Below are 57,671 nucleotides of genomic sequence, written 5' to 3' on the forward strand. Positions count from 1 at the left end.
GCCCACCCGACGCCGATCCAGGCGCAGTCGATCCCGCAGCTGCTGCAGGGCCGCGACATGCTCGGCATGGCGCAGACCGGCACGGGCAAGACCGCCGCGTTCGCGCTGCCGCTGCTCCACCGGCTCGCCGCCGATCCCCGCCCTGCCCCCAAGGGGGGCGCGCGCATCCTCGTCCTCGCGCCGACGCGCGAACTCGTGTCGCAGATCGCCGCCGGGTTCGAGAGCTTCGGCCGCCACCTGAAGCCGAGCGTGATGACGATCTTCGGCGGCGTCAGTCAGTTCCACCAGGTCAAGGCGCTCGAGGCGGGCGTCGACATCATCGTCGCGGCGCCCGGCCGTCTGCTCGATCTGGTCGAACAGGGGCTTTGCGACCTGTCGGCGCTCGAGGCGCTGGTGCTCGACGAGGCCGACCAGATGCTCGACATGGGCTTTGCCAAGCCGATCGAGCGGATCGTCGCAACCTTGCCCGCGGACCGGCACACTTTGCTGTTCTCGGCGACGATGCCAAAGTCGATCGCGACGCTGGCCGACAGCCTGTTGCGCGATCCGGCGAAGGTCGAGATCGCCCCGCCCTCGACCACGGTCGACCGGATCGAGCAATCGGTGATGTTCCTCGACGCCGCGAACAAGAAGGACGCGCTGCTCGCGCTGCTGCGCACGCCCGACATCGGTCAGGCGGTCGTGTTCACGCTCCAGAAGAACATCGCCAACGACGTCTGCGCGTTCATCGGCGAAGCGGGGATCACCGCCGAGGCGCTGCACGGCAACAAGTCGCAAGGCCAGCGCGAGCGCGCGCTCGACGCGTTCCGTGCCGGCACCGTCCAGGTGCTCGTCGCGACCGACATCGCGGCGCGCGGGATCGACGTCGACACGGTGACCCACGTCTTCAACCACGACCTGCCGAGCCTGCCCGAAAGCTATGTCCACCGCATCGGCCGGACCGGGCGTGCGGGCCGCAGCGGTTTCGCGGTCACGCTGTGCGACGCCGAACAGCGCGCATGGCTCCACGACGTCGAGCGCGAGATCGGGCGCACGCTGACCGTGCATGACGATCACGAATGGCATTGCGAAGTCGCGCGTCACTCGACCAAGCGTGCACCGGTGCTGGGCGGTGGCCCGGTCAAGCAGGTCAAGGCGCCCAAGCCGCCACGCGAGCGCAAGGTGTGGACCGAGGAAGAGAAGCTCGCCGCGCGTATGGCCGCCCAGGCCGCCTGACCGCGGAGCACCGTGTCGACCCCGTCGTGACGGCGGGGGGCGACGCATGGTCATTCCCCGGTTTGCAGCTTAGGCTGCCGCGATGGCCATGATCCTTCGACACGCCCGCATGCCGGTGATCCTGTTGGCGATGCTGACGACGGCGCCCAGTGCCCCACCGACCGAGCGGGCACGGTGGGCGGCGCAGGCGGCACGCGTGACGATCTCCCGCGACGATTGGGGGATCCCGCATGTCCGCGGCCGGTCCGACGCGGATGCGGTGTTCGGGCTGATCTACGCTCAGGCCGAGGATGACTTTGCGCGGATCGAGGCGAATTACCTGACCGCGCTCGGCCGGAGCGCGGAGGCGGACGGCGAGGACGCGGTCTGGGCCGACTTGCGGCAGCGGCTGTTCGTAGACCCAGCTGAACTCCAGCGCGACTATGCGGCAAGCCCCGGCTGGCTGCGGACGTTGATGCAGGCCTGGGCCGACGGGCTGAACTATTATTTGGCGACCAATCCGCAGCGGAAGCCAAGGGTCCTCACCCGGTTCGAGCCGTGGATGGCCCTGAGCTTTACCGAGGGCAGCATCGGCGGCGATATCGAGCGGATATCGCTGAGCGACCTCAAGACCTTCTACGGTACGCCGACGCCGCCCAGCCCCGAAGAGCTGGGCATGGTGCCGCGCGAACCGTCGGGGTCGAACGGGATCGCGATCGCACCGCGCCTGACCGCGAACGGTCATGCGCTGCTGCTGATCAACCCGCACACCAGCTTCTATTTCCGCTCCGAGGCGCAGATGACGAGCGACCAGGGGCTCAACGCCTATGGCGCAAGTACCTGGGGCCAATTCTTCGTCTATCAGGGGTTCAACCCGTCTGCGGGCTGGATGCACACCTCGTCGACGGTCGACAATGTCGATGACTTTGCCGAACGGGTCGTCCGCGGCGACACCGGCTACCGCTATCGCTACGGCAAGGCGCTGCGGCCGGTCACCACGAAGGTCGTCACCTTGCGCGTCCGCAACGCCGACGGGACGTCGGGCACGCGCCGCTTCACGACCTATCGCACGCATCACGGCCCGATCGTCGCGAGCAAGGCGGGGCGCTGGATCGCGACCGCGCTGATGTGGAAGCCCGTGCCTGCGCTCGAGCAAAGCTATCTGCGGACCAAGGCGACCGACCTGGCAGGCTATATGGCGGTTGCACAGCGCAAGGCGAATTCGTCAAACGACACGCTGTTCGCCGACGCCAAGGGCGAGATCGCGTTCCTGATGCCGCAGTTCATGCCGATCAGAAGTGACCGGTTCGACTATACCCGGCCCGTCGACGGCAGTGACCCGGCGACCGACTGGCGAGGGCTGCACGGGCTCGCCACGCTGCCGAGCGTTGCGAACCCACGCACCGGCTGGGTGCACAACACCAATGACTGGCCCTGGAGCGCGGCCGGACCCGATAGTCCGCGGGCGGCGGACTATCCTCGCTACATGGATCAGGTCGGCGGCAATGCGCGCGGCGTCCATGCGGATCTGTTGCTGACCGGGAAACGCGGCTGGACCGCGGAGACGCTGCGTGCGGCGGCATACGATCCCTACCTCCCCGCCTTTGCGCGGCTTCTCCCCGGTCTGGTCGACGCCTGGCGGACGCTGCCTGCCAGCGATCCACGCCGGGCGAAACTCGCGGCGCCGATCGCGCTGCTCGATCGCTGGGATCACCGCTGGGGCTATGGCTCGGTGGCTACCAGCCTTGCGGTGTTCTGGGGCGATCAGCTGTGGCGCGAGGTTGGCGGGTTCGCACAGGCTGAGCGGATGAACGTGCCCGACTACATCGCCACGCGCGTCACGCCGGAGGCCAAGCTGGCCGCGCTGTCGGCCGCGGTCGATCAGCTGACCCGCGACTTTGGCGACTGGCGAACGCCGTGGCAGGCGATCAACCGCTTCCAGCGGCTCGACGACGCGATCCAGCCGCATTTCGACGATGCGCGCGCATCGACGCCCATCCCCTTCACGTCCGCGCAATGGGGCAGCCTCGCATCGTTCGGCGCCAAGCGCTGGCCGGGGACGAAGCGCTATTACGGGACCAGCGGCAACAGCTTCGTCGCGGTCGTCGAATTCGGACCGCGCGTGAAGGCGACGGCGGTGATGGTCGGCGGCCAGAGCGGCGATATCACGTCCCCACACTTCGCCGACCAGACCGCGCGCTACGCCGGCGGCACACTGCGTCCCGTCTATTTCCATCCCGACGAGCTCAAGGGGCATGTCGCCCGGCGATATCGTCCCGGCGGCTAGGTCTTTCGAATGGCGACGGTGCGCGCCAGTTCGTCGCGCGCCAGCAGGATCTTGCGGCGCACGTCGATCGGCAGCGACCGCTGCTCGCCAAGAAAATCGTCGACGATCCGCAGCGCCTCCGGGCTCACTTGCCCGCCGATGAACGCGTCGATCCAGGCGGGCAGGAAGAAGATGCGGCGATTCTGCCGGATCCACAGCAGCCGATCGAGCGCCGGTCGCAGGAAGCCGATCGTCAGCGCCGCCTGCCCGTCCGCATTGAACGCGCCGAGGCTTTCGCTCGCCCATGCCTCGTTGAGCGCGGCATCGTCGAAATAGCGCTTGAAATAGGCGGTCTTCACCGTGGCTCGCGGGGATGCAGCCTCGGCGACGAACGCATCCTTAGCGGCCTCCGTCGAGGTGTCGCGCGTGCGCTCGGCGGTGAAGCGCGTGCCCGCGTCGGGCGCGTCGATCGTGATCAGCCGCCGGACGATCGCCCAGCGCGTCGGCTGGCGGATCGGCTCGCCGGCCAGTCGCGCGCGGCCGTCAAGCAGGGCGCGGAGGCGGTCGAGCGCGAGCGGCGTCCGCGCGGTCGCGATCAGTCGATCGAGCGCGTCTTTGCGCAGTCCATAGCCGATCGCCGCATCGTCGATCCGCGCGAGCAGCGCGGTCTCCCAGCCCGCCCGGAGCCCCGCGCCACGCGCCTCGGTGAGGTAGACGTCGAGCGCCGCCGCCCCGCGCGACAGGATCGCACGCGATATCTGTTCGTCGCGCTCGGCGGGAAGCGCGCGCAACAGCACCGCAAGATAGCGTTCGGGCGGCAGCCGGCGGTCGCGGACGACGTCCCAGAGCGCGCTCCACAGCATCGCGCGCAACAGGCTGTCCGTCACGCTGCCGACCCGCGCCGCGATCCACGCGACGGTCCGGTCGTCGGGCATGAACAGGCCGTAACCCTGGTCGTCGTCATTCGCCCAGACATAGTCGGGCGCGGGCAGTCCGGCGGCCTTGTCGACGGTCGCGACCGCCCCCTCGAAGCGTGCGTCGAGCACGATGTCCTCGCGGTCGTGGTAGCCGAGGCGGACGCGCACCTTCATCGGCCAGGCGCCACCCGGATCACCCGGCAGCCTGCTCTCCGGTCGCTGCTTCAAAACGAGCGCGTCGATACGCCCCTGCGCGAGCGTCAGCGCGGTCTCGATCCGCGGCAGCCCTGCGCGCAGGACATAGTTGCGACCGAACGCAGCCAGATCGATGCCCGACGCCTCACCCACCGCGCCGAGCAGATCCTGCCAGGTCGCATTGGCATAGCCATGCCGGGTGAGGAACAGGTGCAGGCCGCGCCGGAACCCGTCCTCGCCGACGAAGAACGCCAGCTGCTTGATGACCGCCGGCGCCTTGTTGTAGACGATCGGTCCGTAATTGCTCTTGGCGGCGTCGAGATTGTCGAGCGATTGCCAGAGCGGTGCCGTGCCGCTGGTCGCGTCGGCGCGATAGGCCGGCGTCTTGATCGACAGAAGGAACGTCGTCCAGGCGTTGCTGTCCGGCTGCAGGTCCGCCTGGATCCGCGCGGCCATGAAGGTCGAGAACCCCTCCTTCAGCCACAGATCGTCGAACCAGCGCATCGTGACGAGGTCACCGAACCACTGGTGGCTGATCTCGTGATAGATGGTCTGGTCGCGCGCCAGCCGCTGCGGCAGCGTCGGCGGCTCGCGGAAGACGAAGCGGTCCTCGTTGTAGAAGACCGCGCCGACATGCTCCATGCCGCCGAAGGGAAAGGCCGGCGCGAGCACCAGATCGAGCTTGGCGAAGGGAAAGGCGATGCCGAACCAGTCCGCGAGCCAGCGCACCGCTGCGCGGTTGGTCGCAAGCTGTGTCTCGGCATCAACCTCGGCGGCGCGCGAATGGCGGGCGTAGAGCGTGATCGGCTGCTCCCCGGCGGGGGCCGACGTCGTGCCGACCCAGGGCCCGGCGGCAAAGGCGGCGAGATAGGTGGAGATCGGCGCGGTCTCGGCGAACCGCCAGCGGGTCGCGGCGCCTTGCGGGGTCTTCGCGGCGACCGGCCCGTTGGCGATCACCGTCCAGCCATCGGGCGCGACGACGTCCCAGCGGATGCGCGCCTTCAGGTCGGGCTGATCGAAGCACGGAAACAGCAGATTGGCGTCCGACGGCACCAGCAATGTGTAGAGATAGGTCCGCCCGTCGGCCGGGTCCTTGAAACGAATGATCGCGGCGCCTGCGCTGGCGATCGGGGTCTCGAAGCGCGCCAACACGCTGTTGGCTCCGGTCTTCAGCACGCGCGCGGGCAGCACGAGATGACCATCGCGTCGCGCAGTGGCCGGGATCGCTACACCGTTGGCCTCCAGCCCGGTGAGCATCATTCCGCGGAAATCGAGGACGAGGTCGCCGCTGTCCCTGACCCGGTCGAACCGGATCACGACCGACCCGACCGCACGGTCGGCGGCGGTGACGTCGAGCGAGATGGCGTAGCGCACCCGCGCGATCTGTGCCGCCCGCCGCTGCGCCAGTGCGAGCGATATCCCCGGCCCGGTCAGCGGATCGGCGGCGACGGCCGCCTGCGCCATGCCCGGCCAGCCGATCGCCGGCAGTGCGAGCGCGCCCTTCAGAAGGGCGCGGCGGTCCGCTTCGCGCGGCGTGTCCGGATGCATCGTCGCGCCCCTTATTGCCGGTGCGAGGCGATGTAGCGACCGACCTGTTCGTCGAGCACGTCGAGCGGCAGCGCGCCCTGGTCGAGCACGGCTTCGTGGAAATCGCGAATGTCGAACCGCGACCCCAGTTCGCGTTCGGCGCGCGCGCGCAGTTCGGCGATCTTGAGCTGGCCGACCATGTAGCTGGTCGCCTGCCCCGGCCAGTTGAAATACCGGTCCACCTCGCGCGCGATGTCCTTGTCGGACACCGAGCTGTTCGCCTTGAAATAGGCGATCGCCTGGTCACGGTTCCAGCGCTTGGCATGGATGCCCGTGTCGAGCACCAGCCGGATCGCGCGCCACACCTGGAGCGACAGCATGCCGAACCGCGCATAGGGATCCTTATAGACCCCCATCTCGTTCGCGAGCCGCTCCGAATACAGCCCCCAGCCCTCGATATAGGCGCCATAGCCGCCGAACTTGCGGAATTTCGGGATGCCGGTCAATTCCTGCTGGCGCGCGATCTGGAAATGATGGCCCGGCGCGCCCTCATGCGCGGCGATGCCGGCGACCTGGACCTTCTGCGTCTGGTTCATGTCGACCAGGTTGACGTAATAGATGCCGGGCCGCGATCCGTCCGCCGACGGCGGGTTGTAGAAAGCGGTCGACGCCGTGCCCTCCCGCCATTTCTCGACCGCGCGCACCTCGAGCGGCGCCTTGGGCAGGGTCCGGAAATAGCGGGGGGCCGCCGCCATTACCGATGCGATCACGCCGCGCGCGTCGCCGAGATACTGTTCGCGCCCCGCGCTGGTGTTGGGATATTTGAACTGGGGATCGGTGCGGATCTTGTCGAAGAACTGTTCGAGCGTGCCGGTGAAGCCGACCTCGCGCTTGATCGCCTCCATCTCCTGCCGGATCGCGGCGACCTGTTTCAGGCCCAGATCGTGGATCTGGTCGGCGGTCAGCGCGGTCGTGGTCGAGATCTTCAGCCGGTCGGCATAATAGGCCGCGCCATCGGGCAGATTCCAGGCCCCGAAATTGCCCTTCGATTGCGGCTCGATCGCGTCGAGCGTCGCGAACAGCTGGTCATAGCCGGCACGGAACGGCCCCGTCAGCGCCGCGCGCGCCTCCTCCAGCAACGTCGCCTTGGTCGCCGCGGGCACTGCCAACGCGGTCACCTTCTTGCGGAAATCGGCCATGACCGTCGAATCCGCGCCCGCGTCGAACGGGGCACCGACCAGCACGGCGCGTGCATCGGCGCGGGCGGGTGCGAAATTGACTTTGTTGGGGATGATTCCCGCCGCCGCCTGCTCGCGCATCGTCGTGCTGACCTCGCGCATGACGCGCTCGGTATCGCGCAGCCGTGCGATATAGGCCTGCGCGTCGGCGAGCGTATCGACCTTATGGTTGTTGATCAGCAACACCGGGATGTCGCCCGCGGGGCTGCCATTGGTCGTGACGGGGAAGCGCAGCTTGCGGAACCGCAGCGATTGCCGCCCGCGGTCGACCTCATATTCGAACAGCCGGTAACTGACCCGCGCACTCTCGCCCAGATCGTCGGGGCGGAACTGCGACCGCATGGCCTTCAGCTGCCGCTCCGACAGGGCCTGCGCGCGAACCGCGGCGGCGTCGGTATAATCGTCGAGCCGGTCATAATGCGTCTTCAGACCGAGCTGGGTCAGCGATTCTGGGCTGAGATCAAGCTGTTCGTCATAGGCCTTGTCGAGGAATGCGAGCAGTGCCGCATCCTGCGCCGCGACGCGCTGGGTCTCCACCGGCGCCGGGGCGGCGGCGAGGACGATCGGCACGGTGGGCAGCAGCAATAGGGCAAAGGCAAGACGCATTACATTCTCCTGTCGAATGCGTGCTTGTCGCGCGCGGATCCCGTCAGCGCAATCACGGACCGCCAATTCCGTCGCCGCTCCGTCGTCAGGCGCGAAATTGGCGATCGCGCGTTCATGCCATGATGAAAGACCTTCCTACTCTGCTGCGAGAGCGGGCCAGCTCCGGCGCCAAGGCCCGGATCGTCGGGCAGGTGCGTGCACTGTTCAACGACCAGGCGCGGGGCGAGGCGCCGGTCGAGCGCAGCACTGCGGCGATGTTTTCGCCCGATGCGGTTATCGGCCGGGTCCACGGCGACGTGGTCAGCATGATGGTCGGCGGCGTCGCGGCGCTACTGCTGCAGATGCTGCACCCGGCGGTTCTGGCGGGCGTCTGGGATCATTCGAATTTCCGCACAGACATGCTCGGCAGGCTCCGGCGCACCGCCCGGTTCATCGCGGTCACGACCTATGGCGAGCGCACCGATGCGGAGGCGGTGATCGCGCGTGTCCGCGCGGTGCACGCGCACATCGCCGGTACGCTCCCTAACGGCACGCCCTACCGCGCGGACGATCCCACGCTGCTCGCCTGGGTCCATGTCTCGGAGGCCTGGTGCTTCCTCGCCGCGTGGCAGCGTTTCGGCGAGCACCGGCTCGGCATGGCCGAGCAGGACGCCTATTATGCCGCGTTCGCCGAGGTCGGCGAACTGCTCGGCGCCGCATCGCTGCCGCGGGATCGGGCGGGAACGGACCGTTATCTGCAGACCATGCGCCCGCAGCTCGTCGCGGATGCCCGGACGCGCGAGGTTGCCCGGTTCGTGCTGGAGCAGACGCCCGCGAACCCGCTCGCCCTGCCCGTCCAGCGTATCGTGATGCAGGCCGCGGTCGACCTGCTGCCCGCATGGGCGCGGCGAATGCATGGGCTGGCGGGGTCGCCGGCCTTGATGCGGCCCGTCGTCACGTCGGGCGCACGCAATCTGGCGAGAACATTACGCTGGGCGTTTGTCGACCAATAGCCGATCCCCGGCCGTCGCGATTAAACTACCAGCCGGTATGTTAATCTGGTTGACAGGTTTCCGCGGCGCTTTATATACCAGCCGGTAGACAAACAGTCCCGGCCGATGGTCGGTCAAGTTGTCGTCCGTCAATCGTCTTCCGGCCAGCGAAGTTGCCGACACTGTCCTAGTCGAACGCCAAGAATTCCGCAGTTTTCAGACCGGTTACGGCGTAATGCCGGCGACCGGATATCGTCCACGCTTGTCATCTGGACTGTCGATGCCGCGCGCACCGACGATCGGTGACGCATGTCCATTACAACGGGGGGCAATCCCATGGCATATCCCAGCTTCACATGCACGTCAGCCGATCGATCACGGAGCGATGCGGCATGACCGTGTTCACCCCGATCAAGGCGGCCGACGCCACGCCGGTGGAGGCCCTTGCCCCCCGACGCAGACCCGTTTGGCAGCGCGGCGCGATGCTGCTCGTGCCGGTCGCGCTAATAGGTGCGATCGGCGTCCGGCTGCTCGATCAGCCCGATGCGGCGATGGCGGCGCCCCCGCCCGCCTCGGTCACGTTCGCATCCCCGCTGGTACGGCAGGTGAGCGAATGGGACGATTATGTCGGCCGGTTCGCGCCGAGCCGCAGCGTCGAGATCCGGCCGCGTGTCGCGGGCGAAGTCACCGGCGTCCACTTCCATGACGGCGATATCGTCCGCAAGGGACAGCTGCTCTTCACGATCGACTCGCGCCCGTTCGCCGCCGCGCTGGCCGAGGCGCACGCCAACGTCGCGAGCGCCAAGAGCGCCTTGTCGCTTGCGCGGACCGACCTCGGCCGTGCGCAGCGGCTGGTCGCGGACGAAGCCGTCTCGGCGGGTGAGGTCGACGCGCTGCGTGGCAAGCTCGAAGCCGCCAGCGCCGCACTCGCCGCCGCGCAGGCGCGCGAACGTGCCCGCGCACTCGACGTCGGCTTCACGCAGGTTCGCGCGCCGATCGGCGGGCGCATCTCCGATCGCCGCGTCGATGCCGGCAACCAGGTCGCGGGCGGCGAAGGCACCGGCGGCACCGTGCTGACGACGATCAACGCGCTCGATCCGATCTACTTCAATTTCGACGGGTCGGAGGCGCTCTACCTCAAGACGCAGCGCGCACGGCAGCCCGGCGCGACCCCGGCGGCGGTCGAGATCCAGTTGCAGGACGAGACGGAGCATCGCTGGAAGGGCAAGCTCGACTTCACCGACAACGGTCTTGACCAGCGCTCGGGCACGATCCGCGGCCGAGCGGTGCTCGCCAACCCCGGCTATTTCCTGACGCCGGGGATGTTCGGCAACATGCGCCTCGCGAGTGCGGGGACGCGGCAGGCTCTGCTGGTGCCGGACGACGCGGTGCAGACCGATCAGGCGCGGAAAGTGCTGCTGACGATCGATGCGAAGAACGTCGTGAGCCAGAAACCGGTCGAACTCGGGCCGGTAGTCGATGGCCTCAGGATCGTCCGCTCGGGGATCGGGCCGAACGACCGGGTCATCATCCAGGGGACCCAGATGGCCATGCCTGGTGCCACGGTTGCGCCGAAGGCAGGCCGGATCGCGGTCGCGACCGGTGCGCCTGCTCCGGCGTCGGTCCAGCCCATCTCGGGTGAGGCCACGCTCGCCAGATAACCACCGTTCCCCGGCGAAGGCCGGGGCCCAGGTGGCATAGCTTTTCGATGTAATCATTGCGGTTCGCCCAACTGGACCCCGGCCTCCGCCGGGGAACGGCTGGTGTTGCGCGTCTCGTCCGCGAGGTCGCGCCCCCCTCTACCGAGGAAATTCCCATGCGCTTCTCGCGCTTCTTCATCACCCGGCCGATCTTTGCGGGCGTGATCGCGGTGATCATCACGATCGTCGGTGCGATCGCCTATATGTCGCTGCCGGTGTCGCAATATCCCGACATCGTCCCCCCCACCGTCACCGTCAGCGCGACCTATCCGGGCGCGTCGGCCGAGACGGTCGCCGAAACCGTCGCCGCGCCGATCGAGCAGGAGATCAACGGCGTCGACAACATGCTCTACCAGTCGTCGCAATCGACCGGCGACGGCAAGGTGACGATCACCGTCACCTTCAAGATCGGCACCGATCTCGATGCCGCGCAGGTGCTCGTCCAGAACCGCGTCGCGGTCGCGGTCCCGCGCCTGCCCGAGGACGTCCAGCGATTGGGCGTCGTCACGCGCAAGACCTCGCCCGACTTCCTGATGGTCGTGAACCTCGTCTCGCCCGACAACTCGCTCGATCGCGGCTACATCTCCAACTACGCGCTGACGCAGGTCCGCGATCGCCTCAGCCGCATCGACGGCGTCGGCGACGTGCAGCTGTTCGGCGCGCGCGATTATTCGATGCGCGTCTGGATCGACCCCGGACGCGCGGCCGCGCTCGACCTCACCGCAGGCGAGATCGTCGCGGCGCTGCGCGCACAGAACGTCCAGGTCGCCGCCGGCACGCTCGGCCAGCCGCCGTACGACAAGGGCAACAGTGCCTTCCAGCTCAATGTCGAGACGCAGGGCCGCCTGACCGATCCCAAGCAGTTCGCGGACGTCGTCATCCGCACCGATGCGCAGGGCCGCCAGGTCCGCGTCTCGGACGTGGCGCGCGTCGAGCTCGGTGCGCAGGATTACGGCGCCAACACCTATCTCAGCGGCAAGCCCACCGTCATCGCCGCGGTCTTCCAGCGTCCCGGCTCGAACGCGCTCGGCGCCGCGCAGGCCGTCACCGCCGAGATGGAAGCCATGTCGAAGCGCTTTCCCAAGGGCCTGGAATACAAGGTCATCTACAATCCGACCGAGTTCATCGCGCAGTCGATCGACGCGGTGAAGCATACGCTGTTCGAGGCGATGATCCTCGTGGTACTGGTCATCCTCGTCTTCCTCCAGAAATGGCGCGCGGCGATCATCCCGATCGTGGCGATCCCGGTCTCGCTGATCGGCACCTTCGCGGTGCTCGCCGCATTCGGCTACAGCCTCAACAACCTGTCGCTGTTCGGCCTCGTCCTCGCGATCGGGATCGTCGTCGACGACGCGATCGTCGTGGTCGAGAATGTCGAGCGCAACCTCGAACACGGGCTCTCGCCGCTGGAGGCCGCGCGCACGTCGATGGACGAGGTGTCGGGTGCGCTCGTCGCGATCGTGCTCGTGCTGTGCGCGGTGTTCATCCCGACGGTGTTCCTCACCGGACTGTCGGGCGCGTTCTACCGCCAGTTCGCGGTCACGATCTCGACCGCGACGATCATCTCGCTGCTCATCTCGCTGACGCTGTCGCCAGCGCTCGCCGCGATGTTGCTCAAGCCCACCGCCCCTGCCGGCTCGGGCAATCGCCTGACCCGCACGGTGCGCCGCGCGGGCGATGCGTTCAACCGCGGGTTCGAGCGGATGAGCGAAAGCTATGCCCGCCTCACCGCGCGCCTCGTCGCCGCGCCGAAGCGGATGATGGTCGCCTATGCCGCGCTGATCGCGGTCACGGTCGGCGTCTTCATGGTCACCCCGTCGGGCTTCGTCCCAGCGCAGGACCAGGGCTATTTCCTGACCGTCATCCAGCTTCCGCCCGGCTCGTCGGTCGAGCGTACCGATGCGGTGATGCAGAAGGTCGCGAAACGCATCCTGCCGCTCGCCGGCGTCAAGGGCGCGGTCATGCTCGCCGGGTTTGACGGCCCGTCGCAGACTCTCGCCCCCAACTCGGCCGCCGCCTATATCCCGCTCAAGAGCTTTGCCGAGCGCAAGAAGCTCGGCGTCACGCTCGCCAGCATCATGGCGGAGTCGCAGAAGGCGACCGGCGACATCACCGAAGCGCGCCTGCTGATCGTCCCGCCACCGCTGATCCAGGGCATCGGCTCGGCCGGCGGCTATCGCCTGATGGTGCAGGACCAAGGCGGCCACGGCTATGGCGACCTCGGCAAGACGAGCTACGACCTGATCGGCAAGGCGAACCAGACCAAGGGCCTGGCGCAGGTCTACACCTTCTTCGACACCGCCACGCCGCGCATCTTCGCCGATGTCGACCGCGCCAAGGCCAACCTCCTCGGCGTTCCGCCCGAGCGCGTGTTCGAGGCGTTGCAGGTCTATCTCGGCTCGGCGTTCGTCAACGACTTCAACCTGCTGGGCCGCACCTACCGCGTCACCGCGCAGGCCGACGCTCCGTTCCGCAACACCACCGCGGACATCGCCAACCTCAAGACGCGCTCCAATTCGGGCCAGATGGTCCCGGTCGGCTCGGTGTCGACGTTCCGCGACAAGACCGGCCCGTACCGCGTCGTCCGCTACAACCTCTTCCCCGCGGTCGAGGTCGATGGCGACACCGCGAAGGGCTATTCCTCGGGCCAGTCGCTGGTGGCGATGGAGAAGCTCGCCGATGCGTCGCTGCCCGCGGGCTATGCGCATGAATGGACCGGCATCGCCTATCAGCAAAAGGCGGCCGGCAGCACCGCTGCGCTCGTCTTCGGGATGGCCGTGCTGTTCGTCTTCCTTGTCCTCGCCGCGCAATATGAGAGCCTGACGCTACCGCTCGCGATCATCCTGATCGTGCCGATGTGCCTGCTCGCGGCGATGACCGGGGTGAATTTGCGGGGGATGGACAACAACGTCCTCACGCAGATCGGGCTGGTCGTGCTGATCGCGCTCGCCGCCAAGAACGCGATCCTCGTGGTCGAGTTCGCCAAGCAGGCCGAGGAGCAGGACGGGCTGTCGCCGGTCGAGGCGGCGGTGCGCGCGGCGAAGGACCGGTTGCGGCCGATCCTGATGACGAGCTTCGCATTCATTCTCGGCGCGGTGCCGCTGGTGATCGCCGACGGGGCCGGCGCCGAACTGCGCCAGGCGCTCGGCACCGCGGTGTTCTTCGGGATGATCGGCGTGACCGGCTTCGGGCTGCTCTTCACCCCAACCTTCTATGTCGTCGCTCGGGCGCTGGCGATGCGGTTCGAACGCCGCAAGCCAGCCGCTGCCCAGCCGACGCTTCAGCCAGCCGAATAGGACCAGCCTCATGAAGTCCCTGCTTCTCGCGAGCCTCTCGGGGCTGACGCTCGCCGCGTGCGCCGCCGGCCCCGATTACGTCGCGCCGATCACCCCGCCCAAGGCGACCGCGTCGTTCGTCACCGTCAGCACGGCGACGATCACGACCGCGCCCGATAACGACTGGTGGCGGATGTACCGCGACCCGGTCCTCGACGGCCTCGTCGCGGATGCACTCGCGGCGAACACCGACCTGCGCGTCGCGGTCGCCCGGCTCGACAGCGCGCGCGCGTCGTTGCGCGGCGCCAAGACCGATCGCGAGCCGCAGGTGAACGCCAGCGGCAGCGGAAATTACGCGCGCACCTCGCAACTCCAGAACCTGCCCGGCTTCGACCGAGAGCGCGCCACCTACGATGTCGGGCTCGACGTCAGCTACGAGGTCGATCTGGCCGGCCGCGTCCGCCGCAACGTCGAGGCCGCGCGCGGCGACGTCGGCGCGGCGCAGGCCGATGCCGATGCGGTGCGGGTCTCGATCGTCGCCGCCACCACGCGCGCCTATGTAGACGCCGCCTCGTCCGCCGAACGCCTCGCGGTCGCCCGGCGGATCGTCGACCTGCTCGAGAAATCGAACACGCTGACCGGCAAGCGGGTCGACGCGGGTCGCGCCGCGCGTCTCGATCAGGTCCGGATCGCTGCGCTGCGCGATCAGCGCGCCGCGAACATCCCGCAGATCGAAGCCGAACGTCAGGCCGCGCTCTTCCGCCTCGCCACCCTCACCGGCCGCACCCCGCAGGATCTGCCCGCCAGCGCCGGCGCGCGCACGACCACGCCGCGTCTCGACCGGCCGATCCCGATCGGCGATGGCGCGAGTCTGCTCGCACGGCGCCCCGACGTCCACGCCGCCGAACGCCGCCTCGCCGCCGCCACGGCACGGATCGGGGTGCAGACGTCGCAGCTCTATCCGCAGATTGCGCTCGGCGGGTCGATCGGTTCGACCGCGCTGAGCGTCGGCGACGTGTTCACCGGCGGGCCGATCCGCTGGTTGCTCGGTCCGCTGCTCAACTGGTCGGTCAATTAATCGGCGGCGCGCGCGCGCATCGCCGGTGCCGAGGCCGATACGCGCGGTGCGCTCGCCAGCTTCGACGGCAGCGTGCTGACCGCGCTCGAGGAGACCGAGACTGCGCTGTCCAACTATGCGCGCGAGCTCGATGGCCGAACGCAGCTGCAGTCCGCGCATGACAACGCCGCCACCGCCGCGCGCATCACCCGCGCGCGCCAGCGGGAAGGCCAGATCGACTTTCTCGACGTCCTCGATGCCGAGCGGACGCTGGCGGATACCGATACCGAGCTTGCCGCGGCCGACGCGCGGATCGCGGGTGCGCAGGTCGACCTCTTCCGTGCGCTCGGCGGGGGATGGCAGGCGCCGGGCCGCCCCGCGGGCTGACACCGGCGCGGCATCGTCGCATGTCACGGATCCGTCCCCGACACGTCATCAAACTGTACCGGCGGGCGCATACCGCCTGGGCCGATGGGGACGTCCGAGCTCAGCGTGGTCGATACGGGGCCCGGTCGCCTCTGGGCGGGCTGGACGCGTCTGCGCGCGCAGGTCGAACGGCTGACGCGCCGGGCGGATGGCGAGGATCTGCTCCACGACGCCTATGTCAGCCTGGCGACGCTGCCCGCGGCGCCGCGCAACGGCGAGGCGTTCCTCGTCCATGCGGCGGTCAATCGCGGGCGCGATGCGTTCCGGCGCGAGGCGGTTCGCGGTGCGAGCGAAGACGCGGGGACGATCGAATGGCTGCGCGACTGTTCGCCGATCCAGGACGAAGTGCTGATCGCGAAGGCGCGGCTCGACCGGGTGCGCGAGGGTCTCGATCGTCTCAGCCCGCGGACCCGCGAGATCTTCCTGATGCAGCGGCTCGACGGGTATAAATATCGCGAGATTGCTGCACGTCTGGGAATCAGCCAGAGTGCGGTCGAAAAGCACATGGCCAAGGCGATGACCTTCCTGGTCGATTGGACGGAGGATTGGTGAGCACGCAATGCATGGCCGCAAATCCCTAGACCGGATGTTTTCGGACAAGGCGGCGCCCGAACGCACCGCGGCGGAATGGATCGCGCGGCTCAACGCGGACGACGTCAGCGCACAGGACTCGGCGGTCTTCCGACAGTGGCTGACCGCGAACCCCGAACATGCCGAACGGTTCGAGCGCGCGACCGACCTTTGGGACATGGTCCCGGGAACCGCACCGTCGCGCGCACCGGTGGTGACGCGCCGCCGCGCGCTGGGCGGGGTCGCGGCACTCGCGGTCACCGCGGTCGCGGGAACCGGTGTGTTCCAGGCAGCCTATGCCGCGACGCCGTATCGGACAGGGATCGGCGAGCAGCGACGAATCGTGCTGCCCGACGGCTCGGCCCTGCTGCTCGACGCGGTCACCCGGCTTCATGTGGTCGCGACCGAGCGGCGGCGGCGGCTCTGGCTGACGCAAGGTCGCATCGACCTGACGGTCGCGCCATCCGCGACCCCGTTCACGATCACCGCGGCCGACCGGGCGATGACCGCCGGCGCGGGCCGCTTCGACCTGCGCTGCGACGCGCGCGACGGGGTGGCCTTTACTGCGATCGAAGGGCGGGCGACGATCGCTGCCACGACGTCGACTGGCGCTGCGCAACTCCTGACCAACGGCTCGCGGCTGCGGAACGATGTGATCGATCGGCCTGAGCTCGCGGCGACACGCGCCTGGACCAGCGGTCGTGCCGCGTTTCACGACGACACGCTCGCGACGGTTGCCGAGGAGGCGAACCGGTACAGCGCGACGCGGCTGGTGATCGCCGACCCGGCGGTCGCCGGACTGCAGGTGAGCGGCATGTACCGGATGGGCGACAACGTGGCGCTGGGGCGTGCGCTCGCAGCGCTGCTCGACCTGCGGTTGCGAACGATGGACGGTGCCGTCCTGCTCGGCGGATAAAAATTCGCGTCAGCGGGGTGGGGTAGATCGCGGCTCGCCCGTCGAGGAGGTGCGGCAGTATCGCCGCCTTCCTTGGGGGGATGAACACCGTGACGACCAATCGCCGGCGCCTGCGCCGTTCGTTCGTGATGGGCGCAGCCTGCGCCGCGCTGTCGACCGCCTTTGCACCCGCCGCGGCGATCGCGCAGGCCAAAATGGTACGCGTGCATCTCGGCGTCCAGCCGCTCGGCCGATCGCTCGAAGCGCTCGCCCGCCAGAGCGGCATCGACATCCTGTTCACGCCCGCTGCGGTTGCCGGTCGGACCGCACCCGCGATCGACGGCACGATGGCACCGCACGCCGCGGTCGAGCGGCTGATCGCCGGCACCGGGCTGATGGTCCACCAGCAGCCCAATGGCGCGCTGATCGTTGCCGCGACGGTCGAGACCGCAGCGCCGCAGACCGCAGCGACCGCGCCGTCCGACGAGACCCGCGAGATCGTCGTGACGGGCTATGCGAGCAGCTTGACCGGTGCGCTGGCGCAGAAGCGCAAGGCGACCAACGTCATCGACGTCGTCAAGGCCGAGGATATCGGCAAGTTTCCCGCGCAGAACATCGCCGAAGCGCTCCAGCGCGTGCCCGGCGTCTCGATCGTCCGCGATCGCGGCGAGGGCGTGTTCGTCCGCATCCGCGGGCTCGGCGCCAATTTCCAGGTGGTGACGCTCAACGATCGCTCGGTCGCGGTGAACGAGAATGTTCGCGACAGCGGCCAGAGCGGGCGCCAGTTCCGGTTCGACACGCTCCCCTCCGAACTCATGTCCGCGGTCGAGGTGATCAAGAGCCCGCGCGCGAGCCTCGACGAAGGCGGCATCGGCGGCACGATCAACCTGCGCACCTTCCGCCCGCTCGACCTGAAGAAGCCGGTGCTGTCGCTATCCGCCACGGCCAGTTCGCCGCGCCTCGCCGACGCGGTCGATCCGCGACTGTCGGGCATGGCGAGCTGGGCAAGCCCGGACGGCAAGTTCGGCGCGCTGATCGCGGGCGTCTATGACGAGCGCACCACGCGGCAGGACCGGATCACCGGCGTCGGCTGGGCGGACGGCAAGATCGACACCGACGGCAACGGCTCGCTCGACAGCGACACGATCCTGATCCCGACTGCGATCCGCCCGACGCTGGAGCGCGAGAACCGCGACCGGATCGGCATCAACGGCGCGGTGCAGTGGAAGCCCGACGACCGGTTCGAGCTGAACGTCGACGGGCTTTGGAGCCGGCTGAACGTCGCCTATGACGAGCTTACCTATTCGGCAGCGGATGGCTCCAACCTGCCGCGCGGGATCGTGCCGGGCAGCGCGGTGATCGAGAACGGCGTGCTGACCGGTGCGACGACGACCGCCTCGACCACGCAGATCGGTCGCGAGACGTCGGTGCTCCAGTACAAGAACTGGCTGGTCGGCACCAATGCGCGCTGGCAGGCGGGCGGCTGGACGATCGCCGCGGACGGCAGCATCGGCCAGGCCTATTCGAATACGCCCGAACCAATCTACCGCACGCGGCTGCTTGGCACGGTGGGCGCGACGACGTTCGATTTCGGCAAGGCGGGCGATCGCCTGCCCGACGTCACGCTGCTGAACGCCGACCTGTCGAACCCGGCGCTGCTGCCCGGACGGCGGATCGAATATCGCGTCAACGACTCGAAGGACCGGGAGCGCGCTGCCAAGCTCGACGTGACCCGCGACCTGACCGGTGTGGTCAGCGCGCTGCGTGCGGGGGTGAAATACCAGAAAAGAACGCGCGCCTATGATCGCCGCGACATCAATTTCACCAGCGGCATCGCCGGCAAATATTTCGACGCGAGCTATTTCGTCCCGTTCCCGGTCGACGATTTCCTGAAGGGCGCGAACGGCACCCTGCCGACCAGCTGGGCAATGCCCGATCCGGTCAAGTTCCTCGCCGCCGCCACCGGCAAGGAGGCGCTGCTCGCTGCACCGCTCGCACGCGGCGATCTGCGCAACAGCTATGCGATCGGCGAGGAGATCCTCGCAGGCTACGCGATGGCCGATTTCGCGTTCCCGCTCGCCGGCATCGCGGTGCGCGGCGATATCGGCGTGCGCTATGCCCGGACGCGCCAGACCTCGTCGGGCTATGCCGATGACGGCAAGGTCGCGCTGCCCGTCAGCTACGACAAGACCTATGACAATTTCCTGCCCTCGCTCAACCTGGTCGCCGAGGTCTCGCCCGATCTGCAGATGCGGTTCGCCGCCTCGAAGGTGATCACCCGGCCGTCGCTCGCCGATCTGGCGCCGCGGCTGACGATCAATTCGAGCCCGACCGTCCTCACCGCGGTCGGCGGCAATCCCGAGCTGAAACCCTTCGAGGCGTGGCAATATGACGGCACGGTCGAATGGTATTTCGCGCCGGGCAGCGCGCTGGTCGGCGGCGTGTTCTACAAGGACATCACGACCTTCGTGTTCCAGCAGACGCGCGACTTCGTCCTCGACGGCCAGACCTATCGCCTGACCGCGCCGAAAAATGGCGGCGACGCCTATGTCGCCGGCGTCGAGATCGCGTATCAGCAGCTGTTCAAGATGCTCCCCGCCCCGTTCGACGGTCTCGGCGCGCAGGCCAATTACACGCACACGAAGACCGGCGGCACCTATGCACTGGCGACCGGCGGCGTTTTCCGCGATGCGCTGGTCGACGTCGCCAAGGACAGCTTCAACCTGACCGCCTTCTACGAGAAGGAGCGCGTCGGTGCGCGGGTGAGCTACAGCTGGCGCGGCAACGTGCTGCGCGACGTCGGTGGCGCGGGGCTTGCCGCGAACAACGACAGCGCGTTCGGCAGCCTCGATTTCGACATGTCGTACAAGGTGACGCCGAACGTGACCTTCGTCGTGCAGGGCATCAACATGGCCGGCGGCGTGCAATGGCAGTATGTCCGCGACAACCAGTTTGCGGGCTATACCGATTACGGTCGGACGTTCATGGCCGGCGTCAGGGCGAAGTTCTGATGCCGCTCGCCTCGCTCGCGGCTGGCCTCGCGCTGGTCGCCTCGTCCATCGCGCCGGCACAAACGCCGCCGCCGCGCGAGGACAAACTCGAACGCGTCGTCATCGTCATGCGCCACGGCGTCCGCAGCGCGATGTCGAGCCCGGAGGAGCTCGGGCGCTACAGCCGCCGCGCCTGGCCGCGCTTCGCGGTGCCGGCGGGGCATCTGACCGCCAACGGTGCCACCCTCGTGACGATGCTCGGCGGCTGGTACGCGGCGCACTACCGGCAGCTGGGCCTGCTCGGCGCGAGCGACTGCGCGGTCTATTACTGGGCGAACCACACGCAGCGCACCGAGGCGACCGCGACCGCACTCGCCGCCGGCCTGACGCCGGGGTGCGCTGCGCCGATCCACCAGTCGGCGGCGGCCCCCGATCCGCTGTTCGAGGCGCCGCAGACCCCGCTCGCGCCGCTCGACACCCCGCGGATGCTCGCGGCAATCTCCGCGCGGGTCGGCGGCGATCTGGCGGCCTGGGACGCGCGCCAGACCCCCGGCCGCGATCGGTTCGAGGCGCTGATGCTGCAATGCCGCCGCATCCCGTGCTCGACGACCGAGCGCAGCCGCGTCCAGCGCCGGCTTGGCGATACCCCGATCGCGATGCGGATCGACGCGACGGGCAAGCCCGACCTCACCTCGCCCAGCTTGCAGGTCGCCGGCATCGCCGAAAGCCTCGTCATGGCCTATGCGGACGGGCTGGCCTTCCCCGGCTGGCGCGAAATCGAAGCGGCGACGATCGGCAAGGCGCTCGCCGTCCATGGCGCCGGCATCGACCTGCGCACGCGCACCCCGGAAGTCGGCCGCCAGACCAGCAGCTATCTCGCGATGCGGCTGCTCGCGACGCTCCAGCGCGGTGCAGGCGCGACCGCGCTGGCCGACCCGATCGGCGACGCAGAGAAGATCGTTGTCGTCAGCGGCCATGACGGCACGGTGACGATGCTCGCCGGGCTGCTCGGTCTCGACTGGACGCTGCCCGATTACGGCGCCGGCGAAGCCGCCCCCGGCGGCGGACTGGTGTTCGAACTGTGGCGTCGTGGCGCGACCGGCAAGAGCGTCGTGCGGGTCCGCTATGTCGCGCAGGGGCTCGACCAGATGCGCTACCGCATCCCGCTGTCGGCGCAGACTCCGCCGGGGATCGTCGCGATCCCGGTCCCCGGCTGCGGCGACCCCTGCCCGCTCCCCCGCTTCACGCGCTACGTCCTCGATCAGGTGTCGCCCCCACCGAAGGAGTAACGCGGGGGCGCGGTTAATTGCCCTCGGCGTCGACGACGAACACCACGGGCTTGCCGCGCGACATCGGCTCCCAGCCTGCGCCCAATGCCGCCCGGATACCGCGCGAGATGGTCGGATCGTCGATCTGGAGCCGCCCGCGCGGCAACCCCTTCAGCAGGCGCTTGGGGGCGGGAAATTCGAGCATCGCCTCGCGCTGGCAGTCCTTTTCAAGCAGCGAAAGGACCATCCCCTTCCATCCGTCGTCGTCCGACCATTGCGGCTCGCTCTCGAGGCGCCAGTCATAGGTGGTGCCATCGACGTCGATTGTACCGGAAGTGCTGAGATTTTTCGACATGCCGCCGCCTTAGCAGGTCTGTCACGGCATGCCATCCGTCCGATCGCACGCCATAGCGGGGCCTGAATTACCAGCCTGCGACGGAGCCGCTATGTTCTTGGCGTGGGTGATCGTAGAAGCCGCCAAAAGCGCACCGGGGGAGCCATGACGACGAAATCGCGCTATCAGGCGCCCGCGCTCAAAAAGGGGCTCGAGATCCTCGAGCTGCTGGCCGCCGCCACCGCGCCGCTCAACATGTCGGATATCTCGACCGCGCTCGGCCGGTCGGTCAGCGAGATCTTCCGCATGCTGCAGGTGCTCGAGGAACATCGCTATATCGCGCGGGGCGATGACGGCTACCGGCTGACCAACCGGCTGTTCGCGCTCGGCATGAGCCAGCCGCCGGTCCGCAACCTCGTCGGGATTGCCCTCCCGGTGATGAGCGAGGTCGCGCGGCGGACCGGGCAAAGCTGTCACATGGCGGTGGCATCAGGTGCCGAGATGGTGGTGATCGTCGGCGTCGAGGCCCCCAGCCTGTCGGGCTTTGCCATCCGGGTTGGCTATCGCCGGCCGCTGCATCGCTCGGCGTCGGGACGCGTCCTCCTGGCGTTCCAGTCGGCGGATGTGCGCCAGGCCATGCTCGACGACGTGCGTGTGGCCGGTGCGGATTTCGACACGGCCGCGCTGGCGGCGGAGCTGGACGCGATCGCGGCGAAGGGTCTGCACACCACCCCCAGTCCCGTCCTGAACGCGATCACCGACATGTCGGTGCCCATTCTGGTGATGGGGTCCGCGCGGGCGGCGTTGACCGTGCCGTTCGTCGATGGCCCGGGCGCACGCGTGACGCTGGACGCGTCGCAGGCTGTGTTGCGCCACGCCGCCGCGACGATCGCCGAGCAACTGTCCCCCGAAGTCCGCGACGGGCTGTATCAGCGGGTCGTCGACCATGGCGCACCGGACGCGGCATCCGACGGCTGATCGCTGCAAGCGCGCCGCCTACCCCTTTCGAACTGGAACACGATACCATGTGGCACTGCCTCTTCCTCGACCTTCACGACGATGCCGCGCTGATCGCGGCGTATCGCGATCGCCACCGTGCGGTGCCGCCTGCCGTGCTCGCCTCGATCCGGGCGGCGGGGATCGAGGCGATGGACATCTATCAGCGCGATGACCGGCTGGTGATGATGATGCGGACCGGTCCCGGCTTCGACCCCGAGGCGAAGGCCGCGGCCGACGCGTCCGATCCCGCCGTGGTCGCGTGGGAAGCCGCGATGTCACGCCTCCAGCGTCCGTTGCCGAGCGCGCAGCCGGGCGAGAAATGGCTGCCCGCCGAACGGATCTTCGCGCTCGACGAGCAGGGCTGACCGGTCAGGTCAGCGTGCGGTCGAGATGCGTGTAGCCGCCATCGGGGATGATCCACTGCCCGGTCGTGTGCGACGACCGCGCCGACAGCAGGAACACCACGGTATCGGCAATCTCGCGATCGGTCGTCAGCCGCCGGCCAAGCGGGATGTTGCCCGCGATCTCGTCGAGCTTGGCCTGCGGATCGTCGAACGTGTCGATCCACGCGCGGTAGAGCGGCGTCATCACCTCGGCGGGAAGCACCGCGTTGACGCGGACGCCGTCGCCGACCAGCGCCGCCGCCCATTCGCGCGTCAGGCCGAGCTGGGCGGCCTTGGCGGCGACATAGCCGCTGGTCTGGCCCTGCCCGGTCAGCGCGGTCTTCGACGAGATGTTGACGATCGCGCCGCGGCTGGCCTTCAGGTGCGGCAGGCAATGATGCGCCATGCCGTAATAATGGCCGACATTAGCGACCAGCGACGCGAGGAAGGCCGCCGTTCCCGCCTCAAGCCCGATCCCGTCATTGGCGCCCGCATTGTTGACCAGGCCGTGGATGCCGTGCCCCGCCGCGACGATCTGTGCGACTGCCGAGGCGCAGGCGGCGTCGTCGGTCATCTCGGTACGGATGAACATCGTTGCGGGCTGAAGCGTACGGATATTCGCCTCGAACGCAGGGTCGAGCGCGCTGCGCCCGAGGATCGCGGGGATCGCGCCCTCCTCCGCGAGCAGCGTCGAGATCGCGCCGCCGATCCCGGCGCCACCGCCGGTGACGATCACCAGCTTACCGTCGAGTTCCAGCTTCATGATAGTCCATCCTCGATAGTAGATAAGCGATAGACGCGCGCCGCCGTGCCGCCAAAGATCGCATCGCGGTGCCCCGGGCAGGCGCGCGCGACGAAGGTTTTGATCAACTCGACCACCGCCGCATGCTCGGCGGCAAGCAGGCACACCGGCCAGTCGGATCCGAAGATCAGCCGGTCCGGTCCGAAGCAGGCGAGCAGATGGTCGAGATACCGCGCGATGTCGGTCGGCGACCAGGCGGCATGATCGGCCTCGGTCACCAGCCCCGACAGTTTGCAGGTGACGTCTGGAAAGGCGGCGATGGCTGCGATCGTCCGGGCCCATGCGCCCCATTCGCCACCCGCGATGTCGGGCTTGCCGCCATGATCGAGCACCAGCGACCCCGGCCCGGCCGCGGCGAGCAGGTCGGGAACGCTTGCCAGTTGTGCGGGCCCGCGGACGAGTATGTCATAGGCGAGACCGCGCGACAGGATCGTCCGCACGCCCCGCAGGACATCCTGGCGGAGCAGATAGCGCGGATCAGGTTCGTCCTGCGCGATGTGCCGTATGCCCACAAGCGACCGCGATGCGTGACGGTCGAGCCGGGCTGCGACGTCGGGCGCGGTCAGGTCGACCCAGCCGACGACGCCCATGATCCAGAAGTTCGCATCGGCAAGGCCCAGCAGCCAGTCGGTCTCCGCCGCACTGTGGCAGGCCTGCACCGCGATGCAGCCGTCGAACGCGGTGGCCTCCAGCGCGGGCCGAACATCGACCGGGAGCCGGTCGCGCGCGAGCACGCTGCCGGACTGGATCCAGCCATACTCCGCCGCGCGATAACGCCAGAAATGCTGGTGCGCATCGATCCTCTTCACCATCGGGCTTTTGCATCCCTTCTCTTGTTGCTCACCTGTGACATGATTTTTTATATATGCAAACCTCTCTCAAGGCCTATGATGGCGGCAATCGCACCAGAGGCGACGAAGAGAGGATGTCATGGCACACGCTGCGAAGGGCTCGAGCCACATGGCCGACATAGCTGACACCGCGACGAGCGCAGGGCGTTTCATCCGGCCGGGATTCCGGACGGGCTTCATCCTCGTCACCAGCCTGTTCTTCCTTTGGGCGCTTGCCAACAACTTCAACGACATCCTGATTCGCCAGTTCCAGAAGGCCCTCGACCTCAACCGCGCGCAGGCCGGCCTGATCCAGTTCGTCTTCTATGTCGGCTATTTCGTGATGGCGCTGCCCGCGGGTCTGGTCATGCGCCGCTTCGGATACCGCGCCGGCATATTGACCGGACTGGCGCTGTACGCGATCGGCGCTTTGCTGTTCTGGCCCGCCGCCGAAGTCCGCGAATATGCGGCCTTTCTCGGCGCTTTGTTCGTGCTGGCGTCGGGTGCTGCCTTCCTAGAAACTGCCGCCAATCCCTATATCGTCGCGTTCGGCGATCCGGCGCGCGCCTCACAGCGGCTGAACCTCGCCCAGGCGTTCAACGGTTTCGGCGCGGTGCTCGCGCCGACGATCGGCGGTCTGTTCATCTTCTCAGGCGTCGAGCATGACGCGGCAACGCTGACGACGATGCCGCAGGCGCAGCTGGTTGCCTATCGCGTCGCCGAGGCGCGCATGGTGCAATTGCCGTATCTGCTGCTGGCGATCATCGTCGTGCTGGTCGGCGCCGCCATCGCACTGGTCCGCCTCCCCGCGCTCGACACCAAGACCGACGACAGCGCGCATGACGGGCTGTTCACGGTCCTGCGCGCGCCGGGGCTGTGGCGCGCGGTGGTCGCGCAATTCTTCTATGTCGGCGCACAGGTCGGCATCTGGAGCTTCTTCGTCGATTTCGTGAAGGACAGCCTGCCCGCCACGCCCGAGCGCTCGGCCGCCTATCTCCTGTCGCTCAGCCTCGTGCTGTTCATGGCGGGGCGGTTCATCGGCGCCGCGCTGATGCACAGGCTGCCGGCGACCCGGTTGCTGTTCGGCTGTGCGGTCGCCAACATCGCGCTGTGCGCGGTGGCGATGCTGTCGGGCGGCTGGATCGCGGTCGGTGCGCTGGGGCTGACTAGCTTCTTCATGTCGATCATGTTCCCGACGATCTTCGCGCTCGGCGTCCGCGATCTCGGACCGCGCGCGACGATCGGCTCGTCGCTGATCATCATGGCGATCATCGGTGGCGCGCTCGTGCCCCCGGTGATGGGCCTGATCGCGGGCGCAGCGGGTGGCCTTCACGTCGCGATGGCGTTGCCGCTGATCTGTTTCGCGGTCGTCGCGCTGTTCGCGCGCGGCGCGACCGACGCCCCCCTTTCCCCTACCATGAGGACGATCCATTGAGACTGAACGGTAAACGCGCGCTGGTGACCGCTGCGGCGCAGGGCATCGGCCGATCGATCGCGGAGGCGTTCGTCGAACAGGGCGCGACGGTCTACGCCGCCGACCTGAACGGCGAGCTGCTCGCGACCGTCCCGGGCGTCACGCCCATCATGCTCGACGTCACCGATGCGGAAGCGGTCGCGGCGCTCCCGGCCCAGATCGGCGACATCGACATCCTCGTCAACGGTGCAGGCTATGTCCATGCGGGCGATATCCTGGCCTGCGACGAGGACGCCTTTGCGTTTTCGATGTCCCTGAACGTCACGTCGATGTACCGGCTGTGCCGCGCCTTCTTGCCGGGCATGCTCGCGCAGGGCAGCGGATCGATCGTCAACCTCGCCTCGATCGCATCGAGCGTGAAGGGCATTCCCAACCGCTTCGCCTATGGCACGACCAAGGCCGCGGTGATCGGTCTGACCAAGGCGATCGCGGCCGACTATGTCCTGCGCGGCGTCCGCTGCAACGCGATCTGCCCGGGGACGATCGATTCCCCGTCGCTGCGCCAGCGCGTCGCCGAGCAGGCGAGCGCGGCCGGTATTCCGCTCGAAGAGGCGACCGCCGCCTTCGTCGCGCGCCAGCCCGTCGGCCGCCTTGGCCGCCCCGAGGAGATCGCAGCCCTCGCGCTGTACCTTGCGTCCGACGAGAGTGCATTCACCACCGGCACGACCCATGTCATCGACGGCGGCTGGGTCAACTAACCACCTCCTTCCCCACGACCTAGAACCAGAGGACGTTTGCTCCATGAAACTGTTACGCTACGGCCCGATCGGCCATGAAAAGCCCGGCATGCTCGATGCCGATGGTGCGATCCGCGATCTGTCGGGGGTCGTGGGCGACATTGCCGGCGATGCGCTGACGCCCGAGGGGATCGCGACGCTGGCGGCGATCGACCCGGCGACGTTGCCGCTGGTCGACGGCACGCCGCGCTACGGCGCCTGCGTCGGCGCGGTCGGCAAGTTCATCTGCATCGGCCTCAATTACAGCGATCACGCCGCCGAAAGCGGGATGGACGTGCCCAAGGAGCCGGTCATCTTCAACAAATGGACGAGCGCGATCTGCGGCCCCGACGACGCGGTCGAAATGCCCCGCGGCTCGACCAAGCTCGACTGGGAAGTCGAACTCGGCGTCGTGATCGGCAAGCCCGGGCGCTATATCGACGAAGCCGATGCGATGGCGCATGTCGCGGGCTATTGCGTCATCAACGACGTCAGCGAGCGCGAATACCAGCTCGAGCGGGGCGGCACCTGGGACAAGGGCAAGGGCTGCGACACGTTCGGCCCGATCGGCCCGTGGCTTGTCACGGCCGACGAGGTGCCCGATCCGCAGGCGTTGCGGCTGTGGCTAGAGGTCGATGGTCACCAGTATCAGGATGGCACGACCGCGACGATGGTGTTCGGGGTGGCCGAGATCGTGTCCTATCTCAGCCGCTTCATGAGCCTCCAGTCGGGCGACGTGATCTCGACCGGCACGCCCCCCGGCGTCGGCCTCGGCCAGAAGCCGCCCAAATATCTGGCGGTGGGCAATGTCATGCGCCTCGGCATCGAAGGCCTTGGCGAGCAGACCCAGCGCGTCGTGGAATCGCGCGCATGACGACGATCACCGGGCTGCGCATTCGCGACGTCCGCTTCCCGACGAGCCTTTCGCTCGACGGCTCGGACGCGATGAATCCCGACCCCGATTATTCCGCCGCCTATGTCGTGCTGGAGACGGACACGGCCGGGCTCGAAGGGCACGGCCTGACCTTCACGATCGGGCGCGGCAACGAGATTTGCGTCGCCGCGATCGGCGCACTGCGCGAGCGGGTGATCGGGCTCGACCTCGACTGGATCGCGGCGGATGCCGGGCGGTTCTGGCGCCACGTCACCAATGACAGCCAGCTGCGCTGGATCGGCCCCGACAAGGGCGCGATCCATCTGGCGACAGGCGCCGTCGTCAACGCGGTGTGGGATCTGTGGGCGAAGAGCGTCGGCAAGCCGGTCTGGCAGCTGGTCGCGGACATGACGCCTGAGGAACTCGTCCGCACGATCGACTTCCGATACATCACCGACTGCATCACGCCCGACGAGGCGCTCGCGCTTCTCACCAAGCGCGCCGAGGGCAAGGCGGAGCGCGTCGCGACGCTCAAGGCCGAGGGCTTTCCCTGCTACACGACGTCGGCGGGCTGGCTCGGCTATTCGGACGAGAAGCTCTACCGGCTGGCGCGCGAGGCGGTCGATGCCGGGTTCGATCATATCAAGCTGAAGGTCGGGCGCGATCTCGACGACGATATCCGCCGGCTGCGGATCGCGCGCGAGGCGATCGGTCCCGATGCCAAGCTGATGATCGATGCCAACCAGATCTGGGAGGTCGACCAAGCGATCGAATGGGTCAACGCGCTCGCCTTCGCGAACCCGTGGTTCATCGAGGAGCCGACCAGCCCCGACGACGTGCTGGGCCATGCCAAGATCCGCCGCGGGATCCGATCGGTCAAGGTCGCGACCGGCGAGATGTGCCAGAACCGCATTTTGTTCAAACAGTTCATGGACGCAGGCGCGATCGACGTCGTGCAGATCGACGCGTGCCGTCTCGGCGGCGTCAACGAAGTGCTCGCAGTCCTGCTGATGGCGGCCAAGCACGACCTGCCGGTCTGTCCGCATGCCGGCGGCGTGGGACTGTGCGAATATGTCCAGCACCTGTCGATGATCGACTATCTGTGCTTTTCGGGCACGCGCGAGGGTCGGGTGATCGAATATGTCGATCATCTGCACGAGCATTTCGTCGATCCCTGCGTCATCCGCGATGCCGCCTATATGCCGCCGACGCGGCCGGGCTATTCGATCGAGATGAAGCCCGCATCGCTCGAACGTTATGCGGTATCGGCGGAAGTGCGATACTGATCGCGTCATGATCATCGCCTCGACGCACGACTTCCGCGAAGCCGCCCGACGGCGGCTGCCGCGCTTCCTGTTCGATTATGCGGATGGCGGCGCCTATGCGGAGCAGACTCTGCGGCGCAATGTCGACGACCTCGCCGACATTGCGCTGCGCCAGCGCGTGCTGCGCGACGTCGCCGACATCGATCTGACGACGTCGCTGTTCGGGCGGACGATGGCGCTGCCCGTTGCGCTCGGCCCGGTCGGGATCAGCGGCATGTATCATCGGCGCGGCGAAACCCAGGCAGCCCGTGCCGCGACCACCGCTGGCGTGCCCTTCTGCCTGTCGACCGTTTCGATCTGCCCCTTGTCGGAGGTGAAGCAGGCGAGCGGTACGGGTGCGCTGTGGTTCCAGCTCTACGTCATCCGCGACCGGGCGTTCATGCGCGACCTGATCGCCACTGCGAAACAGATAGGTGCGGAAGCGCTCGTCTTCACCGTCGATATGCCGGTCCCGGGCGCGCGGTACCGCGACGGGCATTCCGGCATGTCCGGCGCGGGCGCCCCCTTGAAGCGCGTCCTGCAGGCGATGGGCCGGCCCGGCTGGGCGTGGGACGTCGGGCTGCGCGGGCGGCCGCACAAGCTCGGCAACCTCGAACCCGTGCTCGGCAGCAACAGCGGGCTCAATGACTATATGGGCTGGCTCGGCGCGAACTTCGATCCGTCGATCGGCTGGGCCGATCTCGAATGGATCCGCTCGGCCTGGGATGGGCCGCTGATCATCAAGGGGATCCTCGACGTCGAGGATGCGCGCGAGGCGGTGAAGATCGGCGCGGACGGCATTATCGTTTCCAACCATGGCGGCCGCCAGCTCGACGGCGTGCTGTCGACTGCACGCGCACTGCCGGCGATCGCGGACGCGGTCCGCGGCCAGGTCACGGTGCTGGCGGACTCCGGCGTACGGTCGGGGCTAGACGTCGTGCGGATGCTTGCACTCGGCGCGGAGGGCGTGCTGCTCGGCCGCGCCTGGGTCTATGCGCTGGCCGCGCGGGGCGAGGCCGGGGTCGACCTGCTGCTGACGCTGATCGAGCGCGAGATGCGCGTCGCGATGGCGCTGACGGGCGTCCGCCGGATCGCCGATATCGATCGGACTATCCTGGCCTAGGATTGCGGACGACCGCGCTACCCAAGCCCCGCGTTACACGGACCGCGCCGCCTGCCAGGCTGCGACGAGTGCGCGGGCGCGCGTGCCGACGGTGGCGGCGCTGTCGCCGGGCTTGTAGAGCGCGCCACCGACGCCGATCCCCTCGGCACCCGCCGCCAGCCAATCGGCGAGATTGTCCGCCCCCGTGCCGCCGACTGCCCAGACACGGACGGTCTTCGGCAGGATCTCGCGCACCGCCTTCAGATAAGCGGGTCCGAACGCGACCGCGGGAAACAGCTTCAGGCGTCGTGCACCCGCGGCGATCGCCTGGAACGCCTCGCTCGGCGTGACGAACCCGGGCATGGGCTCGAGCCCGAGTTCGACGCCGCGGGCGATGACGGCGGGGTTGGTGTTGGGCGTCACCATGATCGTGCCGCCGGTCGCGGCCAGCGCCTCGACCGCGGCGATGTCGAGCACCGTCCCCCCGCCGATCGCGGCCCGGTCGCCGAACGCCTGCTGCAACATGCGGATGCTCGTCGCCGGGTCCGGCGAATTGAACGGCACCTCGATCAGGCGGATGCCGGCGTCGACCAGCGCCTCGCCGATCGCCAGCACCTCGTCGGGTGCGACGCCGCGCAGGATGGCGACGATGGGCGCGGTGCCCGATGCTAGCAGATCATCGACGGTCATGGTGTCTCCAGCAAGGCAAGGCCGGCAAGCGCACAGGCTTCGCCGGTATGAACGGTAGCGCCAAGGCCGCGTGCCGCGAGCGCGCGGCCATAGCGGTCGGCGAGCGCCGGATCACCGATCAGCGTGATGGTGCCGGTGGCCGCGGGCAGGATCTCGGCGATCTCGGCACCAATGACCAGCCCGGACAGGAACCCCAGCGCCCAGCGGCCGCTGGCGCCCGTGCGCAGTTGCGCTGCCCGCGTCTCGAACAGCGCGCCGAGCAAATGCCCGCCCTCGGCGATACGGTCGAGCCCAGCGTCGAAACCGATGGCGTCATCCTCGGCCGCGCCATCATCCGCCGCCGCACGCGTCAACGTCGAATGCCGCCGCAGCAGCGCGAACAGCTCGCCCGTCACGAAGGTCTGGAACCCGGCCACCCGGCCGTCCTCGACACTCGCCCATTTGCTGTGCGTACCGGGCAGCGCGATCAGATGACGTCCGGATGCAAGCTCGGGCATAAGCGCCATCGCACCGAAGATCTGCGTCTCCTCGCCGCGCATCACATCGGGTGCGCCAGAGCCGCGCGTGCAGGCAAGCCCCGCGCCGATCGTGACGGGGATCCGGTCGACCATCGCGCGCGCCGATCCTGCCGCCCAGATTGCCGGATCGGCAGGACAGTCGACATAGGGAATCTCGATCCAGCCGTTGCGCGACCCCACCATGCCGCAGAGATGGATCGCGCGCGGCTCCGATGTCGCGCGCCAGCGTGCGAGCGCGCCGCGCAGCACCTGTTCGGGTGTCTGGTCGCCAAGGTCCCCGATACCGGGCCCGGCGGCGCGATCGACAACCGCACCGTCCTCGATCCGGTAGAGCCGCAGGTTGCTCGTGCCCCAGTCGCCAGCGACGGTATAGCTCATCGACCGCGCCTGACATGGCTGACGGCGAATAGCGAACCCGCTGCGATCACCCGATCGGGCGAGATCAAACGCTTTTCCAGAACCGGGCTCCCGTTCGCGGCCGCCGCTGACCCGCGCGACGCCTATTACTAATCCTATAATTATGTGCGACGAAGAAGCAATTGTTTCACCGGTTCCGCGTTGGACCGGCCTGGCCTACGGTCAATTCGGCCTGACGTACCTGATCTGCAACGAGAATGACCGACAGGGGAGGAAGACATGGGCAAGCTATTGCTGGCCGCGCTCGCGGCGACGACGACTGTGCTAAGCGTCGGCACCGCCGATGCCCGCCCGCGCTGGACCGAGGCGCAGGCCAAGGCCTGGTACGCGAGACAGCCTTGGCTGGTGGGCGCGAACTACACCCCCGCCTCCGCGATCAACCAGCTCGAAATGTGGCAGGCGGCGACCTGGGATCCCAAGCGGATCGAATACGAACTCGGCCTCGCCCAAGCGATCGGGATGAACACGATGCGCGTGTTCCTCCACGACCAGCTCTGGGTCCAGGATCCCGAAGGCTTCAAGCGCCGCATCGACGCGTTCCTGACGATCGCGCACGCGCACGGCATCCGCCCGCTGTTCGTGCTGTTCGACAGCTGCTGGGATCCCGATCCGAAGCTCGGGCCCCAGCATCCGCCGATTCCCGGCGTCCACAATTCGGGCTGGGTGCAGGGTCCGGGCCTGCCGGGATTGCGCGACCGGAGCCGCTACCCCGCGTACAAGGCCTATGTGCAGGGGATCGTCGGGGCATTCGCCAAAGACGACCGCATCCTCGGCTGGGACGTCTGGAACGAACCCGACAATGGCGCCGACCAGTATAGGGGCCAGGAGGGCAAGGAACCGCTCGTCCGCGCGCTTCTCGCGCAGGCGTTCGACTGGGCACGTGACACCGACCCGTCACAGCCGCTGACGTCGGGCGTGTGGCAGCATGACGACTGGACCCCGACCGGTGGCAAGCTGTCGCCGATGGAGACGCTGCAGCTCGGCCAGTCCGACGTCATCAGCTTCCACGATTACAGCTGGCCCGAGACGTTCGAGGCGCGCGTGCGCCAGTTGCTGCCGTATGACCGGCCGATCCTGTGCACCGAATATATGGCGCGCGGCAACGGATCGACGTTCGACGGCTCGCTGCCGATCGCCAAGCGCTACAATGTCGCGATGATGAACTGGGGGTTCGTCGATGGAAAGACGCAGACGCGGCTGCCCTGGGACAGCTGGAAGAAGCCCTATGTGATGGAGGAGCCGACGATCTGGTTCCACGAGGTCTTCCGCGCCGACGGCACGCCGTATCGCAAGGCGGAGACCGCCCTGATCCGCCGGCTGAGCGCGGCACCAAAGACCGTGATTTCCGGCGAACCCGGCGCACATTGGCGCTGACGCCGATCGGGTCTCAGGGGAGCGACGACGCCGCGCGACCCCAGTCGTTCGGCGTATGACCCAGATCGAGCTCGAGCGTCCCGCCCTGCAGGATTGCCGCCTGCGAGACGAACGGCGTATCGAGCGGTCGCCCGTTGAGCCGCGCCGCGCGGATGTAGCGCGTCCCCGCCCCCTGCCCGCGCGCGACGATCGTGAAAGTCCGCCCGCCCTCGAGCGTGATCCGGCTCCGCGGCTGGTGCGGCGCGTGGAGGTAATAGAGGTCGCTGCCGAGTTTCGGGAACAGCCCGAGGCGGTTGAACACGTAATGCGAACTCATCGCGCCGCTGTCTTCGTCGCCGGGATAGGCGTCCGCGGTAAACCGCCGGAAGACGATATCGGCATATTTGCTCGTCAGATCGGGGCGCCCGACCTCGCTGAACAGCCAGGGCGTCGAGAAGGACGGCTCGTTGGTGAAGTCGATCAGCCCCGCGTCGAACGCATGCTGCAACCGCCGCGTGAACGCCGCGCGCCCACCCATGATCGCGACCATGCCCGGAACGTCGTGGACCGCGGCATAGGAGTAGATCCAGCCCGTCCCCTCGTAGAAGCCGAAATTGTCGTGCGTCTTGCCGTCCCAGCCGCGCTTGGGGTCGTTCGGCTGGAAACGTCCGTCGGCGAAGCGTGGCCCCACGAACCCGGTATAGCCGTCGCTCGCCGCGCGCGGATCCCAGACGTTGCGCCAGTTCCGCGCGCGCGTCTCGAGCAGCGCGGCCTCGGCGGGGTGTGCCGTGCCTGCCGCCACCTTCGCTGCGTAATAGTCATTGAGCGCCATGCCCATCGTCGCCGACCCCGAGCGTGACCGCTGCGGCGTCCCCTCGGGGCTGCGATCGTCGACCGCGAAATAGCCGTCGACCAGATAGCGCGGCCGGCGCCGCTCGAACGCGTTGAACAGGACGACGTTCGCCGCCTTCTGCCAGTCGACGCCGGGGACGCCGCGCAGGAATCCCTCGCCGATCACATTGTCGACCTCGTCGCCCGCCTGGCCGACATGGAAATTGCGCCCGGCGATGAACGCGGTATCCGCCGCGCCATAGCGTTCCCACGTCCGCACGAACGATCCGATCACGCCGGCATAGGCCTTGGGCCGGATCAGCGACATCAGCGGGAAGAGCGTGTGATACGTGTCCCACAGCGTATAGTGATCGTCATAGAGCGGCGACGCGCGCTCGCTGTCCGCTTGGTCCTGCGTCCGGTCGCGTGGCTGGATGACGCTGTGGTAGAGCGCGGTGTAGAAGCGCCGCCGGTCCGCCGGGCCGGCCCCGTCAATCGTGATCCGCCCGAGCGCGTCGTTCCACGCCTTGCCCGCCGCGCTGCGAACCGCGGCCATGTCCCAGCCGGGCAGGTCCTGTGCGAGCAGCGCTTCGGCGCGCGCCGCGCTGGCGAAGGAAACCGCGATCTTCATCGTCACGGGCTCGCGACCCGCGCTGCCGAACGTCCACCAGGCGCGCAGCGGCTGGTCGGCGGGCGCGCTCGCGCGCGTCGCGCCGGGGGTGCGGACGTTGGCGCGTTCGACTCCCCAGGCGGTCGGCTTCGCGTCGACCCTGGCGACGAACCAGATATCGACCTCCGCGGGCGACCAGTAATGCCGGGTGCGGACGCGGCCGACGATCTTGCCCTGCTCGGGAAATAGCGTCACCTCGGATCCCGCGGTGCCGAGCTCGCCCATGATCTTGCGCGTCACGTCGAACAGCAGATGCGCGTCGCCGCTGTCCGGAAAGGTGAAGCGGTACAGCGCAGCATGGTGCGCGGGCGCGATCTCGACGTCGGTGTCATAGCGCGCGAGCGTCACGCGGTAGCCGTCCGCCCGCGCGCGTTCGTCGCGCTTGGGCGAGAGATGCTCCGCCTCGGTCGTCGCGAGCGGCCCCGTCTGCGGCGAGACGAGGAACGTGCCATAGCTCGGCACCCCGCCCGACCCCTGCGTATGCAGCTGCGCGAACCCGCTCAGCGGTGCGGCGCGGTCATAGCCTGCATTGCTGGTCGCCGCGGTGATCGTGTTCGGGCTGGGGTGGATCGACCCCGCGGGCAGCGTCGGCCCCGGGATCGTGTCGCCCTCGTCGTCGTCCCCGGTACCGATCAGGGGATCGACATAGTCGCTGAGCGGCAGGGGATCGCGACCCGGCCCCGGTGCGGCTGGTGCGGCCGCCGCAAGCGCCACGCCGATGCCGATCGCGCGCAGCACTGTGCAGGCCGCCGCGCCGCGGCGCGCCGTCATCGCTTCGCCGGAGTCGCACGCGCCTCCGCGGTCAGCACGAGTTCGGCGGCGAGCAGCGCGCCCTCCTGATCCTGCGCGACCGACGTGCGTTCGACCAGGTCGGTCACGAACTGCGGTCCGAACGGCAGCGGCACCTTCGAGCAATCGAGATAGCGCGTGCCCTTCTTGTCCGCGATCAGCAGGTGGTTGCCGCCCGGACGTCCCGCGATGTCGACGTATTTGCGGAGCTCGATATAGCCCTCGGTGCCGAGGATGAAGAGGCGGCCGTCGCCCCAGGTCGACAGGCCGTCGGGCGTGAACCAGTCGACGCGGACATAGCCCGCACCGCCATCGCCGCTCAGCATCATGTCGCCGAAATCCTCGAACTTGGGATGCGCGGGATTGCCGAAATTGCCCGTCTGCGACGCGAGCACCTGCGCGCGCTTGCTGCCCGTCAGATAGACGAACTGGTCCGCCTGGTGGCTGCCGACATCGGTCAGAATGCCGCCGTTGCGCGCCGGGTCCCAGAACCAGTCGGGACGGCTCGGTGCGGACAGGCGGTGCGGCGCGAGGTTGATCGTCTGGATCACGCGCCCGATCGCGCCGTCATGGACGAGCTGCCCCGCCATCACCGCGGCGGGCACCTCGAGCCGCTCGGAATACATGATCGCGAACTTGCGTCCCGTCTCGCGGATCGCGCGGCGGACATCGGCGAGCTGCTTGAGCGTCACGACCGCGGCCTTGTCGCTCAGATAATCCTTGCCGGCGCGCATCACGCGGATGCCCAGCGGCGCGCGCAGCACGGGGATCGCTGCGCTGCACACCAGCTTGATCGCGCGGTCGTCGAGGATCTCCTGCTCGGACCGTGCCAGCTTGATGTCGCCATAGCGTTTGCGGAACATCGCGATCTGCTTGGGATCGGTCGCGTAGAAGGCGGTCAGCACGCCGCCGCCGCGGATCACCGCGTCGGTGATGCCATAGATATGGTTGTGGTCCATCCCGATCACCGCGAACGGCACGCGGTATTTGGCTTCGGGCGCGGGCTTGGCCACCGCCCCCTCGGTCGGCGCGTCGCCGCGCGTGGCGGATTGCGCGAACGCGTCGGCAGCGAAGCCCGCGGCCAGTCCGGCGGTCAGTCCGAGCCCGAGAAGTCCCCGGCGGTTGGTGTCGCTCACAGCTCTATCCCCTTTCAGATCGCGACCAGGTTCGTCGGCCAGGTCATTGCTTGGTTGCTGTCCATCGCCTGCTCGCCGAGCAGCGACGCGACGCTCGCCTGATAGGCCTGGCGCAACAGGCCGGGCAGCGGCTTGCCCGCGCGCACCGCCTCGCCAAAGCCCTCGAACTGCAGCATCGTCTCGTCATATTCGCCCCAGCCAAGCGACTCGCCGGGTGTCGTCACGGGCAGCTCGGGGAACCAGGTCGCGCCGCCGATCGGCACCGTGCGCTTGTGGCCGCGCGCGACGTCCTTGTGCATCCGCTGCAACGCCAGAACCTTGGCAGGCACTTCCTGATAGATGCGTCCCAGCTCGGGCTCGATCGTCCCCTTGCTGCCCTGGATCTGCTCCTCGCAGCCATAACGCGCATTGTTGAGCAGCGAGGTGTAGATCAGTTTCCGCCCGCCGCTATATTCGTAGATCAGCGCGACATGGTCATAGACCTCGCGGCCGTCCTTCCAGAAACAGATGCTGCCCGACCCGATCACCCGCGTCGGCACCGCGTCGAGAAACCAGTTACCGACCTGAAGCTGATGCGTCGCGAGCTCGGTCATCAGCCCTGCCGACCGGTCGCGGTACAGCCGCCAGTTGATCTGCCGGTCGTTCGCATCGGCAGGCACCGCGCGGCGCCAGGCATTGTTGCGGTGCCAGCTCGCGCGGATCTGTGTCAGCGTGCCGATCTCGCCCGCGCGCGCGCGCTTCAGTGCGTTGAGGTAGGTCGGGTGGAACATCCGCTGATGCCCGATCTGAAGGATCTTGCCCGCCGCCTTGGCGTGCGTGATCATCGCGCCGCAATCGGCGATCGTCCGCGCCATCGCCTTTTCGCACCAGACGTGCAGCCCGGCGTCGAACGCGTCGAAGCAGAGCTTCGCATGCGTGTCGAGCGGCGTCGCGATGACCACCGCGTCGATCCCGCGCGCATCGAGCATCGCGCGGTGATCGGCAAAGCGCCGCGCGGTCGGCGCCCATTGCTGCGCCTTGACGAGGTTCGGCGCATAGCTGTCGCAGATCGCGACGACCGTGCAGTTGCGCGACTTGGCGATGTTCTGGATCAGCGCGCGGCCGCGGTCGCCCGTGCCGATCACGCCCAGCCGCACCGGGTTCGACTTGACCGGCTCGGCGCCCGCCGCGGCGGAGGCTGCGGACACCGCCCAGGGTGCGGCGGCCGCCATCCCCGCGCCCGCCGTCGCCGTCAGCACGCGATCGATGAACGATCGCCGCGAGAGGTCGAAATCCTTGTCGGTCATGCCGCTTGCATCCTTGCTGTGTCGTCGGTCGGCGCCGCCGCCTTGGAAAGATCGTACAGGAACCGCCGCGCCGGCGCCGCGTCGAGCAGGCGTCGCGCGCGTGCCGCATCGGCGACGAGCAGCGCGGTGCTCATCGCCTCCGCTATGCCGCCGCTGCGATCGATCGCCACGGTACAGCGCGCCGCGGTCACGATCCCGCCATCGGTGGGGCGGATCATCGCCGCGCGCTCGGGCGCCTGCGTGCCGGCGCCGACCGTCGTCGAGATCGAGAGCGCCTCGTCGACCAGCTCGACCTCGACCAGCACCGCGTCAGTGCACGACGGATCGGGGATCGCGAACGGCCACCCGCCGCCCAGCGGATGCTCCCCGATCACCGCGATCGAGCTTTCACCCGCGGACAGGCACGCGCAGACGACGCCCGCCTTGCGCAGCGCGGCGCTCGCGCGGTCGAGTGCGAAGCCCTTGCCGAATCCGCCGAAATCGAGCGCGAGCGGCCGAGTCGCGGCGATCCGCGCGGTGCTGCGGTCGAACACGAGATCGCCCCAGCCCGCCCCGGCGAACCGCCGATCGGCGGCCGGATCGAACAGGCCTAGGGTCAGCGCATGCGCCTCGTCGATCGCGACCAGCGCGTCGATCAATACCGGATCGTCGATCGCGACGCCGTGCCCAGCGAGCAGTTCGTCGTTGAGCGCGGTCGTCGGCGACGGCCGGTGGATCGTCAGCGCGTCGTCGACGCTTTCGATCGCGCGCCGCGCCGCGACCATCACATCCGCAGACCCTGAACCGAAGACGTGAAGCTCGATCCGCGTCCCCATCGCGACGAAGCGCTCGACCCGCGCGGCGATACCCACGTCAGGCCTTGACCTCCCAGCCAGGTTCATAGGCGACCGACCACAGCTTCATCGCCTCGGCACTGCTCGGCCTGCCGGTCGCGGGATCGACGGTCAGCACGCTGTTGGTGCGATAGGCCATGTTGCCCAGATGGCAGAGCGTCGTGCTGATATGCCCCTCGGTGATCGGCGAGTTGAGCGTGGTGGCCTTGCCGCGGATCACATCGACGAAATTGTTCGCGTGATAGACGTCGAGCACCCCCTCGCCGACCGTGCCGGTCGTCTCCGACGTCGCCTTGGCCATTACCTGCCGGATCGACTTGCCCGCCAGATCATAGAGTTCGAACCCGTTGCGATCGACCACCGCCGACCCCTTTGTCCCGAGCAGCAGCACGCCGCGGCCGCGGCCATAAGTCTGCATCGCGTTGCAGCTCTGCCCGTTCCAGCGGATCACGCGGTCCTTGTCGTAATTCAGGTCGAGCGACAGCGAGTCGTACATCTCCCAGTCGTCGCCCGCGTGGAAGCGCTTGGCCCCCTTCGCCTCGACCTTCGTCGGATAGGTCAGGCCCATCAGCCAGCGCGCGATATCGAGTTCGTGCATTGCGTTGTTGCACAGCTCGCCCGTTCCATATTGCCAGAACCAGTGCCAGTTATACGGCACCAGGTTCGACCGGTACGCCGCACGCGGGCGCGGGCCCTGCCACATGTCCCAGTCGAGCGTCGCGGGCGGTGCGACCTGCTGCCCCTTGCCGATCGATCCGCGATTATTGGCGTACCAGGTCTGCGCCTCGTACACGTCGCCCAGCTCGCCCGCCTGGACCAGCGCGAGCAGCTGCCGCGTCTCGGGGCTCGACCGCTGCTGGTTGCCGACCTGCAGCTGGCGCCCGGTGTTCTTCTGCGCGGCGATCATCGCCTCGCCCTCGGCGGGCGCGATGCCGATCGGCTTCTCGCAATAGACGTGATGGCCCGACTTCATCCCGTCGACCGCCAGCTTGGCGTGCCAGTGATCGGGCGTCGCGACGGTGATGATGTCGATCGCCTTGTTGTCGAGCAGCTTTCGATAATCGCCTTCGGTCCGCGGCGCGGCATGGCCCTTCGCGGCAAAGGCCGCCGCGCGCTTGGCCAGCACCGCCGAGTCGACGTCGCAGAAATGCGTGACCTCGACGTTCGGGACCTTGGTGAACGCGCTCATATGCGCCTGGCCGCGGCTGTTCACGCCGACGATCGCGACGCTGAGCCGGTCGTTCGCGCCCTTGATCCGTGCATAGCTGCGCGCGGTCATCGCCATGCCGAGCGTCGCGCCCGCGCCCTTTATCATCGTCCGACGGTCCATCGCTTGATCCCCCTTAGAGTGTACGCAGCTTGATCGACCGGAACTCGACCCGGTCGCCATGATCCTGCAGCAGGATCGGCCCCTGCACGGCGTCGCCGAACCCGGCGATCCCGGCATATTTGCTTTGTGCCACCAGCGCGCGGAACGCCGGCGACCCGCGGTCATATTCGACCATCTTGAAGCCGTTCAGCCAGTGCTCGACACGCGCGCCGCGCACCACGATCACCGCCCGGTTCCATTCGCCCGGCGGATTGATCCGCTTGCCCGGGCTTGCCGGGTCGGACAGGTTCTTCGCCGCGATCAGATCGTAGAGCGAGCCGAGCGTCCGGTTGCCGTCGCGACCCATCTTCGCATCGGGATGCCGCGCATCGTCGAGCAGCTGATATTCCAGCCCGAGCGCCTCGCCCTTGCGCTTCAGCAGGCCGGCATCGACGAAATACTTGATCCCGCTGTTCGCGCCGGGTGCCAGCTTGAAATCGACCGAGAGCTCGAAATCGCGATATTCGCGCGTCGTGACGATGTCGCCGCCGCCGCCGTCTACGCGCAGCACGCCCCCCGCCATCGTCCAGCCCGTCGTTGGAAACACTGTCCCCTTCGCGCCGCGCCAGCCGGCACCGGTCTTGCCGTCCCACAGCAGTTTCCAGCCTTCGCGCTGCTCCTCTGCGGACAGCTTATTGCTCAGCCAGCCCTGCTGCGGCAGCGCGGTCGCGGGCATCGCGTAGCGCGCCGGCGCATCGGTGATCACGCGGACGTTGCGGAACCGCACCTCGGGATGCCGCGCGGCGTCCGCGTCGGGGATCGCATGGACCTGGAACGCGATGAACCCGCGCGCATCGACATCGTCGACGGTATCGGTCGCGGGCACGCCGTTGATCCAGCTGCGCAACCGCGTGCCGATCGCCTCGACACGGTAGTGGTTCCAGTCGCCCGAGCGGAAGGTCTGCCGCGCGGGCGCGTTGCGGCCGAGCGTATACAGCCATTGCCGGCGCTGTTCGTCATACATGCCCGCGCTCCACGCACGTGCCGACGGATCGATCTCGACCTGATAGCCGTGCACGACGCCGCTGCGATAATCGGGCCGGCTCTGTCCGCGGATCATCATCCCCGAATTGAGCGCAGGGTCGGTCTTCGCATCGAACTCGACGATGAAGTCGCCATACTGCGCCTCGGACACGAGCCAGCTATTGGTCTTGCCGGGCTCGGCGCGCCCGATCAGCTCGCCATTCTCGAACGCGTAGGTCGCGTTGCCGCCGGTCGCGCGCCAGCCGGCCAGCCCCGCGCGCGGGGTCACGTCGCGCCACGGTGCTTTTGCCTGATCTGTGGAGGATTGAGACGCAGGGGCCGCGTCGACCGACGGCAGCAGCAGCAACGGTGCGGCCGCCAAGGTCAGAATTGCGAGTGCTCGAACCATTCGCCTCCCCTTTTCTCTTTTCTGCGAGCACGGGCTGGGCAGCCCTATCCGGACAGGTCCGGTCGTCTCGCATCGTTTCACCGCCGACATGTCGCTGCCGTACGTCTCTCCAAAACCGACCCTAATTTGTGGTCGGGCCACATGCAAACAGATTGTAAGGCATTTTATCGATGTTTCCGCTGGTTCGGGGCTTACCGGACTTGACGATCCCGGTGTCCGCGCGATGTAGGGGACGGCGCCGACGTTCAGGCTGCCGTCTATCGAACGAGGAATGCAATGCAGGACGCTGAAGGCGGCGGTAAACTCTACCGCAAGATCGTGCAGGCGATCATGACGGACATCGCGGACGGGGTATTCCAGGTCGGCGGTCGCCTGCCCGCCGAACGCGATCTGACGGAGCGGTTTCAGGTCAGTCGCCCGACGATCCGCGAGGCGATGATCGCACTCGAGATGAAGGGCATGGTCGAGGCCCGCAAGGGCTCGGGCGTGTTCGTGCTGGCATCGTCATCGAACGACTCGGAGCAGGAACTCGATATCGGCGCGTTCGAGATCACCGAGGCGCGTCGCCTGCTCGAAGGCGAAGTCGCCGCGGTCGCCGCGACCGAGATCACGGAGGAGCAGCTGGTCGAGCTACGCGGTCTGCTGGCGCAGATGGATCAGGACGACACGATCGCGGCAGAGGACGCGGATCGCCGGTTCCACATCGCGATCGCCGAGGCGACCGGCAATGCGGTGATCATCTCCGCGGTGGCCGACTTCTGGGACATGCGCTTCCGCTCGCCGCTCGCGCGCGAGGTCTTGGCGAAGGCGGGAAGCCTCGGCACGGAGAACCGCATGGCCGAGCACGGCCGGATCCTGACCGCGCTGGAGGCGCGCTCGCCGGTCGACGCGCGCAACGCGATGCGCGATCACCTTGCGCGTGTGATCGACCACCTGCTCGACGTCACCGAGACCGAAGCGGTCGAACGCGCGCGGGCCGCGACCGTCCAGCGCCGCCGTGCCCTGGCCCGTCGCTCGGTCTGACCCGCCCCCGCGTCTAGAGGTGCATGCTGTCAAATCGCGGCTACGGATGCGCCTCAAAATATTGGTCAAACTAATTGTCTGACCAAATGATTCCATATTGTCATATTTCTGTGGCCCTGATACCTGACGACCTACGCCGACCCTAGAAAACTGGGGCGGCAAAATGTCGGGCCGCGCCGACTCAGCGCGACCGGCCTATCGGGAGAGGGTCCTTGAGCCACAAGAGCTTCGATAAGCGCATGCTGCTTATCTCGACGAGCGTCATTGGTCTGTTGGTCGCCGCGCCGGCCATGGCCCAGCGAACCGCGGGCAGCCAGGTGCCGCAACCAGCCGACAGCCAGACGAGTTCACCCGATCCTGTCGACCCAACCCAGACGTCCGAGCCGGAAAACGCCGATATCGTCGTGACCGGGTTCCGCGCCTCGCTGAACAACGCACTGAACCAGAAGCGTAACGAGACCGCCGCGATCGACAGCATCGTCGCAGAGGATATCGGCAAGTTCCCCGACTCCAACCTCGCCGAGTCTATGCAGCGCATCCCCGGCGTCGCGCTCTCGCGCGGTGACGGCGGCGAGGGCCGCAATATCTCGGTCCGCGGCCTCGGCGCGCAGTTCACGCGCGTGCGCATCAACGGAATGGAAGGCGTGTCGCAGGTCAGCGGCACCGACATTCGCGGCGGCGTCGCGACCGGCCGTTCGTTCGACTTCGTGACCTTCCCGACCGAAATCTTCTCGGCACTGTCGGTCCGCAAGACGCTGTCGGCCGATGTCGAGGAAGGTTCGCTGGGTGCGACGGTCGACCTGCGCGCGCCCAAGCCGTTCGACCAGAAGAAGAGCTTCGTGCTCACCGGCACTGCGCGCGGTATCTACAACGACATCAGCAAGAAGGCCGATCCGCGCCTGTCCGCGCTGGTCTCCAAGCAGTTCGGCGACACGTTCGGCATCCTCGGCAGCATCGCCTATTCGAAGCGACATATCGCCGAATATGCCTATTCGGCCGCCGATGTCGTGCCGACCACGGTCTATGGCCAGGCGCAGCCTGCGGGCACCGCGAATGCCGGCGTGATCTTCCCCTTCTGCACCCCGGTCGGCTACAGCTTTCGCGGGGCCGCGACGAACAGTCCGACCGCCGGCTACGCCCAGCCGAACGGTACGCCGATCGGCGCGGACGCCAATAATTGCAGCACTGGAAATCCGCGCACGAGCACGGCGGCGGCCTATGATTATGTCATGAGCCGGACCGGGGTGAACGGTCGTCCGGGCGGCGGCGTCTATCTCCCCCGTCTGCCGCGACCCGCGAAAAGCGACCAGGAACAGCAGCGTCTCGCGGGCACGCTGACGCTGCAATGGAAGCCTGGCGACAATACCGACATCTCGCTCGACGGGCTGTATTCGCGGTTCAAGGTGGATCGGCTCGACACCTATTTCGATGCACGCTCGTTCGGGCGCGCGATCTCGAACAACGGCCAGCCGCTGACGTCGGTCCGCGAGATTGAGGTCGATGACAATGGGTCGCTGATCCACGGGCTGTTCGACGGCGTCGATCTGCGGTCGGAGATGCAGCAGGAGAAGTTCACCTCGACCTATCGCCAGGTCAATCTGAACCTCGACCACCGCTTCTCCGACACCGTCCGGGTCTATGGCCTGGCCGGCATCAACCAGTCGCGGCTCGACGTCGACCGCCTGCAGGTCGCGATCGATGCCAATGACACGCGCGACTTCTCGATCGACTTCCGCGACAATCCCGACATTCCGAAGATCGGCTACGGGATCGACACGACCAATCCCGCGCTCTTCCAATATGGCCCGCCGCTCGCCAACGGCGACCAGCGCGGCCAGCTGTCGAATTTCATCCGTCGCAACACGATCACGAGCAAGACCTTCGAACTCAACGGCGAATGGGAGGCCGCCCCCGACTTCACGCTGCAGGTCGGCGGTCAGTATCGCACCAACAAATATACCGCGCGGGAGCGGCAGCTTGCCACCAACACGCCGCTAGCGCTTCCGTCGGGCGTGACGCTGGCGAGCTTCACCACCGTGACGAGCGGCATCGGCGGAAATCTTGACGGGCTGTTGCAGGATTTCGTCTCGATCGATCCCGAGAAGTTCCGCGACGCGGTCGGGCTCGACAACTATGTCTATTGCAACCTCGAATGCGCCAAGGGCACGTTTGGCGGCGTCGATGAGAAATACGCCTCGGGCTATGCGATGGTGAAGTTCAACACCGCCAATTCGCTGCCCTTCGCGCTGCGCGGCGATGCGGGCGTCCGATACGTCCATACCAAGCTCGACACCTATGGTCCGATCACCTCGGCAGCGCCCGCGGGGTCGCTTTATCCCTCGCGGTTCGTGATATCGGAGATTGGCCGCAGCTATGACGACTGGCTGCCGTCGGCGAACCTCGCGCTCGACATCACGCCCGAGCTGATCGCGCGCGCCTCGGTCGCCCGCGTCATGTCACGGCCGTCTTATGGGCAGCTGATCCCTGCAGGCTCCGCGAACCTCGTGATCCAGACCGCAAGTTTCAGCAATCCGTTCCTCGAGCCGATCCGTGCCAACACGTTCGACGCGGCGCTCGAATGGTATTTCGCCAAGGGCTCGCTGATCTCGGTCGCGTATTTCTACAAGAATATCGAAAGCTATATTCAGACGACCAGCCAAGCGGTCGCGTTCCAGGATATCGGCCTGCCGCTGACGCTGCTCAACGGAACGCAGTTGCGCCCGACCGACGTGTTCACGGTGCAGCGCAGCAACAACACGGAAGGCGGACCGCTGCGCGGGTTCGAGGTCAACGTCCAGCTGCCCTTCACCTTCCTGCCCGGCGTGCTTCGCAATTTCGGCGCGCTCGGCAACTTCACGCGGGTCCGGTCGAACATCAACTACGTCATCTCGCCGACCCTGTCCCGGACCGCCCCGCTGGTCGGGCTGTCGCCCGAAACGGCAAGCGGGACGCTCTATTACGAAGACGACAAGTTCAGCATCCGCTCGACGGTCAACTATCGCGCGGCCTTCCTGACCGCCGTCCCCAGCGGCTCGGTCGACGCGGATTCGACCGCAAATGCGAGTTCGATCTTCGTCGACGCATCGGCCTCGTACAACCTCAACGAGCATATCAAGTTGATCGCCGAAGTATCGAACATCACTGACGAAACCAACCGCCTGACCGTGGACACGGTGCGTCAGGATCCGCTCTACACATCCTATTTCGGCCGTACCTACGCGCTCGCGGTCAATTTCCAGTTCTGAGGACTTCATGGTTCTGGTCGGTATCGGCGCGCCCCCCCCTGCCGATGTCGACCCGATCTCCGGGTGCGCTGCACGTCACGTGCGGCGCACCCGGTTCTTTCTTTGACGACGGTGCCGACGGCGCGCCGCATGGGTCCGGGCCTTCATCGTCACACACGCGCTGACCAGATATTTCAGGGACCGGACCTCATGATCGTGCCATCCATTCTTCTCGCGCTTGCAGCGTTGCAAACGACAGCGGCGCCCGCGGCGACCGCCGAGCATGTCGCGATCCAGGCCGCGGACATCGATCGCAGCGCGGCTTTCTACCACGAGGCCTTCGGCTTGCGGATCATCCCGACGCCGCTCAAAAACCGCCGCTGGCTCGATCTGGGCAACGGCCTTGCGCTCCACATCCTCGACGGCCGTACGACGCCGAAACCCTCGAACCGGAACGAGCATCTGGCGCTGCACGTCGACGATCTGGCCACCGTCATTGCCTGGCTCGACCAGCACGGACGCGTCTGGACCGATCTTGCGGGCACACCGCACACGATGCAGCTCCGGTTCGACGGCGTCCGCCAGATCTATGCGCAGGATCCCGACGGCTATTGGCTGGAGATCGGGGACGCACGCGGCACGGCGCCACGATGACGTAGCAGCCGATCTCGACCAAGGTTATCGAGCGGCAACTCTCTTGGCCGCCACCGCACCCGAGGGACGAGCACGCTGTTTGATCTTTTTAGATTTGCGCTGCACCCCGGCCCCTGAAAGACATCTGCACGACACATAAACTGGTGTACGCTGCCCCTCGGCGCGGTGCGCCACAGGAGAGATCGCCATGTCGTTCGTTGTCAACGGAAACGCCGTCCCGGAACCGGCGGATCCCCGTGTCTCGCTGCTCGATCACCTCCGGGAGACGCTCCACCTGACGGGCACCAAGAAGGGTTGCAACCAGGGCGCGTGCGGGGCCTGCACAGTGCTGGTCGATGGCGAGCGGATCCTGTCCTGCCTCGCGCTGGCGGTCCAGTATGACGGGCGTCAGATCACGACGATCGAAGGGCTGGCCGAGGCCGCGACGCTCCATCCGTTGCAGGCGGCGTTCATCGAGCATGACGGGTTCCAGTGCGGCTATTGCACGCCCGGGCAGATCTGTTCCGCGATCGGCATGGCCGCGGAGGCCCGCCGTGGCGTGCCAAGCCATGTCAGCGCCGACCTCGCCGCCGATGTCACCCTGACCCGCGACGAGATCCAGGAACGGATGAGCGGCAATCTTTGCCGTTGCGGCGCGCATAACGGCATCATCGATGCGATCCAGGCGACGATGGCGCCACAGGCGACAGCCGCGACGAGCGCGGAGATGGCGGCATGACTCCCTTCACCTACCTGCGCGCCGATACCGTGAACGATGCCGTACGACTGGGTGCGGGCGAGACCGCGGCCTTTCTCGGCGGCGGCACCAATATCGTCGACCTGATGCGTGAGACCGTCGCCCGCCACGAGACATTGGTCGACGTGACCCGCCTGTCCGCCGCGGTCACCGAGACGGCAGAGGGCGGACTGCTGATCGGCGCGGCCGCCACCAACACCGCGGTCGCCGAGCATCACGGCGTGCGGACGCGCTATCCCATGCTGTCGCGCGCGATCCTGGCGGGGGCGTCTGCGCAGATCCGCAACATGGCGACGGTCGGCGGCAACCTGCTGCAGCGTACGCGCTGTACCTATTTCTATGACACCGACGGCTCGCACTGCAACAAACGCGTGCCCGGCACGGGGTGCGACGCCCGCGAAGGGTTCAACCGCATCCACGCGATCCTGGGCGCATCCGATGCCTGCGTCGCGACGCATCCCTCCGACATGTGCGTCGCACTGACCGCGCTCGACGCTGTCGTGCATATCGAGGGACGCGACGGTGCGCGGACGCTTCCCTTTGGCGAGCTGCACCGCCTGCCCGGCGATCGGCCCGACCTCGACACAATGCTGGCGGCGGGCGAGCTGATCACGGCGATCGAACTGCCGCCGCTCGGCTTTGCGGCCCGATCGACCTATCGCAAGGTACGCGACCGGGCGAGCTATGCCTTCGCGCTGATCTCGGTCGCGGCGGCGCTCGAGATGGACGGCGACCGGATCGCCGACGTCCGGATCGCGTTCGGCGGCGTCGCGCACAAGCCATGGCGCGCGACCAAGGCGGAGGCCGCGCTGCGCGGCGAACTGGCCAGCGAGGCCGCCTTCCGGGCGGCTGCAGCCGCGGAGTTCGCCGACGCGCGGCCACTTCGCGACAATGCGTTCAAACCCGAACTGGCGACGCGAACGCTGGCCGCGGTGCTGGCCGAGCTGGCGAAGGGAGACGTGGCATGAGCATCATCGATAGCGCAAAGCAGGCGGCGCAGGGTCTGATGCAAGGCGCGATGGAGAAGCTCGTTCCGCTGGCACCCGACAGCTGGATCCCCGGCGGCCGGCCCGATCCGCTGATCGCGCACAAGCACGGGCTGATCGGCACGCCGGTATCGCGCCTCGACGGCGCGCTGAAGGTCAAGGGCGAGGCGGGTTTTGCAGCGGAATTCCGCTTCGACGACATGGCCTATGCGGCACTCGCCTATGCGACGATCCCGCGCGGTCGGATCACGGCGATCGACAGCGCGGCCGCGGAAGCCGCGCCGGGTGTCGTCTTGGTGATGACCCACCTCAACGCGCCACGGATGAACACGCCGGGCGTGTTCGGCTCGTCCCCGACCGCGGTGGGCCCCGCCGACCTGCCGATCCTGCAGGACGACCGCATCCACTGGAACGGGCAACCGATCGCCTGCGTCCTCGCCGAGACCCAGGAACAGGCCGATCATGCCGCGTCGCTGCTCGGCTTCACCTATGATGCGGAGCCGTCGACGACCAGTCTCGAAGGCGCGAAGGCGAACGGGCGCGAACCGGGCCTGTTCATGGGCCAACCGCTGCACAACCGGATCGGCGATGCCGACGCCGCGCTCGCCATCGCGCCGCATGTCGTCGATCAGATCTATCGCACCCCGCGCCACAACCATAATCCGATCGAACCGCATGCCGCGACGATCGCATGGATCGACGGCGCGCTGGTGATCCACGACGCAAGCCAGATGGTCACCGCCCAGGCGCAGACGATCGGCGAGGTCTTCGATCTCAAGCCCGACAAGGTCCGGTTGACCTCGCCCTATGTCGGCGGCGGTTTTGGCTGCAAGGGCTTGTGGGATCACCAGATCATCGGTGCCGCCGCGGCGAAGCTGGCAGGCCGTCCGGTGCGGATCACGCTGTCGCGCGAGGGTGTATACCGGGTCGTCGGCGGGCGATCGCTCACCGAGCAGCGGGTGGCGATCGGCGCGACCGCGGAGGGCCGCTTCGATGCGCTGGTCCATACCGGCCTGTCGATCATGACGCCACACAACAACATGCCCGAGCCGTTCATCCTCGGCACGCGTGCCGCCTATGCCTGCCCCAATATCAGCCTGCAGGTCGACATCGCGCGGATGAACATGCTGGCCAACACCTTCATGCGCGCGCCGGGCGAGGCGGTCGGCACCTTCGCGCTGGAATGCGCGGTCGACGAGCTGGCGGTCGATCTGGGCATGGACCCGGTCGCGCTGCGGATCCTGAACGAGCCGGACAAGGACCCGACGTCGGGCCTCGCCTTCTCGTCGCGCCATATCGTCGAGGCGTGGCGCAACGGTGCGGATCATTTCGGCTGGGCGGATCGCAGTGTCGAACCGGCCACGCGCCGCGATGGCGAATGGCAGATCGGCATGGGCTGCGCGACCGGAACCTATCCCTATTACCGGATGCCCGGCGCGCAGGCGCGCATCACCCTCACGCGGGACGGCGACGCCGTGCGCGCGTTGATCGAGGTCGCGGCGGCGGAAATGGGCATGGGCACCTCGACCACCACCGCGATCGTCGGCGCGGAGCGTCTCGGTCTGTCGCTCGAACAGGTCGAGGTCGGCTACGGCGACTCTTCGATCCCGGGCGCGATCATGGCGGGGGGATCGCAGCAGACCGCGGCGATCGGCGCGGCCGTCATCGCGGCGCATAACGCGCTGGTCGCCGAGCTGCTCAAACTCGCCGGCAACGACTCGCCCCTCGCGGGGCTGTCGGCGGATACGGTCGGCAGCGAGGATGCCGGGCTGGCGAAGATCGACGACCCGTCGCAGCGGGAAAGCTACGCCTCGATTCTGACGCGTGCGCAGCGCGACAGCGTCACCGTCACCGCAGCGGCGTCGCAACCGCTCGAACTGATGCACTGGTCGATGCACTCGCACAGCGCGATCTTCTGCGAGGTGAAGGTTAATGCGGTTACCGGCGAGACACGTGTCAGCCGGATTCTCGGATCGTTCGACTGCGGGCGCATCCTCAACCCCAAGACGGCAAAGAGCCAGTTCCGCGGCGGGATCATCATGGGGCTCGGCATGGCGCTGATGGAGGAAACGCAGTTCGACGAACGCAACGGCCGGGTCATGAACCCGAGCCTCGCCGAATATCATATCCCCGTGCACCTCGACGTCCCGGAGATCGACGTCATCTGGACCGATATCGCCGATCCCCACACACCGATGGGTGCGCACGGGATTGGCGAGATCGGCATCACCGGCGTCGCGGCGGCGGTCGCCAATGCGGTCTACAACGCCACCGGCAAGCGCGTCCGCGATCTGCCGATCACCCTCGACAAGCTGCTATAGGGTGGCCCTTCAGGGGAAGCGCGACACGCGCCGGTCGGGCAGTCGCCGACCGGCGCTGTGCTGCCCCCCCGCCGCGCTTCGAACCGTTTGCGGCACCGAACGCCCCCGTGCGAACAACGGCGCACCGGCGACGGGTGCATGGATCGCCCACGCCCGTGTCTCGCTACCGGATTCGGAACGTCGTCCCATTCTGCCGCGACGACGCCCCTCTTCGCCACCGCGCCGGGATCTAGCGGCTGCTCGCGCGTTACAGCTTGCTGCCCCCGCTTCTCCCAACTTTCACGGAAGTTCAGATCATGTCCGACCAAACCGACAGCCCCGTCCTTCAGCCCGTCACGATCGGCGATCTGCGACTGCAGAATCGTATCGTCATGGCGCCGCTGACGCGCAGCCGCTCGAGCGACGAGGGTGTCCCGCCCGACTTCGCCGCAGACTATTATGCGCAGCGTGCCGATGCCGGCCTCATCATCAGCGAAGCAACCAACATCTCGTCGCAGGCGCGCGGCTATGCGATGACGCCCGGCATCTGGTCGGACGCGCAGGTCGCCGCATGGACGCCGATCGTCGAGGCCGTCCACCGGCGTGGTGGGGCGATCTTCCTCCAGCTGTGGCACACCGGCCGCATCTCGCATCCCGATCTCCACGACGGTGCCCTCCCCGTCGCGCCGTCCGCGATCAAGGCGGAGGGCCAGGCCTTCACCAATGACGGCATGAAGAATTTCGTAACTCCGCGTGCACTGGAGACGGACGAGATCCCCGCGATCGTCGAGGATTACCGCCGCGCTGCCGAACAGGCGAAGGCCGCGGGGTTTGACGGCGTCGAGGTCCATGCCGCGAACAATTATCTGCTCGAACAGTTCATCCGCGACAGCACCAACCAGCGCACCGACGTCTATGGCGGCACGATCGAGAACCGCTTGCGCTTCCCGCTGGACGTGGTTCGCGCCGTGGTCGATGTCTGGGGTGCTAACCGCGTCGGGATCCGCATCTCGCCCGCGACGACCGAGCCGGGCAAGACCCCGCTCGACAGCCAGGTTGGGCGGACCTTCGACACGTTCGTCGATGCCCTGTCGGAGATCGGGCTGCTGTACATCCATGATATCGAAGGCGTGACCCAGCAGACGCGCGACGTGCCGGACGGCGTCGACTTCCAGGCGCTGCGCAAGCGCTTCTCGGGCGCGTACATCGCCAACAATCAGTATACGCTGGAGCTTGCCGAGAAGACGCTGGCAGAGGGCAATGCCGACCTGTTCAGCTTCGGTCGCCCCTTCCTCGCCAATCCCGATCTCGTCGACCGGCTGCGCACCGGCGCACCGCTGGCCGACGCGCCGAAGCAATATTGGTATGGCGGCGGCGCCGTCGGCTATTCGGACTGGCCCGGCATGAACGGGAAGATCGAACTCTCGTAATCCGGCAGAGCGTCTGAGTTGGCCGAGGGGACGCGGGGCCGGCATACATCGTGCCGCCCTCGTCCCCGATTAGCCACAGCAGCGCTTGTGTTTTTTCCCCGACCCGCAAGGGCACGGATCGTTGCGACCGACTTTCGATGCCGTCGTCGCCGATGCGTCGGGTGACGACGGGCCAGCGACGCTCACTTGCGCTGCGTACAGGCGCTGAACGGCTTCGGTCAGTTCGGCCGGCGCCCGGTCCTGAAGCGCGTTGATCTCCACGCTGTCGAGGTCGCTCTCATTGCCCGCGACCGCAATCAGCGTTGCCAGCTGCGACCACGGGGCCGCCCTTGCGGGGTCGTCGGCCAGCGCATCCCAGGCCTCGGGGCGCAGCGCGACCGCATCGGTCAGGCCGTCGATCCAATATTCCCACAGAACTTCACCGTCGCGCTCATCGACGTCGAAGATCGGTTGAAGCTTGCCGCGGGCAAGGTCGCGCGCGATCTCATCACGCCGTGCCGCCACCGCATCGGCGAACCATTGCACGTCGAGCGGATCCTCAAAGGGCGGCGTGCCGTCGGACTCGCTTCCCCAGATCACGGTCATCCACTCGCTCGGCGCGATCGCCTCCGGGGAGATCAGCAGCCCGGTGAGGAAGCCGTCGAGCTCGGTGAGCAACATCGGTTCCTCGACGGCGAGATCGGCGAGCGCGCCATCGAGGCGCCGGAAGCGCGACGGGAATCGCTTCACAGGCTGAGCGCGCGGCGGCGCATCTCGGCCTGCGCCATCTCGCGCAGCGGGGTCGCCTCGCCCGCAGCGAAGATGTCCGCGAGGTCGAGCAGATCCTCGTCGCCGAGAGCATTCACCGAGGCCTCGACGGCCACGAGGCGATCGAGCGCGCGCGCCGTCACCATCCCCTGGCGCTTGGTTCGTATTTTGAGCATCGCCGTCCACTAGCAGAACCGGTCAGGATTTACAGGCGCAGACCACGTTGATGATCCGGCACGCATCGACGTGCGGGTGGCAGCCTCCCGGCGCACCGGATCGCAATCGCGAAAATTGTCGTGCGCTCCAAACCGTCCCTGCCCTGACCACTCTATAATCAAGCTGACCTTGATGGGCGGTCCCCCGATTCCGCGGTTGGCGGCAAGATCGGCGTGACATGTGAGATTCAGACGGCGGCAAATGGCCGCCGTGTTGTTTGAGCTATTGATTTACATGATGCAGCACAAAGGAATCCGTTGATGTTGGCAAAGATCCTCGGCGGCGTCTCGTCAGACGTCCTCACGTCCGAATTGGCGCGCCTCGAGAGCATGTTTGCCGATGGTGACTTTTCGCAACGGGCGAATACGTCGCTCGCCAACGGCCAGACCCAGACGGTGCTTTGCGCGATCAACCAGATGCTCGATCGCGCGCTGCGGCCGGTTCGCCAGTTGAGCGCCCGGATCGACGACTGGAGCGCTGCGCATGACAAGGGCGATATCGACGCCGTCCTGCCGGTCGACGAGTTTCACGGGACGTTCGCGGTCATGGCGAAGCGGCTCAACCTTCTGGTCGGCAGCCACATCGCGGTCAAAAGAACCGCGATGGCCTGCGTCAGGGAATTCAGCGAGGGCAATTTCGCCGCCCCGCTGGAGCGTTTCCCCGGCAAGAAGGCGTTCATCAACGAGACGATCGAGACGCTGCGCGCAAATCTGCAGGGCTTGATCAGCGAACTGAATCACATGTCCTCCGAGCACGACAAGGGCGACATCGACGTCATCGTCGCGGCCGACCGGTTCAAGGGCGACTTCGGCACCATGGCGCGCGGCGTCAATACCATGGTCGCCAACCATATCGCCGTGAAGAAGAAGGCGATGGCCTGCATCAAGGCGTTTGGCGAAGGCAATTTCGACGCGCCGCTCGAGACCTTTCCCGGCAAGAAGGCGTTCATCAACGACACCGTCGAGACGCTGCGTCGCAACCTGCGCGATATCATCGGCGAGGTGGAACGGCTGATCAAGGCATCGACGGCGGGCGAGCTCGGCCAGCGCGGTGACGAGACGCGCTTCGTCGGGGATTTCGCCGGACTGGTCTGCGGGATCAACGCGATGCTCGACGCGACGCTGCTGCCGATCGAGGAGGGCAATCGCGTCCTGAACCTCGCCAGCGTCGGTGACCTGCGCGAGATGGTCGAGATCCCCTGCCAGGGCGACCACCGCCGCATGAAGGATTCGATCAACGCGCTGGTCGACAATCTGCGGGTAAGCGCCAGTCTCGCCGACAAGATCGCCGACGGTGATCTGAGCTTTGCACATCAGCCATTGTCCGACCAGGATACGCTTGGACAGGCGATCGTGCGGATGGTCGACAATCTGAGGGTGAGTGCCGATCTTGCCGACAAGATTGCCGATGGCGATCTGGCGGTGTCGCACCAGCCCATGTCCGACAAGGATGTTCTCGGCCAGGCGCTGGTGCGGATGATCGAACAATTGCGCAACGTCGTCGGCAAGGCCAGCGGCGCCGCCGACAACGTCTCGGCCGGAAGCCAGGAGCTGTCGGCCAGTTCCGAGCAGGTCTCGCAAGGCGCGACCGAGCAGGCCGCGGCTGCCGAAGAGGCGTCCTCGGCGATGGAAGAGATTGCCGCCAACATCAAGCAGAGCGCGGACAATGCCGCGCAGACCGAAAAGATCGCCCGCCAGTCTGCGAAGGACGCCGAACTCAGCGGGATTGCGGTCCAGCGCGCGGTCAACGCGATGCGGACGATCGCCGAGAAGATCGGCATCGTCCAGGAAATTGCCCGGCAGACCGATCTGCTCGCGCTGAACGCCGCGGTCGAGGCAGCGCGCGCGGGCGAACATGGCCGCGGCTTTGCCGTCGTCGCCTCGGAGGTCCGCAAGCTCGCCGAACGCAGTCAGGTCGCAGCGGCAGAGATCGGATCGGTGTCCTCGCAGACCGTCGCAGCGGCGACCGAAGCCGGCGACATGTTGACCAAGCTGGTGCCTGATATCAGCCGCACCGCCGAACTCGTCGCCGAGATCAGCGCGGCATGCCGCGAACAGGATATTGGCGCGGCACAGATCAACGAAGCGATCCAGCAGCTCGACCTGATCAGTCAGCAGAATGCCGGTGCGTCCGAACAGATCACCGCGACGTCGGAGGAGCTCGCCTCGCAGGCCGAGGAACTCCAGGCCAGCATCGCCTATTTCCGGACCGGCGGCGGGGCGGACCTTGGCCATCGCCGGCCGGCCCCGGCGGTGCAGCGCAAGGTGAGCGCGCGCAGCCCGATCGCCGCACGGCCAAGCGCCAAGGCCAAGCGGCCAAAGCCCAATTCTATCGCCGACCAGCAGGCCCGCGTGAACGGCTTCGCGCTCGATCTGATCAAGGGTGGCACCGACGCCGACGACGATGCTTTCGGCGCGCAGGCGGCCTGACCGCGGATTGCTGAGACGGGCGGCCTAGCCGGTAATCAGACGCAACCGCTGACGCTGTGGTGAGGCGATCGCGCCGTCGGGCGCGGTCGCCTTGCGGCGTTAATGACGACCTGATCGAAAATAAGCGATGGGTCCGGAACGGACCTCTTGGCCGCCGTCTATAATGAACCAGCGGACCCGGCCGCGCGACGCTGCCGGTCGGAGAGAATGGGGGAACGCATGGCGCAAATCATCCTTGTACCGGCCACCGTCACGACCAGCTCGGTGGTGCCGTTCGCCGCGGACCTCGCGTCACAGCTCGAGCAGCATGACGCGATCGAACTCGATCTCTCCGCCGTTGCCGAAGCCGATGTCAGCCTTTTGCAGCTCGTCTGCGCGGCGCGCCGTCAGGCCGAACGCGACGGCAAGTCCCTGCGCCTTGCAATGCCGGTGCACGACGCGCTGGCGGCGCTCCTCGAGCGCGCGGGCTTCCTCACCGATATCCCATCAGCCGATCAGAATTTCTGGTTTCACGGAGATTTGCCGCGATGAGCGCATCCATCCTTATCGTCGATGATTCCACCAGCATACGCGTCGCCATCCGCATGGCGCTGACCGGGGCTGGCTACACCGTCAGCGAGGCCGCCGACGGCGCGCAGGGCCTGAGCAAGGCCAGTGGCAGCCGCTTCGACATGATCATCACCGATCTCAACATGCCCAACATGGACGGTCTGTCGATGATCCGCGCGCTGCGCAAGAACCCCGCGCAATGCGGTACCCCGATCCTGTTCCTCACCACCGAATCCGAGGATGCGATGAAGCAGCAGGCCAAGGCCGCCGGCGCGACCGGCTGGCTGGTCAAGCCGTTCGTCCCCGAACAGCTGATCCGGGTCGTGCGCAAGGTCCTCGGACGGTGAGCCAGAACGACCCCGTCGCCGCATTCCGCGTCGAGGCGGGTGAAGTCCTCGAACAGGTCGAGCAGGGCCTGCTCGATCTCGGTCACCGGCTGGACGATCACGAGCTGATCGACGCGGTGTTCCGCGGGCTGCACACGCTCAAGGGCTCGGGCGCGATGTTCGGCTTCGACGCGCTGGCCAGCTTCACGCATCACTGCGAGACCGCCTTCGACCGCGTCCGCAAGAACCTGACCCCCGCCACGCCGCAGCTGATCGCGGTCATCCTGTCCGCGCAGGATCACATGCGCGCGCTGATCGAGGGCGACGCGACCGACCGCAAGGCGGAAGGCGACGCGATCCTGGCGAAGCTGCAGGCGGCGCTGGACGGCGCCCCCGCGCCGACGCCGGAGGCACCGCCCGTCGTGCAGGGGTGGCGGCTGTCGCTCCGCCTGCCCCCCGAAGCGATGCAGAATGGCATCAACCCGCTCGCGCTGCTCGACGAGTTGCGCACGCTCGGCGACTGCCGGATCGTCGCGCGGACCGACCAGGTGCCGCCGCTTGCCGAGCTGGTGCCGACCGAATGCCATATCGGCTGGGATATCGAAGTGCGCGGCGCGGTGTCGCGGGATGACCTCGAGGATGTCTTCATCTTCGTGCTCGACGACCTAGACCTTCAGATCGAGGCGATCGGCGACACGTCGTGCGACGGCGTGGAGGATGCCGCGCCGCCGCCTGGCGCGGGGACGACGCCGTCTGCGCTCCCGCCCGCACGGGTCGACACGATACCACCGGTGCAGGATCGCGACCCAGCCACCACCCCGAACGGCCGCGGCGCGCCCAAGACCGGCGAAAGCGTCCGGGTACCCGCCGAACGCCTCGACCTGCTGATGGACCGGGTGGGCGAACTCGTCATCGTCCAGAGCCGGCTGTCGCAGCTCGCGCATAGCAGCGGCAGCAACGCGACGGACGTCGCGCTTCGCTCCATCTCCGAGGAGATCGAGCGGCTGGCGAGCGAATTGCGAGACACGGTGATGGTGCTCCGCATGGTGCCCGTCGCCACGCTGTTCGGCCGCTTCCGCCGCCTCGTCCACGACATCGCGCGCGATACCGGCAAGACGATCGAGCTGTCGACCGACGGCGAGACGACCGAGGTCGACAAGACGGTGATCGAACGGCTCGCCGATCCGCTGATCCACCTGATCCGCAACGCCTGCGATCACGGGATCGAACCGCCCGAGCGGCGCCTTGCCGCAGGGAAGCCCGAGGTCGGGCAGGTTCGGCTGTCCGCGCGTCAGGAGGGTGGCGAGGTCGTCATCACGATCCGCGACGACGGCCACGGGATCGACCGCGAGCGCGTGCGCGCCAAGGCCGAGGCGCACGGCCTGCTCCAGCCGGGACAGATCGTGAGCGACCAGGAGTTGCTCCAGATGATCTTCCATCCCGGCTTCTCGACCGCACCGCAGATCACCAGCCTGTCGGGTCGCGGCGTCGGGATGGACGTGGTCAAACGCACGATCGAGAGCCTGCGCGGCACGATCGAGGTGGCGAGCGTATCGGGCCAGGGATCGGCGATGTCGCTGCGCATCCCGCTGACCCTCGCGATCATCGACGGGCTGCTGATCCGGGTCGGCGACGGTCGCTACGTCATTCCGCTCGCCGTGGTCGAGGAATGCATCGAACTCAGCCTCGAGGAAGACCTGCGTTCGCGCGGGCGGAGCTTCATCACGCTGCGCGATCGGCTCGTTCCGTTCGTCCGGCTGCGCGAGATGTTCGCGACGGGGACGAAGCCCAGCGTCCACCAGAAGATCGTCATCATCGCGACCGGCACCGAGCGGGTCGGGCTGGTGGTCGATCAGATCATCGGCAGCCACCAG

The 57,671-nt window shown here is 67.6% G+C and carries 43 protein-coding genes and 1 pseudogene (2 of these 44 cut by a window edge); 29 read left to right on the forward strand and 15 right to left on the reverse strand.

Annotated features, from left to right (window positions below):
- Both SOM18_RS02940 and SOM18_RS02945 read left to right on the forward strand, forming a co-directional pair.
- Positions 1 to 1,215: the 3' portion of a DEAD/DEAH box helicase gene (locus tag SOM18_RS02940; protein ID WP_031396629.1), read on the forward strand. It extends 69 nt beyond the left edge of the window; the window shows 1,215 of its 1,284 coding nt (coding positions 70–1,284); its start codon lies off the left edge, out of view; it ends in the stop codon at positions 1,213 to 1,215.
- Positions 1,216 to 1,297: 82 nt separating this feature from the next.
- Positions 1,298 to 3,481, forward strand: coding sequence for a penicillin acylase family protein (locus tag SOM18_RS02945; protein WP_031440718.1), 2,184 nt, complete (start codon positions 1,298 to 1,300; stop codon positions 3,479 to 3,481).
- Here the strand turns inward: SOM18_RS02945 and SOM18_RS02950 are convergent.
- Together SOM18_RS02950 and SOM18_RS02955 are read right to left on the reverse strand one after the other, a co-directional pair.
- The gene (locus tag SOM18_RS02950) at positions 3,478 to 6,120 is read right to left on the reverse strand and encodes a M1 family metallopeptidase (protein WP_235188370.1); all 2,643 of its coding nucleotides are present in this window, start codon (positions 6,118 to 6,120) and stop codon (positions 3,478 to 3,480) included. The two genes, SOM18_RS02945 and SOM18_RS02950, sit on opposite strands and share 4 nt — an antisense overlap.
- Before the next feature lie 11 nt (positions 6,121 to 6,131).
- Positions 6,132 to 7,943 (reverse strand): DUF885 domain-containing protein, encoded by a 1,812-nt coding sequence (locus SOM18_RS02955; RefSeq protein ID WP_320481263.1) that lies wholly within the window; start codon positions 7,941 to 7,943, stop codon positions 6,132 to 6,134.
- Positions 7,944 to 8,062: 119 nt separating this feature from the next.
- Here SOM18_RS02955 and SOM18_RS02960 point away from each other — a divergent pair, with 119 nt between their 5' ends.
- From SOM18_RS02960 to SOM18_RS02995, 8 genes and pseudogenes are all read left to right on the forward strand, one after another.
- The gene (locus SOM18_RS02960; protein WP_031440715.1) at positions 8,063 to 8,935 is read left to right on the forward strand and encodes an oxygenase MpaB family protein; all 873 of its coding nucleotides are present in this window, start codon (positions 8,063 to 8,065) and stop codon (positions 8,933 to 8,935) included.
- A 371-nt stretch (positions 8,936 to 9,306) separates the two neighbouring features.
- Entirely contained in the window at positions 9,307 to 10,575 is a 1,269-nt protein-coding gene (locus SOM18_RS02965) for an efflux RND transporter periplasmic adaptor subunit (protein WP_192190993.1), read from the forward strand.
- A gap of 155 nt (positions 10,576 to 10,730) precedes the next feature.
- Positions 10,731 to 13,910 carry an efflux RND transporter permease subunit gene (locus SOM18_RS02970; protein ID WP_192190994.1) on the forward strand — a complete coding sequence of 1,060 codons (3,180 nt, stop codon included), beginning with the start codon at positions 10,731 to 10,733 and terminating at the stop codon, positions 13,908 to 13,910.
- Positions 13,911 to 13,920: 10 nt separating this feature from the next.
- Positions 13,921 to 15,333, forward strand: a pseudogene (locus SOM18_RS02975) (efflux transporter outer membrane subunit).
- Positions 15,334 to 15,417: 84 nt separating this feature from the next.
- Complete coding sequence (locus SOM18_RS02980; protein ID WP_042467674.1) at positions 15,418 to 15,924, forward strand: RNA polymerase sigma factor; 507 nt, start codon at positions 15,418 to 15,420, stop codon at positions 15,922 to 15,924.
- A gap of 7 nt (positions 15,925 to 15,931) precedes the next feature.
- A complete protein-coding gene (locus tag SOM18_RS02985; protein ID WP_320481264.1) occupies positions 15,932 to 16,858 on the forward strand; it encodes a FecR family protein in 927 nt (308 codons plus the stop codon).
- An 80-nt stretch (positions 16,859 to 16,938) separates the two neighbouring features.
- Complete coding sequence (locus tag SOM18_RS02990) at positions 16,939 to 19,848, forward strand: TonB-dependent receptor (RefSeq protein WP_414712095.1); 2,910 nt, start codon at positions 16,939 to 16,941, stop codon at positions 19,846 to 19,848.
- The gene (locus tag SOM18_RS02995) at positions 19,848 to 21,116 is read left to right on the forward strand and encodes a histidine-type phosphatase (protein WP_031441676.1); all 1,269 of its coding nucleotides are present in this window, start codon (positions 19,848 to 19,850) and stop codon (positions 21,114 to 21,116) included. The genes SOM18_RS02990 and SOM18_RS02995 overlap by 1 nt, the downstream gene beginning before the upstream one ends.
- Before the next feature lie 13 nt (positions 21,117 to 21,129).
- Here SOM18_RS02995 and SOM18_RS03000 read toward each other — a convergent pair whose 3' ends face one another.
- A complete protein-coding gene (locus tag SOM18_RS03000; RefSeq protein ID WP_031441677.1) occupies positions 21,130 to 21,450 on the reverse strand; it encodes a hypothetical protein in 321 nt (106 codons plus the stop codon).
- A 144-nt stretch (positions 21,451 to 21,594) separates the two neighbouring features.
- Between SOM18_RS03000 and SOM18_RS03005 the strand changes: the two genes are divergently transcribed.
- Together SOM18_RS03005 and SOM18_RS03010 are read left to right on the forward strand one after the other, a co-directional pair.
- Positions 21,595 to 22,407, forward strand: coding sequence for an IclR family transcriptional regulator (locus tag SOM18_RS03005; RefSeq protein WP_042467679.1), 813 nt, complete (start codon positions 21,595 to 21,597; stop codon positions 22,405 to 22,407).
- A 47-nt stretch (positions 22,408 to 22,454) separates the two neighbouring features.
- Entirely contained in the window at positions 22,455 to 22,793 is a 339-nt protein-coding gene (locus SOM18_RS03010; protein ID WP_031441679.1) for an L-rhamnose mutarotase, read from the forward strand.
- 4 nt (positions 22,794 to 22,797) lie between these two features.
- On the opposite strand, the gene SOM18_RS03015 is transcribed toward SOM18_RS03010, so the two are convergent.
- A complete protein-coding gene (locus tag SOM18_RS03015; protein ID WP_031441680.1) occupies positions 22,798 to 23,574 on the reverse strand; it encodes an SDR family oxidoreductase in 777 nt (258 codons plus the stop codon).
- Entirely contained in the window at positions 23,571 to 24,425 is an 855-nt protein-coding gene (locus tag SOM18_RS03020) for an amidohydrolase family protein (RefSeq protein ID WP_320481266.1), read from the reverse strand. The genes SOM18_RS03015 and SOM18_RS03020 overlap by 4 nt, the downstream gene beginning before the upstream one ends.
- Positions 24,426 to 24,543: 118 nt before the next feature.
- Between SOM18_RS03020 and fucP the strand changes: the two genes are divergently transcribed.
- From fucP to lldD, 5 genes are read left to right on the forward strand one after another with little or no spacing between them, the layout of a single operon-like run.
- Positions 24,544 to 25,878: an L-fucose:H+ symporter permease gene (gene fucP, locus SOM18_RS03025; protein ID WP_235188449.1), complete on the forward strand. Its 1,335-nt coding sequence runs from the start codon at positions 24,544 to 24,546 to the stop codon at positions 25,876 to 25,878.
- Positions 25,875 to 26,615 carry an SDR family oxidoreductase gene (locus SOM18_RS03030; protein ID WP_031441683.1) on the forward strand — a complete coding sequence of 247 codons (741 nt, stop codon included), beginning with the start codon at positions 25,875 to 25,877 and terminating at the stop codon, positions 26,613 to 26,615. Before fucP ends, SOM18_RS03030 begins: the two co-directional genes overlap by 4 nt.
- A gap of 43 nt (positions 26,616 to 26,658) precedes the next feature.
- Positions 26,659 to 27,507 carry a fumarylacetoacetate hydrolase family protein gene (locus SOM18_RS03035; protein WP_031441684.1) on the forward strand — a complete coding sequence of 283 codons (849 nt, stop codon included), beginning with the start codon at positions 26,659 to 26,661 and terminating at the stop codon, positions 27,505 to 27,507.
- A complete protein-coding gene (locus SOM18_RS03040; RefSeq protein WP_031441685.1) occupies positions 27,504 to 28,793 on the forward strand; it encodes an L-fuconate dehydratase in 1,290 nt (429 codons plus the stop codon). Before SOM18_RS03035 ends, SOM18_RS03040 begins: the two co-directional genes overlap by 4 nt.
- A 7-nt stretch (positions 28,794 to 28,800) precedes the next feature.
- Positions 28,801 to 29,934, forward strand: coding sequence for an FMN-dependent L-lactate dehydrogenase LldD (gene lldD / locus SOM18_RS03045; protein WP_320481267.1), 1,134 nt, complete (start codon positions 28,801 to 28,803; stop codon positions 29,932 to 29,934).
- A 33-nt stretch (positions 29,935 to 29,967) separates the two neighbouring features.
- On the opposite strand, the gene SOM18_RS03050 is transcribed toward lldD, so the two are convergent.
- Both SOM18_RS03050 and SOM18_RS03055 read right to left on the reverse strand, forming a co-directional pair.
- Positions 29,968 to 30,603 carry a 2-dehydro-3-deoxy-6-phosphogalactonate aldolase gene (locus SOM18_RS03050; protein ID WP_031441686.1) on the reverse strand — a complete coding sequence of 212 codons (636 nt, stop codon included), beginning with the start codon at positions 30,601 to 30,603 and terminating at the stop codon, positions 29,968 to 29,970.
- Entirely contained in the window at positions 30,600 to 31,499 is a 900-nt protein-coding gene (locus SOM18_RS03055; RefSeq protein WP_031441687.1) for a 2-dehydro-3-deoxygalactonokinase, read from the reverse strand. The genes SOM18_RS03050 and SOM18_RS03055 overlap by 4 nt, the downstream gene beginning before the upstream one ends.
- 258 nt (positions 31,500 to 31,757) lie before the next feature.
- Here SOM18_RS03055 and SOM18_RS03060 point away from each other — a divergent pair, with 258 nt between their 5' ends.
- On the forward strand, positions 31,758 to 32,912 hold the full coding sequence (locus tag SOM18_RS03060) for a cellulase family glycosylhydrolase (protein WP_031441688.1): 1,155 nt from the start codon (positions 31,758 to 31,760) through the stop codon (positions 32,910 to 32,912).
- 13 nt (positions 32,913 to 32,925) lie between these two features.
- Here SOM18_RS03060 and SOM18_RS03065 read toward each other — a convergent pair whose 3' ends face one another.
- From SOM18_RS03065 to SOM18_RS03090, 6 genes are read right to left on the reverse strand one after another with little or no spacing between them, the layout of a single operon-like run.
- Positions 32,926 to 35,163 carry a GH92 family glycosyl hydrolase gene (locus SOM18_RS03065; RefSeq protein ID WP_320481268.1) on the reverse strand — a complete coding sequence of 746 codons (2,238 nt, stop codon included), beginning with the start codon at positions 35,161 to 35,163 and terminating at the stop codon, positions 32,926 to 32,928.
- Positions 35,160 to 36,317: a Gfo/Idh/MocA family protein gene (locus SOM18_RS03070; protein ID WP_031440490.1), complete on the reverse strand. Its 1,158-nt coding sequence runs from the start codon at positions 36,315 to 36,317 to the stop codon at positions 35,160 to 35,162. The genes SOM18_RS03065 and SOM18_RS03070 overlap by 4 nt, the downstream gene beginning before the upstream one ends.
- A 14-nt stretch (positions 36,318 to 36,331) precedes the next feature.
- Positions 36,332 to 37,603: a Gfo/Idh/MocA family protein gene (locus SOM18_RS03075; protein ID WP_192191011.1), complete on the reverse strand. Its 1,272-nt coding sequence runs from the start codon at positions 37,601 to 37,603 to the stop codon at positions 36,332 to 36,334.
- The gene (locus SOM18_RS03080) at positions 37,600 to 38,454 is read right to left on the reverse strand and encodes an FAD:protein FMN transferase (protein ID WP_042466612.1); all 855 of its coding nucleotides are present in this window, start codon (positions 38,452 to 38,454) and stop codon (positions 37,600 to 37,602) included. The genes SOM18_RS03075 and SOM18_RS03080 overlap by 4 nt, the downstream gene beginning before the upstream one ends.
- 1 nt (position 38,455) lies before the next feature.
- Positions 38,456 to 39,766, reverse strand: coding sequence for a Gfo/Idh/MocA family protein (locus SOM18_RS03085; protein WP_031439705.1), 1,311 nt, complete (start codon positions 39,764 to 39,766; stop codon positions 38,456 to 38,458).
- A gap of 13 nt (positions 39,767 to 39,779) precedes the next feature.
- Positions 39,780 to 41,177 (reverse strand): 3-keto-disaccharide hydrolase, encoded by a 1,398-nt coding sequence (locus tag SOM18_RS03090; protein ID WP_081874157.1) that lies wholly within the window; start codon positions 41,175 to 41,177, stop codon positions 39,780 to 39,782.
- Between the two features lie 276 nt (positions 41,178 to 41,453).
- Here SOM18_RS03090 and SOM18_RS03095 point away from each other — a divergent pair, with 276 nt between their 5' ends.
- From SOM18_RS03095 to SOM18_RS03125, 7 genes are all read left to right on the forward strand, one after another.
- Entirely contained in the window at positions 41,454 to 42,200 is a 747-nt protein-coding gene (locus tag SOM18_RS03095; protein WP_031439703.1) for a FadR/GntR family transcriptional regulator, read from the forward strand.
- Between the two features lie 212 nt (positions 42,201 to 42,412).
- Complete coding sequence (locus SOM18_RS03100; protein ID WP_052380850.1) at positions 42,413 to 45,445, forward strand: TonB-dependent receptor; 3,033 nt, start codon at positions 42,413 to 42,415, stop codon at positions 45,443 to 45,445.
- A gap of 189 nt (positions 45,446 to 45,634) precedes the next feature.
- On the forward strand, positions 45,635 to 46,078 hold the full coding sequence (locus tag SOM18_RS03105) for a VOC family protein (protein WP_192097047.1): 444 nt from the start codon (positions 45,635 to 45,637) through the stop codon (positions 46,076 to 46,078).
- 187 nt (positions 46,079 to 46,265) lie between these two features.
- Entirely contained in the window at positions 46,266 to 46,796 is a 531-nt protein-coding gene (locus SOM18_RS03110) for a 2Fe-2S iron-sulfur cluster-binding protein (RefSeq protein ID WP_042466610.1), read from the forward strand.
- On the forward strand, positions 46,793 to 47,782 hold the full coding sequence (locus SOM18_RS03115) for a xanthine dehydrogenase family protein subunit M (RefSeq protein WP_320481269.1): 990 nt from the start codon (positions 46,793 to 46,795) through the stop codon (positions 47,780 to 47,782). Before SOM18_RS03110 ends, SOM18_RS03115 begins: the two co-directional genes overlap by 4 nt.
- Positions 47,779 to 50,121, forward strand: a complete 2,343-nt coding sequence (locus SOM18_RS03120) for a xanthine dehydrogenase family protein molybdopterin-binding subunit (protein ID WP_031439698.1) — start codon at positions 47,779 to 47,781, stop codon at positions 50,119 to 50,121. Before SOM18_RS03115 ends, SOM18_RS03120 begins: the two co-directional genes overlap by 4 nt.
- A 296-nt stretch (positions 50,122 to 50,417) precedes the next feature.
- Positions 50,418 to 51,530: an alkene reductase gene (locus tag SOM18_RS03125; RefSeq protein ID WP_031439697.1), complete on the forward strand. Its 1,113-nt coding sequence runs from the start codon at positions 50,418 to 50,420 to the stop codon at positions 51,528 to 51,530.
- A 69-nt stretch (positions 51,531 to 51,599) separates the two neighbouring features.
- Here SOM18_RS03125 and SOM18_RS03130 read toward each other — a convergent pair whose 3' ends face one another.
- On the reverse strand, positions 51,600 to 52,259 hold the full coding sequence (locus tag SOM18_RS03130) for a UPF0149 family protein (protein ID WP_031439696.1): 660 nt from the start codon (positions 52,257 to 52,259) through the stop codon (positions 51,600 to 51,602).
- A complete protein-coding gene (locus SOM18_RS03135) occupies positions 52,256 to 52,453 on the reverse strand; it encodes a hypothetical protein (protein WP_043157026.1) in 198 nt (65 codons plus the stop codon). Before SOM18_RS03135 ends, SOM18_RS03130 begins: the two co-directional genes overlap by 4 nt.
- 300 nt (positions 52,454 to 52,753) lie before the next feature.
- Here SOM18_RS03135 and SOM18_RS03140 point away from each other — a divergent pair, with 300 nt between their 5' ends.
- The 4 genes from SOM18_RS03140 to SOM18_RS03155 form a co-directional block, all read left to right on the forward strand.
- Entirely contained in the window at positions 52,754 to 54,922 is a 2,169-nt protein-coding gene (locus SOM18_RS03140) for a methyl-accepting chemotaxis protein (RefSeq protein WP_042466609.1), read from the forward strand.
- 207 nt (positions 54,923 to 55,129) lie between these two features.
- The gene (locus SOM18_RS03145; protein WP_320481270.1) at positions 55,130 to 55,453 is read left to right on the forward strand and encodes an STAS domain-containing protein; all 324 of its coding nucleotides are present in this window, start codon (positions 55,130 to 55,132) and stop codon (positions 55,451 to 55,453) included.
- Positions 55,450 to 55,818, forward strand: coding sequence for a response regulator (locus SOM18_RS03150; RefSeq protein ID WP_031439694.1), 369 nt, complete (start codon positions 55,450 to 55,452; stop codon positions 55,816 to 55,818). Before SOM18_RS03145 ends, SOM18_RS03150 begins: the two co-directional genes overlap by 4 nt.
- Positions 55,815 to 57,671, forward strand: partial view of a chemotaxis protein CheA gene (locus tag SOM18_RS03155; RefSeq protein ID WP_031439693.1) — the 5' portion only. It continues 156 nt past the right edge of the window; the window shows 1,857 of its 2,013 coding nt (coding positions 1–1,857); its start codon is at positions 55,815 to 55,817; its stop codon lies off the right edge, out of view. Before SOM18_RS03150 ends, SOM18_RS03155 begins: the two co-directional genes overlap by 4 nt.

The organism is Sphingomonas sp. CFBP9019, assembly GCF_034045155.1.
Lineage (GTDB): Bacteria > Pseudomonadota > Alphaproteobacteria > Sphingomonadales > Sphingomonadaceae > Sphingomonas > Sphingomonas aerolata.

Coding starts and splice junctions, on each gene's coding strand:
- SOM18_RS02945 (WP_031440718.1), top strand. CDS start 1,298: ATGGCCATGATCCTTCGACACGCCCGCATGCCGGTGATCCTGTTGGCG.
- SOM18_RS02950 (WP_235188370.1), bottom strand. CDS start 6,120: ATGCATCCGGACACGCCGCGCGAAGCGGACCGCCGCGCCCTTCTGAAG.
- SOM18_RS02955 (WP_320481263.1), bottom strand. CDS start 7,943: ATGCGTCTTGCCTTTGCCCTATTGCTGCTGCCCACCGTGCCGATCGTC.
- SOM18_RS02960 (WP_031440715.1), top strand. CDS start 8,063: ATGATGAAAGACCTTCCTACTCTGCTGCGAGAGCGGGCCAGCTCCGGC.
- SOM18_RS02965 (WP_192190993.1), top strand. CDS start 9,307: ATGACCGTGTTCACCCCGATCAAGGCGGCCGACGCCACGCCGGTGGAG.
- SOM18_RS02970 (WP_192190994.1), top strand. CDS start 10,731: ATGCGCTTCTCGCGCTTCTTCATCACCCGGCCGATCTTTGCGGGCGTG.
- SOM18_RS02980 (WP_042467674.1), top strand. CDS start 15,418: ATGGGGACGTCCGAGCTCAGCGTGGTCGATACGGGGCCCGGTCGCCTC.
- SOM18_RS02985 (WP_320481264.1), top strand. CDS start 15,932: ATGCATGGCCGCAAATCCCTAGACCGGATGTTTTCGGACAAGGCGGCG.
- SOM18_RS02990 (WP_414712095.1), top strand. CDS start 16,939: ATGAACACCGTGACGACCAATCGCCGGCGCCTGCGCCGTTCGTTCGTG.
- SOM18_RS02995 (WP_031441676.1), top strand. CDS start 19,848: ATGCCGCTCGCCTCGCTCGCGGCTGGCCTCGCGCTGGTCGCCTCGTCC.
- SOM18_RS03000 (WP_031441677.1), bottom strand. CDS start 21,450: ATGTCGAAAAATCTCAGCACTTCCGGTACAATCGACGTCGATGGCACC.
- SOM18_RS03005 (WP_042467679.1), top strand. CDS start 21,595: ATGACGACGAAATCGCGCTATCAGGCGCCCGCGCTCAAAAAGGGGCTC.
- SOM18_RS03010 (WP_031441679.1), top strand. CDS start 22,455: ATGTGGCACTGCCTCTTCCTCGACCTTCACGACGATGCCGCGCTGATC.
- SOM18_RS03015 (WP_031441680.1), bottom strand. CDS start 23,574: ATGAAGCTGGAACTCGACGGTAAGCTGGTGATCGTCACCGGCGGTGGC.
- SOM18_RS03020 (WP_320481266.1), bottom strand. CDS start 24,425: ATGGTGAAGAGGATCGATGCGCACCAGCATTTCTGGCGTTATCGCGCG.
- fucP (WP_235188449.1), top strand. CDS start 24,544: ATGGCACACGCTGCGAAGGGCTCGAGCCACATGGCCGACATAGCTGAC.
- SOM18_RS03035 (WP_031441684.1), top strand. CDS start 26,659: ATGAAACTGTTACGCTACGGCCCGATCGGCCATGAAAAGCCCGGCATG.
- SOM18_RS03040 (WP_031441685.1), top strand. CDS start 27,504: ATGACGACGATCACCGGGCTGCGCATTCGCGACGTCCGCTTCCCGACG.
- lldD (WP_320481267.1), top strand. CDS start 28,801: ATGATCATCGCCTCGACGCACGACTTCCGCGAAGCCGCCCGACGGCGG.
- SOM18_RS03050 (WP_031441686.1), bottom strand. CDS start 30,603: ATGACCGTCGATGATCTGCTAGCATCGGGCACCGCGCCCATCGTCGCC.
- SOM18_RS03055 (WP_031441687.1), bottom strand. CDS start 31,499: ATGAGCTATACCGTCGCTGGCGACTGGGGCACGAGCAACCTGCGGCTC.
- SOM18_RS03060 (WP_031441688.1), top strand. CDS start 31,758: ATGGGCAAGCTATTGCTGGCCGCGCTCGCGGCGACGACGACTGTGCTA.
- SOM18_RS03065 (WP_320481268.1), bottom strand. CDS start 35,163: ATGACGGCGCGCCGCGGCGCGGCGGCCTGCACAGTGCTGCGCGCGATC.
- SOM18_RS03075 (WP_192191011.1), bottom strand. CDS start 37,603: ATGACCGACAAGGATTTCGACCTCTCGCGGCGATCGTTCATCGATCGC.
- SOM18_RS03085 (WP_031439705.1), bottom strand. CDS start 39,766: ATGGACCGTCGGACGATGATAAAGGGCGCGGGCGCGACGCTCGGCATG.
- SOM18_RS03090 (WP_081874157.1), bottom strand. CDS start 41,177: ATGGTTCGAGCACTCGCAATTCTGACCTTGGCGGCCGCACCGTTGCTG.
- SOM18_RS03095 (WP_031439703.1), top strand. CDS start 41,454: ATGCAGGACGCTGAAGGCGGCGGTAAACTCTACCGCAAGATCGTGCAG.
- SOM18_RS03105 (WP_192097047.1), top strand. CDS start 45,635: ATGATCGTGCCATCCATTCTTCTCGCGCTTGCAGCGTTGCAAACGACA.
- SOM18_RS03110 (WP_042466610.1), top strand. CDS start 46,266: ATGTCGTTCGTTGTCAACGGAAACGCCGTCCCGGAACCGGCGGATCCC.
- SOM18_RS03115 (WP_320481269.1), top strand. CDS start 46,793: ATGACTCCCTTCACCTACCTGCGCGCCGATACCGTGAACGATGCCGTA.
- SOM18_RS03120 (WP_031439698.1), top strand. CDS start 47,779: ATGAGCATCATCGATAGCGCAAAGCAGGCGGCGCAGGGTCTGATGCAA.
- SOM18_RS03125 (WP_031439697.1), top strand. CDS start 50,418: ATGTCCGACCAAACCGACAGCCCCGTCCTTCAGCCCGTCACGATCGGC.
- SOM18_RS03135 (WP_043157026.1), bottom strand. CDS start 52,453: ATGCTCAAAATACGAACCAAGCGCCAGGGGATGGTGACGGCGCGCGCG.
- SOM18_RS03140 (WP_042466609.1), top strand. CDS start 52,754: ATGTTGGCAAAGATCCTCGGCGGCGTCTCGTCAGACGTCCTCACGTCC.
- SOM18_RS03145 (WP_320481270.1), top strand. CDS start 55,130: ATGGGGGAACGCATGGCGCAAATCATCCTTGTACCGGCCACCGTCACG.
- SOM18_RS03150 (WP_031439694.1), top strand. CDS start 55,450: ATGAGCGCATCCATCCTTATCGTCGATGATTCCACCAGCATACGCGTC.